Origin of the sequence: Streptomyces sp. NPDC005576 (genome assembly GCF_042871745.1) — a bacterium.
In the GTDB taxonomy this organism is placed as follows: Bacteria; Actinomycetota; Actinomycetes; order Streptomycetales; family Streptomycetaceae; genus Streptomyces.
Genome location: NZ_JBIAJC010000004.1, coordinates 213152 through 269940 on the forward strand (window position 1 = coordinate 213152; position 56789 = coordinate 269940).

General features: G+C 71.3%; 50 protein-coding genes, 1 pseudogene and 1 riboswitch (1 of these 52 cut by a window edge). Of the genes and pseudogenes, 19 read left to right on the forward strand and 32 right to left on the reverse strand.

All coding sequences use genetic code 11. From position 1 onward, the window contains the following. Positions 1–102: 102 nt before the first annotated feature. Positions 103–1410: a class I SAM-dependent methyltransferase gene (locus ACFYPN_RS09025; protein ID WP_389297438.1), complete on the reverse strand. Its 1308-nt coding sequence runs from the start codon at positions 1408–1410 to the stop codon at positions 103–105. A 363-nt stretch (positions 1411–1773) separates the two neighbouring features. Further along, a complete protein-coding gene (locus ACFYPN_RS09030) occupies positions 1774–3162 on the reverse strand; it encodes an NAD(P)/FAD-dependent oxidoreductase (protein WP_389297440.1) in 1389 nt (462 codons plus the stop codon). A 572-nt stretch (positions 3163–3734) separates the two neighbouring features. Between ACFYPN_RS09030 and ACFYPN_RS09035 the strand changes: the two genes are divergently transcribed. The 4 genes from ACFYPN_RS09035 to ACFYPN_RS09050 all read left to right on the forward strand — a co-directional run bounded on the left by ACFYPN_RS09035 (position 3735) and on the right by ACFYPN_RS09050 (position 5273). After that, entirely contained in the window at positions 3735–4040 is a 306-nt protein-coding gene (locus ACFYPN_RS09035; protein WP_358760862.1) for a type II toxin-antitoxin system prevent-host-death family antitoxin, read from the forward strand. 128 nt (positions 4041–4168) lie between these two features. After that, entirely contained in the window at positions 4169–4495 is a 327-nt protein-coding gene (cutA, locus tag ACFYPN_RS09040) for a divalent-cation tolerance protein CutA (RefSeq protein ID WP_358760861.1), read from the forward strand. 79 nt (positions 4496–4574) lie between these two features. After that, positions 4575–4844, forward strand: coding sequence for a type II toxin-antitoxin system prevent-host-death family antitoxin (locus ACFYPN_RS09045; RefSeq protein WP_358760860.1), 270 nt, complete (start codon positions 4575–4577; stop codon positions 4842–4844). A 90-nt stretch (positions 4845–4934) separates the two neighbouring features. Beyond that, on the forward strand, positions 4935–5273 hold the full coding sequence (locus tag ACFYPN_RS09050; RefSeq protein WP_358760859.1) for a hypothetical protein: 339 nt from the start codon (positions 4935–4937) through the stop codon (positions 5271–5273). A 124-nt stretch (positions 5274–5397) separates the two neighbouring features. On the opposite strand, the gene ACFYPN_RS09055 is transcribed toward ACFYPN_RS09050, so the two are convergent. Continuing rightward, positions 5398–5607 (reverse strand): DUF397 domain-containing protein, encoded by a 210-nt coding sequence (locus ACFYPN_RS09055; RefSeq protein WP_358760858.1) that lies wholly within the window; start codon positions 5605–5607, stop codon positions 5398–5400. Further along, the gene (locus ACFYPN_RS09060) at positions 5571–5765 is read right to left on the reverse strand and encodes a Scr1 family TA system antitoxin-like transcriptional regulator (protein ID WP_358760857.1); all 195 of its coding nucleotides are present in this window, start codon (positions 5763–5765) and stop codon (positions 5571–5573) included. The genes ACFYPN_RS09055 and ACFYPN_RS09060 overlap by 37 nt, the downstream gene beginning before the upstream one ends. A 337-nt stretch (positions 5766–6102) precedes the next feature. Between ACFYPN_RS09060 and ACFYPN_RS09065 the strand changes: the two genes are divergently transcribed. Together ACFYPN_RS09065 and ACFYPN_RS09070 are read left to right on the forward strand one after the other, a co-directional pair. Continuing rightward, positions 6103–6375 carry a type II toxin-antitoxin system Phd/YefM family antitoxin gene (locus ACFYPN_RS09065; protein ID WP_358760856.1) on the forward strand — a complete coding sequence of 91 codons (273 nt, stop codon included), beginning with the start codon at positions 6103–6105 and terminating at the stop codon, positions 6373–6375. Next, positions 6372–6641 carry a type II toxin-antitoxin system RelE/ParE family toxin gene (locus ACFYPN_RS09070; RefSeq protein ID WP_358760855.1) on the forward strand — a complete coding sequence of 90 codons (270 nt, stop codon included), beginning with the start codon at positions 6372–6374 and terminating at the stop codon, positions 6639–6641. Before ACFYPN_RS09065 ends, ACFYPN_RS09070 begins: the two co-directional genes overlap by 4 nt. 56 nt (positions 6642–6697) lie before the next feature. Here the strand turns inward: ACFYPN_RS09070 and ACFYPN_RS09075 are convergent, their stop codons facing one another. The 12 genes from ACFYPN_RS09075 to ACFYPN_RS09130 form a co-directional block, all read right to left on the reverse strand. Further along, on the reverse strand, positions 6698–7666 hold the full coding sequence (locus ACFYPN_RS09075; protein ID WP_358760854.1) for a Ppx/GppA phosphatase family protein: 969 nt from the start codon (positions 7664–7666) through the stop codon (positions 6698–6700). After that, positions 7663–8208, reverse strand: a complete 546-nt coding sequence (locus tag ACFYPN_RS09080) for a DUF501 domain-containing protein (RefSeq protein WP_389297443.1) — start codon at positions 8206–8208, stop codon at positions 7663–7665. Before ACFYPN_RS09080 ends, ACFYPN_RS09075 begins: the two co-directional genes overlap by 4 nt. Before the next feature lie 116 nt (positions 8209–8324). After that, the gene (locus ACFYPN_RS09085; protein ID WP_358760891.1) at positions 8325–8819 is read right to left on the reverse strand and encodes a septum formation initiator family protein; all 495 of its coding nucleotides are present in this window, start codon (positions 8817–8819) and stop codon (positions 8325–8327) included. Positions 8820–8921: 102 nt separating this feature from the next. Then, complete coding sequence (gene eno / locus ACFYPN_RS09090) at positions 8922–10208, reverse strand: phosphopyruvate hydratase (RefSeq protein WP_358760852.1); 1287 nt, start codon at positions 10206–10208, stop codon at positions 8922–8924. 308 nt (positions 10209–10516) lie between these two features. Then, positions 10517–11269, reverse strand: coding sequence for a transglycosylase family protein (locus tag ACFYPN_RS09095; RefSeq protein WP_389297445.1), 753 nt, complete (start codon positions 11267–11269; stop codon positions 10517–10519). A gap of 3 nt (positions 11270–11272) precedes the next feature. Continuing rightward, positions 11273–11454: riboswitch (cyclic di-AMP (ydaO/yuaA leader) on the reverse strand. Positions 11455–11744: 290 nt separating this feature from the next. Further along, complete coding sequence (locus tag ACFYPN_RS09100) at positions 11745–12827, reverse strand: transglycosylase family protein (RefSeq protein WP_389297447.1); 1083 nt, start codon at positions 12825–12827, stop codon at positions 11745–11747. A 106-nt stretch (positions 12828–12933) separates the two neighbouring features. Further along, complete coding sequence (locus ACFYPN_RS09105) at positions 12934–14340, reverse strand: cytochrome P450 (RefSeq protein ID WP_389297449.1); 1407 nt, start codon at positions 14338–14340, stop codon at positions 12934–12936. Between the two features lie 7 nt (positions 14341–14347). Then, a complete protein-coding gene (locus ACFYPN_RS09110; RefSeq protein ID WP_389297451.1) occupies positions 14348–15331 on the reverse strand; it encodes a nucleoside triphosphate pyrophosphohydrolase in 984 nt (327 codons plus the stop codon). 25 nt (positions 15332–15356) lie between these two features. After that, a complete protein-coding gene (locus ACFYPN_RS09115) occupies positions 15357–16073 on the reverse strand; it encodes a SurA N-terminal domain-containing protein (protein WP_389297453.1) in 717 nt (238 codons plus the stop codon). A 180-nt stretch (positions 16074–16253) separates the two neighbouring features. Further along, complete coding sequence (locus ACFYPN_RS09120) at positions 16254–17816, reverse strand: serine/threonine-protein kinase (protein ID WP_358760846.1); 1563 nt, start codon at positions 17814–17816, stop codon at positions 16254–16256. Continuing rightward, positions 17813–18559, reverse strand: a complete 747-nt coding sequence (locus tag ACFYPN_RS09125) for a hypothetical protein (RefSeq protein ID WP_389297456.1) — start codon at positions 18557–18559, stop codon at positions 17813–17815. The genes ACFYPN_RS09120 and ACFYPN_RS09125 overlap by 4 nt, the downstream gene beginning before the upstream one ends. A gap of 44 nt (positions 18560–18603) precedes the next feature. Then, the gene (locus ACFYPN_RS09130) at positions 18604–21069 is read right to left on the reverse strand and encodes an N-6 DNA methylase (RefSeq protein ID WP_389297457.1); all 2466 of its coding nucleotides are present in this window, start codon (positions 21067–21069) and stop codon (positions 18604–18606) included. A 351-nt stretch (positions 21070–21420) separates the two neighbouring features. Between ACFYPN_RS09130 and ACFYPN_RS09135 the strand changes: the two genes are divergently transcribed. Continuing rightward, positions 21421–22197 carry a hypothetical protein gene (locus tag ACFYPN_RS09135; protein WP_389297459.1) on the forward strand — a complete coding sequence of 259 codons (777 nt, stop codon included), beginning with the start codon at positions 21421–21423 and terminating at the stop codon, positions 22195–22197. Positions 22198–22408: 211 nt separating this feature from the next. Here the strand turns inward: ACFYPN_RS09135 and ACFYPN_RS09140 are convergent, their stop codons facing one another. From ACFYPN_RS09140 to ACFYPN_RS09160, 5 genes and pseudogenes are all read right to left on the reverse strand, one after another. After that, positions 22409–23191 carry an HNH endonuclease family protein gene (locus ACFYPN_RS09140; protein ID WP_358760842.1) on the reverse strand — a complete coding sequence of 261 codons (783 nt, stop codon included), beginning with the start codon at positions 23189–23191 and terminating at the stop codon, positions 22409–22411. A 231-nt stretch (positions 23192–23422) separates the two neighbouring features. Further along, positions 23423–23884, reverse strand: a complete 462-nt coding sequence (locus tag ACFYPN_RS09145; RefSeq protein WP_389297461.1) for a TraR/DksA family transcriptional regulator — start codon at positions 23882–23884, stop codon at positions 23423–23425. A gap of 198 nt (positions 23885–24082) precedes the next feature. Further along, positions 24083–24424 (reverse strand): annotated as a pseudogene (locus tag ACFYPN_RS09150) (hypothetical protein); the annotation flags it as partial. 25 nt (positions 24425–24449) lie between these two features. After that, positions 24450–25211, reverse strand: coding sequence for an alpha/beta hydrolase (locus ACFYPN_RS09155; RefSeq protein ID WP_358760841.1), 762 nt, complete (start codon positions 25209–25211; stop codon positions 24450–24452). Between the two features lie 101 nt (positions 25212–25312). Next, positions 25313–26278, reverse strand: a complete 966-nt coding sequence (locus ACFYPN_RS09160) for an alpha/beta hydrolase (RefSeq protein WP_358760840.1) — start codon at positions 26276–26278, stop codon at positions 25313–25315. A gap of 404 nt (positions 26279–26682) precedes the next feature. On the opposite strand from ACFYPN_RS09160, the gene ACFYPN_RS09165 reads away from it, so the two are divergent. Then, positions 26683–27141, forward strand: a complete 459-nt coding sequence (locus ACFYPN_RS09165; protein ID WP_358760839.1) for a MarR family transcriptional regulator — start codon at positions 26683–26685, stop codon at positions 27139–27141. Between the two features lie 46 nt (positions 27142–27187). On the opposite strand, the gene ACFYPN_RS09170 is transcribed toward ACFYPN_RS09165, so the two are convergent. The 4 genes from ACFYPN_RS09170 to ACFYPN_RS09185 all read right to left on the reverse strand — a co-directional run bounded on the left by ACFYPN_RS09170 (position 27188) and on the right by ACFYPN_RS09185 (position 36007). Continuing rightward, positions 27188–28294 (reverse strand): Rieske 2Fe-2S domain-containing protein, encoded by a 1107-nt coding sequence (locus tag ACFYPN_RS09170; RefSeq protein ID WP_358760838.1) that lies wholly within the window; start codon positions 28292–28294, stop codon positions 27188–27190. 465 nt (positions 28295–28759) lie between these two features. Then, the gene (gene mfd / locus ACFYPN_RS09175; protein ID WP_389297464.1) at positions 28760–32290 is read right to left on the reverse strand and encodes a transcription-repair coupling factor; all 3531 of its coding nucleotides are present in this window, start codon (positions 32288–32290) and stop codon (positions 28760–28762) included. A gap of 349 nt (positions 32291–32639) precedes the next feature. Beyond that, positions 32640–35222, reverse strand: coding sequence for an ABC transporter permease (locus ACFYPN_RS09180; protein ID WP_389297466.1), 2583 nt, complete (start codon positions 35220–35222; stop codon positions 32640–32642). Beyond that, positions 35219–36007, reverse strand: coding sequence for an ABC transporter ATP-binding protein (locus ACFYPN_RS09185; RefSeq protein ID WP_389297468.1), 789 nt, complete (start codon positions 36005–36007; stop codon positions 35219–35221). Before ACFYPN_RS09185 ends, ACFYPN_RS09180 begins: the two co-directional genes overlap by 4 nt. A gap of 1063 nt (positions 36008–37070) precedes the next feature. On the opposite strand from ACFYPN_RS09185, the gene ACFYPN_RS09190 reads away from it, so the two are divergent. From ACFYPN_RS09190 to ACFYPN_RS09205, 4 genes are all read left to right on the forward strand, one after another. After that, positions 37071–38012, forward strand: coding sequence for a hypothetical protein (locus ACFYPN_RS09190; RefSeq protein WP_358760834.1), 942 nt, complete (start codon positions 37071–37073; stop codon positions 38010–38012). 936 nt (positions 38013–38948) lie between these two features. After that, positions 38949–40580: an MFS transporter gene (locus tag ACFYPN_RS09195; RefSeq protein ID WP_389297470.1), complete on the forward strand. Its 1632-nt coding sequence runs from the start codon at positions 38949–38951 to the stop codon at positions 40578–40580. Positions 40581–40584: 4 nt separating this feature from the next. Continuing rightward, a complete protein-coding gene (locus ACFYPN_RS09200) occupies positions 40585–42384 on the forward strand; it encodes a DEAD/DEAH box helicase (RefSeq protein WP_389297472.1) in 1800 nt (599 codons plus the stop codon). 2 nt (positions 42385–42386) lie between these two features. Beyond that, positions 42387–42947, forward strand: coding sequence for a hypothetical protein (locus ACFYPN_RS09205; RefSeq protein ID WP_358760831.1), 561 nt, complete (start codon positions 42387–42389; stop codon positions 42945–42947). Positions 42948–43019: 72 nt separating this feature from the next. Here the strand turns inward: ACFYPN_RS09205 and ACFYPN_RS09210 are convergent, their stop codons facing one another. Continuing rightward, the gene (locus ACFYPN_RS09210) at positions 43020–43172 is read right to left on the reverse strand and encodes a hypothetical protein (RefSeq protein WP_358760830.1); all 153 of its coding nucleotides are present in this window, start codon (positions 43170–43172) and stop codon (positions 43020–43022) included. Between the two features lie 153 nt (positions 43173–43325). On the opposite strand from ACFYPN_RS09210, the gene ACFYPN_RS09215 reads away from it, so the two are divergent. From ACFYPN_RS09215 to ACFYPN_RS09230, 4 genes are all read left to right on the forward strand, one after another. Further along, complete coding sequence (locus ACFYPN_RS09215) at positions 43326–44918, forward strand: MFS transporter (RefSeq protein ID WP_389297474.1); 1593 nt, start codon at positions 43326–43328, stop codon at positions 44916–44918. Between the two features lie 243 nt (positions 44919–45161). Further along, positions 45162–45653, forward strand: a complete 492-nt coding sequence (locus ACFYPN_RS09220) for a DUF485 domain-containing protein (protein ID WP_358760829.1) — start codon at positions 45162–45164, stop codon at positions 45651–45653. A 26-nt stretch (positions 45654–45679) separates the two neighbouring features. Next, positions 45680–47260, forward strand: a complete 1581-nt coding sequence (locus ACFYPN_RS09225; protein ID WP_389297614.1) for a cation acetate symporter — start codon at positions 45680–45682, stop codon at positions 47258–47260. An 81-nt stretch (positions 47261–47341) separates the two neighbouring features. Next, complete coding sequence (locus ACFYPN_RS09230; protein ID WP_358760827.1) at positions 47342–47569, forward strand: hypothetical protein; 228 nt, start codon at positions 47342–47344, stop codon at positions 47567–47569. 91 nt (positions 47570–47660) lie between these two features. Here ACFYPN_RS09230 and ACFYPN_RS09235 read toward each other — a convergent pair whose 3' ends face one another. Both ACFYPN_RS09235 and ACFYPN_RS09240 read right to left on the reverse strand, forming a co-directional pair. Then, entirely contained in the window at positions 47661–48392 is a 732-nt protein-coding gene (locus tag ACFYPN_RS09235) for a hypothetical protein (RefSeq protein ID WP_358760826.1), read from the reverse strand. A 172-nt stretch (positions 48393–48564) separates the two neighbouring features. Next, on the reverse strand, positions 48565–49458 hold the full coding sequence (locus tag ACFYPN_RS09240; RefSeq protein WP_389297477.1) for an SDR family NAD(P)-dependent oxidoreductase: 894 nt from the start codon (positions 49456–49458) through the stop codon (positions 48565–48567). Between the two features lie 101 nt (positions 49459–49559). Between ACFYPN_RS09240 and ACFYPN_RS09245 the strand changes: the two genes are divergently transcribed. Next, entirely contained in the window at positions 49560–50246 is a 687-nt protein-coding gene (locus ACFYPN_RS09245) for a TetR family transcriptional regulator (protein ID WP_389297478.1), read from the forward strand. A gap of 59 nt (positions 50247–50305) precedes the next feature. Here ACFYPN_RS09245 and ACFYPN_RS09250 read toward each other — a convergent pair whose 3' ends face one another. Then, on the reverse strand, positions 50306–51034 hold the full coding sequence (locus ACFYPN_RS09250; RefSeq protein WP_389297480.1) for an SMI1/KNR4 family protein: 729 nt from the start codon (positions 51032–51034) through the stop codon (positions 50306–50308). Positions 51035–51178: 144 nt separating this feature from the next. Between ACFYPN_RS09250 and ACFYPN_RS09255 the strand changes: the two genes are divergently transcribed. After that, a complete protein-coding gene (locus ACFYPN_RS09255) occupies positions 51179–51451 on the forward strand; it encodes a hypothetical protein (RefSeq protein ID WP_358760822.1) in 273 nt (90 codons plus the stop codon). A gap of 27 nt (positions 51452–51478) precedes the next feature. Here ACFYPN_RS09255 and ACFYPN_RS09260 read toward each other — a convergent pair whose 3' ends face one another. Continuing rightward, a complete protein-coding gene (locus tag ACFYPN_RS09260; RefSeq protein WP_389297482.1) occupies positions 51479–52285 on the reverse strand; it encodes a hypothetical protein in 807 nt (268 codons plus the stop codon). A gap of 625 nt (positions 52286–52910) precedes the next feature. Between ACFYPN_RS09260 and ACFYPN_RS09265 the strand changes: the two genes are divergently transcribed. Beyond that, the gene (locus ACFYPN_RS09265) at positions 52911–54320 is read left to right on the forward strand and encodes a hypothetical protein (RefSeq protein ID WP_358760820.1); all 1410 of its coding nucleotides are present in this window, start codon (positions 52911–52913) and stop codon (positions 54318–54320) included. A 59-nt stretch (positions 54321–54379) separates the two neighbouring features. Here ACFYPN_RS09265 and ACFYPN_RS09270 read toward each other — a convergent pair whose 3' ends face one another. Both ACFYPN_RS09270 and ACFYPN_RS09275 read right to left on the reverse strand, forming a co-directional pair. Beyond that, positions 54380–55282: a cellulose-binding protein gene (locus ACFYPN_RS09270; protein ID WP_389297484.1), complete on the reverse strand. Its 903-nt coding sequence runs from the start codon at positions 55280–55282 to the stop codon at positions 54380–54382. A 272-nt stretch (positions 55283–55554) separates the two neighbouring features. Next, positions 55555–56789, reverse strand: partial view of an SUKH-4 family immunity protein gene (locus ACFYPN_RS09275; RefSeq protein WP_389297486.1) — the 3' portion only. Its footprint extends 1327 nt past the window's final position; the window shows 1235 of its 2562 coding nt (coding positions 1328–2562); its start codon lies off the right edge, out of view; its stop codon occupies positions 55555–55557.

Below are 56789 nucleotides of genomic sequence, written 5' to 3' on the forward strand. Positions count from 1 at the left end.
GGTGCGTACGGCGATCGATACGTACGACGATCGATACGTACGACGATCGGTGCGTACGACGATCGGTGCGTACGGGGTCGGCGTGTGCGCGGGTCCGGTGGGTCAGTCGGTGGCGGAGGCGGTCCACCGGCGGGCGCGGGCGGGCATCCCGGAGCCTCCGGCCTCCGTCGGCTTGACGGCGAGGATCTGGTTGACGCCGATCTTGTTGTGCTCGAAGGAGAGCGCGGAGGCCGCCATGTAGAGCCGCCAGACCCGGGCGCGCCCGGGTGAGGTGGCCGCCACCGCAGCGGTCCAGTTCTCCTCCAGGTTGGCGACCCACTGACGCAGGGTCCGCGCGTAGTGCTCGCGGAGCACCTCGACGTCCCGGGCCTCGAAACCGGCCTCCTCCAGGAGGCCGAGGGTCCGCCCCAGGGGGGCGAGTTCGCCGTCCGGGAAGACGTAGGCATCGATGAACTCGTCGATGTGGTACGCCTCTTCGTCCTTCTCGGGGCGGCGGGCGATCTGGTGGTTGAGCAGCCGGCCACCGGGCTTGAGGAGGGCGAAGAGGTCGTCGGCGTACTCGCGGTAGCGGACCGAACCGACGTGCTCGGCCATGCCGATGGAGGAGATCGCGTCGTAGGGTCCGTCGCGCACGTCCCGGTAGTCCTGCACCCGGATCTCGACGCGGTCGGTCAGCCCCTCCTCGGCCACCCGCTTGCGGGCATAGGCGGCCTGTTCGATGGAGAGGGTCACGCCGGTGACGACGGCACCGTATTCGCGGGCCGCGTGGATGGCCATGGAGCCCCAGCCGCATCCGACGTCGAGCAGCCGGTCGCCCTCCTTGAGCGCGAGCTTGCGGCTGACCAGGTCGAGCTTGTCGCGCTGGGCGTCCTCCAGGGTGCCGCCGTCCTCCCAGTACGCGCAGGAGTAGACCATGGACGGGCCGAGGACCATCTCGTAGAAGTCGTTGCCCACGTCGTAGTGGTGGCTGATGGCTTCCTTGTCCCGGCGTCTGGTGTGCAGCGGGCCGGTGCGGCGGCGGTGCATCTCCTCGGCGGGCGGGGCGGGCGGCGGGTAGGGGCCCGCGAGCTGGGCGAGGCCCTTCGCGAAGGCCCGGACCTTCGGGTCGCGCAGCGGGTGGACGGTGTCCTTCGCGTCGGCCCCCCGGTCCCAGAGGAGAGCGGCGATGCTGTCGAGTGCCTCGTACAGATTGCCCTCGACGTCGATCTCGCCGGCCACCCATCCCCGGGCCAGCCCCAGCTCGCCCGGCTTCCACAGCAGTCGGCGCAGGGCACGGCGGTGGCGGATGACGAGGGTGGGGGCACCCGGCGGTCCGGCCTCACTGCCGTCCCAGGCGCGGATACGGACCGGAAGAGGTTCTCCGATCAGTTCCGTGAGAAGAGCGGTCAGCCGCGACGCGGCGTCTGCCATGGCGCACACCTCCGTGGTGGTGTTCCCAAAATGCCCATATATGCGTACACATGCATCATCGCCCCGCCGACACGCCTCAGCGTGGCCACGAGGTAACACATGCGTCAACTGTGGCCGGAGCTACCGCCATCCCGCTACTGGGCAATGGTTGGGCAAAGTGCGTGTAGTCGCCAAGTATCCACCGGAATCGTGGCCCCCTTCTCGGGATGCCGCTCGGCGGCGAGCGGCGAGCCTACCCGGCACGCCGAAGGGACCGCCCGCACCACGGATGGCGGACGGCCCCTTCGGGTCGTACAGGTCGTACAGGTCGTGCACCGGCGGCTCCGCGTACGGAGCCCGAGCGCCCTCGCGGGAGCGCCGGGGTCAGGAGGCCTTGGCCTTCTCACCTTCGGGCTTCGCGGCGGCGGCGGGAGCCGGAGCCGGCTTCGCGGCCTCGTAGAACTCCTCGCGCGGCGTCTCCATGGCACCCAGGGAGACGACCTCACGCTTGAGGAACATCGCGAGGGTCCAGTCGGCGAAGACGCGGATCTTGCGGTTGAACGTCGGCATCGCCATGCCGTGGTAGCCACGGTGCATGTACCAGGCGAGACGGCCCTTGAGCTTGATCTTCACCTTGCCCAGAACGATCATCGCGACGCCCTTGTGCAGGCCGAGACCGGCGACCGCACCCTTGTTGGCGTGCTCGTACGTCTTCTGCGGGAAGCCGCGCATGCCCGAGACGACGTTGTCGCCGAGGACCTTGGCCTGACGCAGTGCGTGCTGGGCGTTCGGCGGGCACCAGGCGTTCGGGTTACCGGCCTTGCGGCCGACCATGTCCGGGACCTGGGCGTTGTCGCCGGCGGCCCAGATGTAGTCGGTGCCCTGCACCTGGAGCTTCTCGCTGGTGTCCACGTGGCCACGCGGGCCGAGCGGCAGACCGAAGCGGGCGAGCGCCGGGTTCGGCTTCACGCCGGCGGTCCACACGATGGTGCTGGAGTCGACCTCGAGGCCGTTCTTCAGCACGACGTGGCCGTCGACACAGCTGTCCATGGAGGTGGAGAGGTAGATCTCCACACCACGGCTCTCCAGGTGCTCCTTGCCGTACGCGCCCAGCTTCGGGCCCACCTCGGGAAGGATCTTGTCGGCGGCGTCGACGAGAACGAAGCGCATGTCCTCGCGCTTGACGTTCGTGTAGTACTTGGCCGCGTCCCGGGCCATGTCCTCGACCTCACCGACGGTCTCCGCACCGGCGAAGCCACCGCCGACGAAGACGAAGGTCAGCGCCTTGCGGCGGATCTCCTCGTCGGTCGTGGAGTCAGCCTTGTCCAGCTGCTCCAGGACGTGGTTGCGCAGGCCGATGGCCTCCTCGATGCCCTTCATACCGATGCCCTGCTCGGCGAGGCCAGGGATCGGGAAGGTGCGGGAGACCGCGCCCATCGCGATGACGAGGTAGTCGAAGGGCAGCTCGTACGCCTCGCCGACGATCGGCGCGACCGTGGCGACCTTGCGGTCCTGGTCGATGGTCGTCACACGACCGGTGAGAACCTCAGCCTTGGGCAGCACGCGTCGCAAGGGGACGACGACATGCCGAGGCGAGATGCTGCCTGCAGCAGCTTCGGGAAGAAAGGGCTGGTACGTCATGTACGAGCGCGGGTCGACGACCGTGACGGTCGCCTCTCCGTAGCGCATCTTCTTGAGAATGCGTCGAGCTGCGTACAGGCCTACGTACCCACCGCCTACAACGAGGATCCTGGGACGCTCCGTGGTGCTCATGCAATCGAGTATCCACCCCATCCAGGGGGGTAGCTCGTGAGCCCCTTCACAAGGTCGGGTGCCCCCTCTGCTACACTGCGCGGCCCGCGTGACCCAGGTCATGCTCCACGAGGGGAACCACAGCCTCCCGGCGAACGTTGTTCACCGCCTGTGAGCTGGCCCTTGGCCCCGAAAGAAGGCCCCTCCCCCGCTCTCCCGCCCCGTCCGTTCATCCCGCGCGCACCGCGCGGGGGACACCCGCGCGTACCGCACAAAACGTACGCACAGGCACGTTCGAAGCCACGAGAGCCAAGAACTTGCCCCGAGCGGACCGAATTCCTTGTGAAGAACTTCACGAACTTGGCCCGGGCGCCTCCCGGAGCGCCTCCCCCGAGCCCCCTCGGAAGCCTCCGGAGCCTCTCCGGGAGCCCCAGTAAAGCATCAGAGGTGCAGGCAGGGCCACATGTGAGCGCACACATCCCGGGAGGTGAGGGTGCACCCGGAGAGTGCGCGCCGGGTCCTCGGTGCGGACCGACCGGCGGGCCCGACGGCCGGACGAGCGGACCCGCCCCCGCTGCGCACACACTGGACATATGACGACAAGGAGAACCGTGACGGTCCGGGATGCCTGCGTGGACCCCGCAGCCCCTATCGACCACGCCGAGCGGGGCGAACCCACGGTGATCACGCGCGACGGCACTCCGGTGGCCGCCGTGGTGCCGATCGCGGACTTCGAAGCCCTGGAGGAGGCCGCCGACGTGCTCGACATGGAGGCGGTCCTGGCCGGGGTCGACCCCACCACGACCGTGGCCGAGCTGCTGACGGACGTACTCGCCGACCACTCGGAGCCGGCCGACGACGAACGGGAAGGGGAGGGCCCAGCCGCACCCCGCCCGTGACGAGCCCGCGCGCACGGACACGCGACGGGCAACCCCGGGGCACGCGTACGGGCTGTTGTCCGCTCGTCACCCACAGGCCCTCTTCCCTGCGATACGGTCGCCGCACACCCGAGCCAGGAGAGGGAACCGTGGCCGACTACATCGCCGTACACACCACCACCGACGGCGAAGACAAGGCCCACCGCCTCGCCACGAGCGCGGTGGAGAAACGCCTCGCCGCCTGCGCCCAGATCGACGGGCCGATCAGGAGCGTCTACCGGTGGGAGGGAAAGGTCGAAACCGCGACCGAGTGGCGCGTCCTCTACAAGACGACCGCCGCCCGTTACGACGAACTCGCCCGCCACATCAGCGCGATGCACGACTACGTCACTCCGGAAGTCATCGTCACCCCCATCACGGCGGGAAGCGCGGCGTACCTCGGGTGGGTCGACACGGAGACGAGCATCGGGCAGTGAACGCGGGCCGGGGTCACTCCGGCGCCATACGCGTACACGTCGGCGCCGCCCGGCCCATCGGATAGAGAACGGAACGAGAATGACCGCGACAGCGACCGTGAGCGACGTCCGGCTGCGGCTGGCGGACTATCTCGGCCGCGCGGTGGGAGGCGTGCCCACGGTCATCACCCGCAACGGCCTGCCCGGGGCGGCGCTGGTGCCGATCGCCGACTTCGAGGCACTGGAAGCAGCGTCCGACGCCGCGCTGGCCAAGGAAGCGGAAGCGGTGCTGGCCCGGAGCGGCCCGACCGCGACGATGGCCGAGTCGGTGACCGCCCTGTGGACGGACCGGGCCGCCGACACGGAGTGACGCGAGCCCCGAGTTCGCGATCGAGTCCTGTGAGCCGGCCGGTCTGAACAACGTCGGCGAACTACAACAAGTTCAGCCGCTGGAGATCCCTTGAAGAACGCGCAGCCGTGGAAGCCCTTCGCCCCGGTGACGGTCAACCTGCTGCTCGGCATTCCCGCAGTCGTTCCGTGCTTCCTGGTCTGGTACGTACTGGTCAACGGCCCTCTGGCCGAACTGGGCTGGACCAGCCGCGACCCGAATGAAGACGACGGGATGCTGCTCTGGCTGGTCATCGTCGTACCGGTGGTGATCCTCTTCGGGGGGCTGTGGGGGCTCGTCAACCTCTGGCTGCGGCGCAGGCTTTACGACGGCCCGCCACCGTACCCGTACTGGCTGCTGTGTGCGACGGCGAGCCTCGTCCCCTTCTTCGTGGGCGTCGGAATCGGTTGACCCCCTTGCTGACACGACTGCATCAGCAACATCGCGAGACAGGGCGAAGCAGGGAAAACGGAACAGCGCGGCGGACCGTCGTCCGGGGCGCGGACGACGACCGCCCCACCCGGGCTCCGGGCTTTTACAGGGTGCCGCTCGCGACTGCGCCGACCATGGCCGCGAGGGCGCTGCGGCCGAACACGATGGCGGGGCCGGTGGGTGCCTTTCTGTCCCGTACCGCCACGGTGCCGGCGTTGACGACGCCGCACTCCACGCAGTCGCTCTGTGCGCCGGACCGGGAGGACTTCCACCAGGTCACGGGAAGGCAGGATGCATCGGGGATGGTGGCCATCGTGTCTTCGCCCCAGTCTCTCTGATCAAGTCCGCCGAGTCACCCGGGGACAGCGCCGCGGCGCGCAGTTGCCCGGCGGCATCCTGATACACGGCCACATCTCGTCGTTCCTCGACGTACAGCGCGCTGGTCAACGACTCCACGTCCACCACCGACAAGTGGGCTGCGGTGAAGTGGTGGCCCTACGAGAGCAACTGGCGGGCGGCCGGTCGTGGAAGCTGCTGTGACGGACCACGCCATCTTGCACGCCGTCCGATGAGTCACGCGTCGTGCGCGTAGGTCGAGCCCCGCTCCTGTCTCTCTCACAGGGGAGGAGAGCGGGATGACCCACCGGAACACGACCGGGCCGCCCCCGGACTTCCCGGGGTCGGCCCGCTCCCGCGTCCGTACGAAAGGGGTGTCAGGCCGCGGAGAACGCGATCCCGTCGAGCATCGCTCCCAAAGCGCGCCTCGCTCGACCCAGCACGTGTACACCCTATCGCGTACACTTCTCTCATGACTGAGACGACCGCGACAGTGCGGGAAGCCCGTGCCCACCTTGCGGACCACATCAATCGCGCTGAGGAAGGCACGCCCACGGTGATCACCCGCAATGGGGAGCCCGTGGCAGCTGTGGTGCCGATCTCCGACTTCTACGCGCTGGAGGACGCGGCGGACGTCCTGCTGGCGAGGGAAGCGGAAGCAGTCCTGGCCGAGGGCGGTCCGACGGTGACCATGGCCGAACTGCTGGCCGATCTGTTCACCGAACGCTCCGAAGGCGCGGCGTGAAGTACGCGTTCCGGTTCACCACCACGGCGCGGCGACAACTTCGATCCATCGACCGGCCCGCTGCCATGCGCATCCTGGCCGCGCTGACCGCGCTCGGCGACGACCCGTACCGCGAGGACGCCGACGTCAAGAAACTTGTCGGCTCCTCAGGCCTCTACCGGCTCCGGGTCGGGAACTACCGGGTCGCTTACCAGGTCGAGAACGACCAACTGGTGATCCTCGTCGTCAAGGTCGGCGATCGGCGCGACGTTTGTCGCAGCATCTGAGACGGAGGCCGGGTTCGGGAGCACCATGTCCTTGAACCGGGCCTCCGCTCAGCAGATCACTCGCCGCCGAGCGTCACCACGCCGAGGGCGATCCCGTCGAGGATGTCGTGTTCGCTGACGACGATCTCCTGAGCTCCCGTGCGGCGCATCAGGGCCTGGAGGATCAGGGCGCCGGAGGCGATGACGTCGACCCGGCCGGGGTGCATCGCGGGGATCGCGGCGCGGTCGGCGTGGGTGGAGGCGAGGAGGCTGGTGGTGATCTGCTCCACGCGGGCGAGGGAGATCCGGGAGTGGTGGATCGCCTCGGAGTCGTACTCCTCGAGGTCCAGTGCGATGGCGGCGATCGTGGTGACCGTGCCGGCGAGGCCGACGAGGGTGGCGGCCTCGGTGAGCGGGACGGTCTGGGCGGCGAGGTCGAGCGCTGCTTCGATGTCGGCGCGGATCGCGGCGATCCGGGCCTCGGTCGGCGGGTCGATCTTCGCGCCGTCCTGCACCAGGTGGCGTTCCGTCATGCGGACGCAGCCGACGTCGACCGAGCGGGCGGCGCGGACCGTCTCGTCGCCGAGGACGAACTCGGTGGAGCCGCCGCCGATGTCGACCACGAGGTAGGGCGAGGCGAAGCCGGGTCCGCCGGCGCCGTGGAGCTCCTTGGTGGCGCCGTCGAAGGAGAGCTGGGCCTCTTGGTCGCCGCTGATCACCTCGGGCTCGACGCCCAGGATCTCGTGGACGCCCCGGACGAAGTCGGCGCTGTTCTCCGCGTCGCGGGAGGCGGAGGTGGCGACGAAACGGATCTTCTCCGCGCCGAGCCCCTGGATCGCCTCGGCGTACTCACGGCAGACGGCGAACGTACGCTCCAGGGCCTCGGGGGCGAGACGGCCGGTGCGGTCGACGTCCTGGCCCAGGCGGACGATGCGCATCCGCCGGTCCAGTTCGGTGAAGCCACCGGTGGCGGGGTCGATGTCGGCGACGAGCAGCCGGATGGAGTTGGTGCCGCAGTCGATGGCAGCCACCCGGGTCGTGGTCACGCGGACTCCCCGGCCGGCTGCTCCGGCGTGCAGGGCGTGACGCAGGGGCCCTTCGCCCACCACTCGGGCAGCAGGGCGATGGCCTCGTCGCCGAGCGGGTTCACGCCGGGTCCGGCGGCCAGCGAGTGGCCGACCAGGACGTGCAGGCACTTCACCCGGTCCGGCATGCCGCCGGCGCTCGGGAAACCCTCCAGGACCTCGATGGCGTCGCGGCGGGCGATGTAGTCCTCGTGCGCGGCACGGTAGGAGGCGGCCAGCTCCGGGTCGGTGCCCAGGCGCTCGGTCATCTCCTTCATGACGCCGTTCGCCTCCAGCGTGCCGATCGCCGAGGCGGCGCGCGGGCACGTCAGGTAGAACGTCGTCGGGAACGGCGTGCCGTCCTCCAGACGGGGCTGGGTCTCCACCACGTCCGGGTTGCCGCAGGGGCAGCGGTGCGCGATGGCGCGCAGCCCGCGAGGCGGGCGTCCGAGCTGCTGCTCGAACGCGGCGATGTCCGCGTCGGTGGGCGGAGTGGATTCGGTCTGCGGAGGGGGCGTGTCCATGCCTGCCTTGGTTCTGCTCGGAGCTGCTGCTGTGGGGTGCGGTGCTGTGGGTGCGGCGGGACGCACCGGTACGCGTTTCTGCTCGGACCAGTGTGCCTGGCCGCGGTGGGCGGGGCTCAGTCGCCGTCGGAGTCGGAGTCGCCGGAGCCGTCCGCGCTGTCCACGCCGTCCCAGAGGTTGGAGTGCCAGGGCCGGCCGTCGGCGCCGGGCTCGCCCCGGTCGTCGGCCGCCGCGTCGGGGTCGACCACGGTGTAGCCGGTTTCGCCGGGGAGGAGGTAGTGGAGGTGCTCGCGGGCGAGGCGGCGGATGTACGCGTCGTCCTGGAGGCGGGCCTTCTCGTCCCGCAGCTCCTCGGCGCGCTTCCCGGCGTCCTGCAGCGTCCGCTCCTGGTCGGCGATCTCCTCGCGCTGGGAGACGTACTGCCGCATGGGGTAGGCCAGCGCCACGATCAGGGTGCAGACGATCAGCGCCAGGAACGCGGCGCGGCCGGTGAGCCGGGAGCGGTGGGCCTGACGGCGGTTCTGGGAGCGGTAGACCCGGGCCGCCGTCTGCTCGCCGAGCAGCCGCAGCCTGGTCGCGGTGGAGAACCGGTCGCGGTCCTTCACGGCCATGTTCATGCCTCCCCGTCACGCACGTCCGTCCCCGCACACGGTACGGGACCGAGTGCGGGGACGGACGGAGGCTGGTGGAACCGGGCCCTCACGGGCCGTGGATCAGCCCTTGAAGCGGGGGAACGCCGAGCGGCCTGCGTACACCGCGGCGTCGTCGAGGATCTCCTCGATGCGCAGCAGCTGGTTGTACTTGGCGACGCGGTCCGAGCGGGCCGGGGCGCCGGTCTTGATCTGGCCGCAGTTCACGGCGACGGCGAGGTCGGCGATGGTGACGTCCTCGGTCTCGCCGGAACGGTGGGACATCATGCACTTGAAGCCGTTGCGCTGCGCGAGCTCGACGGCGTCCAGGGTCTCGGTCAGCGAGCCGATCTGGTTGACCTTGACGAGCAGGGCGTTGGCCGAGCCCTCCTCGATGCCACGGGCGAGGCGCTCGGGGTTGGTCACGAAGAGGTCGTCGCCGACGATCTGCACCTTGGCGCCGAGCTTGTCGGTGATGACCTTCCAGCCGGCCCAGTCGTCCTCGTACAGCGGGTCCTCGATGGAGACCAGCGGGTACGCGGAGACGAGCTCCTCGTAGTACTCGGTCATCTCGGCGGCCGAGCGGGACTTGCCCTCGAACTCGTACTTGCCGTCCTTGTAGAACTCGGACGCGGCGACGTCGAGCGCGAGCGCGATGTCACGGCCGGGGACGAAGCCGGCCTCCTTGATGGCCTCGACGATGAGGTCGAGGGCGGCGCGGTTGGACTCGAGGTTCGGGGCGAAGCCGCCCTCGTCGCCGAGACCGGTGGAGAGGCCCTTGGTCTTGAGGACCTTCTTCAGCGTGTGGTACGTCTCCGCACCCCAGCGCAGGGCCTCGGAGAAGGACTCCGCGCCGATCGGGGCGATCATGAACTCCTGGATGTCGACGTTGGAGTCGGCGTGCGACCCACCGTTCAGGATGTTCATCATCGGAACGGGCAGCAGGTGCGCGTTCGGGCCGCCGAGGTAGCGGAAGAGCGGGAGGTCGGCGGCCTCGGAGGCGGCGTGGGCCACGGCCAGCGAGACGCCGAGGATGGCGTTGGCGCCGAGCGAGCCCTTGTTCTCCGTGGCGTCCAGGTCGCACATCGCCTGGTCGATCAGGCGCTGCTCGGTGGCGTCGTAGCCGACGAGCTCCGGGCCGATCTGCTCGATGACGGCGAGGACGGCCTTCTCGACACCCTTGCCCAGGTAACGCTTGGGGTCACCGTCGCGAAGCTCGACGGCTTCGAACGCTCCGGTGGAGGCGCCGGACGGAACGGCAGCACGGCCCGTGCTGCCGTCGTCGAGACCAACTTCGACCTCGACCGTGGGGTTACCCCGCGAGTCGAGGATTTCCCGGGCTACGACGACGTCGATGGACGGCACGAGCATCTCCTTCTGGCGATGTGACGCTGACTGTGCGGGGCTCTTCAGCCTTGCGACTAGAGCCTAACCGGACACAGGACATCGGCCAGCCGACCGTCCGTCCAGTGACACGACGAGCCTACACATTGTTTCCGTACGGAACATAACGTCGGGCGGTACGGCGTCCGGCAGTTCGCGGTACGGCGGGGGAAGCGGCCCGCGGGCGGGAGTGGGAAAGGGCCCTGGCCCGGTGCGCGGGGGGAGTGCGCGCCGGGCCAGGGAGAGGGAAGGGGGTGCCGCCGGACACCGCCGTTCCGGGGAGGAGTGGTTCGTGCTTACTTCAGGTGGAGCTGCTGACCCGGGAAGATGAGGTCGGCGTCGTCGACGATGTCGTGGTTCAGCTTGAACAGCTTCTGCCAGCCACCCTTGACGCCCTGCTTGTCGGCGATGGTGCTGAGGGTGTCGCCGGTGACGACCTTGTACTCGCCGTCGCCCTTCTCGACCTTGCCGCCGGTCGGGGTGGTGACGGTCTCGGACTTCGCGGCCGGACGCTCCTCGCTGCGGGAGGCGGCCTGCGAGTCGGTGGTGCGGTCCGGCGTCGCCGTGGCGGCGCTGTCCTCGGTCGCGGTCGAGCCGGTGCTCGTGGAGGTGTCGGTGCTCGTGGAGGTGTCGGTGCTCGCGGAGGAGCCCGTGTCGACGCCCGGGGTCACACCGTCATTGGTGAGGTTGCCGGCGCCGGCGCAGGACCAGGCGCCCGGACCCTGGAGGTCGAGCAGCACCTCGGCGGTGGCGATCTGCTGGTCCTTGGTGGCCAGGTCGGCGCGGGGGGCGTACTTCGTACCGCCGGCGGCGGCCCAGCTGGACTGCGAGAACTGCAGTCCGCCGTAGTAACCGTTGCCGGTGTTGATGGACCAGTTGCCACCGGACTCGCACTGGGCGACGGCGTCCCAGGTGGCGACCGAGGCGGCGGAAGCGTTGGTGGCGCCCATCAGCGGGAGGGCGATGGCGGCACCTGCGACGCCGGCGAGCGTGGCCATACGGACGGCCTTGGACGAGCGGCGGTGCTTACCGTTGCTGGACAGCAGCATGGAGGATCTCCTCACCGACGCCTACGAGGTGAGCTGTCGGGTTCGGGCCAATGAGTGCCCGGCCACACGTCCTTGCGTGTGGCTTAACCCCTAGCCGGTCCCGGCCCGCCCCTCGTTTCCGACGGGCCGTCCGATACCGGCGGCTTACCTGGGTCCCCCGCTCCTGCCTACGGCGCTTTACGCGTCTGTTCCCTTCGACCGACGGCAGGATTCGGCGTGACGGTCGACGGGGCCCGCGGTGCGAGCGGTTCCGACCGTAAACAGAGGGCGCCCCTACATTCAATGATGGTTATATCGGACAATCAGACCTTACTGGCCATGCTCGAATTCCCGTTTTCGCAGGTCAAAGCGGACATCCGCGAGCCTCTGTGACCGCGACACGCCAGAACAGTGAAGAGACCCATGTCTCACTTTCGCAAAAGTGGACATAGGCCCCTTAACTACCCCTCTTTTTGAGGTGTTTTCCCGAATTTGATCACTTGGCGGGGGCGGTCTCCGCCGTGTCGGGAGCGGTCTCCGGCGTGTCGGAGGCGGCTGCGGTCGTGTTCGGAGCGGAGTCGGCCCCTCCGGAGAGGGTCGGCGCGCTCAGATCGAGCTCCTGGCCGGGCAGGATCAGGTCGGGGTCCGATCCGATCACTTCCTCGTTGGCCTGGTAGAGCTTGGTCCAGCCGTCGGAAAGGTGCTGCGCGTCGGCGATCGCGGAGAGGTTGTCGCCGGTCCGGACCGTGTACGTGCCGTCCGTCGCGAGCGTCGTGTCCTCGCGCGCGTCGGTGCCGCCGCGCGAGGCGTGCCGGCCGGTCTCGCGCGAGGCGTCGGAGGACGCCTCGTCCACGTCGGGCGTCCCGCGGTGCTTGCCGCCGGTCGTGGTGTCAGCGGTGGGGTCACCGGTTGCCGTGCCGGCCGTCGCGCCGCTCTCCGTACCGCTCTTCCCGGGCGTGGTGCTGCCCGGGCTGGCCGATCCGGTGGGCGAGGGAGTCACGGAGGCGTCGGGGCTCGGCGTGGTGCTGCCGCCGGTGGAACCGGTCGTGCCGCCGGAGTCCGAGGCGCCGGTCGAGCCCGAGGCGCGCTTCGACCCCGTGGTGCCGGTCGAAGCGGGGGCGCCGTCCGCGTCCGGGATGATGCCGGCCGAGGCGCCCGCGTTCGTGGCGGACGTGGAGCCGGGGTCGACACCGATCAGGGACCCCGCGGGCGCCAGCCCGGAGATCACCGCGCACCCGGGCCACGCCTGCGGGCCCTTGGCGTCGAGGACCTTCTCCGCCACGGCTATCTGCTGGGTACGGCTGGCGAGGTCCGCGCGCTGCGCGTAGTCCGTGCCGCCGTAGCTCGCCCAGGTCTCCTGGGAGAACTGCAGTCCGCCGTAGTAACCGTTGCCGAAATCTGCGCTCCAGGTGCCGCCGCTCTCGCATTCGGCGACCTTGTCCCAGGTGGTCGCGTCCGCGGCGCCGGCGCTGGTCGCGGCGAGGAGCGGAATCGCGAGGGCGGAGCCTGTCACGCCGGCTGCGACGACGATGGCGGGTGCCTGGCGAGGGCGGCGGTGTCTGCCGTTCGCGGAGCCCATGGGAGTGCCTTCCGTGTGACTGACGGGTGAACTGATGCGTCGAACCGTGAACCTAGCGGGACTCGAACGTGTGTCACAAGTCGATGCCCCGCAGATCACGTGAACATCACAGTGTTGACGTAGCGTCACCTTCGCCGAGCGCTGGTCCGGGGGTGAACTCCACCGGAAGGGTGCGCAGTCCACGCATGATGAGCCCTCCGCGCCAGCGCAAATCAGCCATTTCTCCCGCAAGGCGCAGGTCGGGAAGGCGTCTCAGCAAAGTCGCGAGGGCGGTCCTCCCCTCGAGGCGGGCGAGTGGCGCACCCACGCAGTAGTGGATGCCGTGGCCGTAGCCGAGGTGCTGATTGTCACGCCGCGCGAGGTCGAGCGTGTCGGGTGCCTCGAAGCGCGCGGGGTCGCGGTCGGCCGCCGCGAGCACCACGAGTACGGGGTCGCCGGCCGCGATCTCCTCGCCGCCGAGGGTCAGCGGTTCGGTGGCGTACCGCCAGGTGGCCAGCTCCACCGGGCCGTCGAAGCGGAGCAGCTCCTCGATGCCGCTGGCGAGCAGCTCCTCCTCTCCCGCCTCCAGGGAGGCTTCGAGGCGGGCGCGCTCCCCGGGGTGGCGGAGCAGCGAGTAGGTGCCGTTGCCGATGAGGTTGACGGTGGTCTCGAAGCCGGCGAAGAGAAGGATGAACGCCATGGCGGCGGCCTCGTTCTCCGTGAGGTGCTCGCCGTGGTCGCTGGTCCGGATGAGCTCGGAGATCAGGTCGTCGCCCGGGTTCTCCCGTTTGCGGTGGATCAGTTCGGCGAGGTAGGCGCGCATCCGCTTCACCGAGCGCGCCACTCCGCCGCGTGGGCCGCCGCCGTGGCGGATCATCATCCCCGCCCAGTCCCGGAAGTCGTCCTGGTCCTCTTCGGGCACCCCGAGGAGGTCGCAGATCGCGTAGATGGGGAGCGGGAAGGCGAAGTCGTGGATGAGGTCGGCGGTGCCCTCGGTCACGAACCGGTCGATGAGCCGGTCCGTCAGCTCCTGCACGCGGGGCGCGAACTCCGCGACCCGGCGCGGGGTGAATGCCTTGGACACGAGCCGGCGCAGCCGGGTGTGGTCCGGCGGGTCGATGTTGAGCAGATGGGTCATCAGCTCGGCCTTGCGCTCCCCCGGGATTCCCGTCCTCCCCTTGGCGTGCGCCGACCCGGCGTGGTGCACCGGGTTCTTGGAGAGCCGGTTGTCGGCGAGCGCGTGGCGCGCGTCGGCGTACCGGGTGACCAGCCAGGCCTCGACCCCGCTGGGCAGCGTGGTGCGGTGCACCGGGCTGTGCTCGCGGAGCCAGGCGTACGCCGGGTACGGATCGGTCGCGAACTCCCAGGTGAAGAGCTCGGGGGCGGCGGGCGCACCGTGCGCGGGGCAGCCGGCGGGGGCGACGGAGCCGGGGCCGGTGGGGCTGTCGGGGCTGTCCGGGCTGTCCGGGCTGTCCGGGCTGTCCGGGCTGTCCGGGCTGTCGGGGCTGTCGGGGCTGTCCGGGCTGTCGTTCACTGGGCGATCACTCGTCGACGGTATCCGGGGCGCCCGCGCCCTCCGCCGCGAGGATCGCGTCCCGGTAGGCGCGGGCCGCCGCGCGCAGGGCCGCTTCCGGGTCGACGCCCTCGGCCTCGGCGCGGACGGCGAGGGCGAGCAGTTCGTAGCCGAGAGTGTCGCCGGTGGGCGGGGCGACCTCCAGGCCCGCGCTCCGGACCCGGCTGCCCAGCTTCGCCGCGAGGGCGAGCGCGGGCTGACCGAGCGGGACGCCCTCGGTGACGGAGTCGCGCCGCTTCTCGGCCGCCTTGGTGCGCAGCCAGTGCGCGTGGACGTCCTCGGCGGTCTCGGCGGTCTCGTCGCCGAAGATGTGCGGGTGGCGGCGGATCAGCTTCTCCACCAGCCCGCCGGCCACGTCGTCGATGGCGAAGGGCGCCTCCGGGTCCTCCTCGGCGATCCGCGCGTGGAAGACGACCTGGAGGAGCACGTCCCCGAGCTCCTCGCGGAGTTCGTCGCGGTCGCCGGCCTCGATCGCCTCGACCAGCTCGTACGTCTCCTCGATGGCGTACTTGGCGAGGCCCCGGTGCGTCATCTTCGAGGTCCAGGGGCACTCGCGGCGGACCACGTCCATGACCTGGACGAGGTCGAGGAGGCGGGCGCCCGGCAGGTCGTACGAACCGGGGAGCAGCTCCAGGTCCGGCATCCGCACCCGTCCCGAGCCTCCGAGGCGGGCGAGTCCGTCGGTCAGCCGCTGGTCACCCTCGCCACCGACCAGCACCACCACGGTCCGGTCGCCGGCGCAGGCGTCGACCAGTTCCTCCGCCGTCGGCCCGGTGATCTCGACGGTGACGCCCGCCTCCCTCAGGTAGGGGAGCTGTACGTGGTCCGGGGCGCCGCACAGGACGCGGTCGGCGGCGCGCAACGTCTGCCAGGCGGGCCAGGACAGGAGTCCGGGGGCGACTCGGTGGCTGGCGGTGAGGAGGACGACCCGGCCGGGTGCTTCAGCGTTCACCCGTCGAACCTACCCCGGCGACGTGTCAGCCCGCCGGGGCGGTGTCCGACTGCCCGGAGCCGTCCTGTGCGGTGCCGTCGCCCCCGGCGCCGTCCCCACCGGACGCTGTGGCGTCGGTGCCGGCGGCCTTGGCGAGCCAGGGGGACTCGTAGGTGCCGAGGCGGATCTGCTGGTTGTCCCAGGCTCCGTAGCGCGGGTTGACGTCGATGTGGAGCGACTTCGACGCCTTGGCGAGCGCGTCGGTCACCTTCTTGGTGCCCTCCGGGCTCTGCAGGTCCGCGCCGAGCGCCGCCGCCAGCTTCGGCAGCTGGACCTCCTGGCGCAGGTCGCCGTCGATCTGCTCCGGCGAGATCCAGCGCTCCTGGAGCAGGGTCGCGGCCAGCGCGTCCTCGCCGCCGTACTGGGCGACGGCCGCCCGGCGCACCTGCTGGAGCTCCTTGCGGCTGACGGTCACCCCGGCGTCGTCGGCCGCCCGGTCGAGGACCTGCCCGAAGATCAGCCGGTGCAGGGCGGCCCGCGGGAGCTGCCCCGACCCCTTCACCAGCTGGGCGGCCTGCGGCGACTTCTGCTGGGCGCTGCGCACCTCGGCGACGTCGGACTGGAGGGTGGAGACCTCGATCCGCTGCCCTCCGACGATCGCGGCGGCGCCGGGGTGGGCCTCGCTCCCGCAGGCGGTGAGGACGGGCGCGGCGAGCAGGACTGCGGCGGAGAGGGTGAGCGCGGTGCGACGGCGGCGGTGCAAAGGAGCCTCCCGATGAGAGTTTGTGCATCAGTGCACAAAGCCTTGCGGTGATCGATGTTAGGCAGTGGTGGCCACGGGGGCCACTGGTTCGACCAACGATTCGGGAGGAGTTGGGGATGTGGTGCCCTCGGGCGCTGTCCGGGTGCTGCCCCGGGCGCTGCCCACCGGCCCCGCTCGCGGTCAGCCGCCGCGTACGTCCCGCTGGTGGGTCAGTTGTCTGCGCAGCTCGGCGGGGAGCGGGTGGTGGGGGCCGTAGGAGCGCTCGGTGTCGTACAGCAGGGCCTGGAGTTGGGCCCGTCCGGCGGTGTGGTCGCCGACGGCGAGCAGCAGCAGCCCGATGCGGTGGCGGATGTCGAAGGCACGTCCGGGTTCGGTGGCGACGGCCCCGTAGACGTTCTCGTAGTACGGGAGGACCGCGCGGTACTCGTTGAGCGCGGCGGCCGTCTCGCCCAGCTGCTCCAGGCACTGGGCGGCGTCGTAGCGGTACTGGAGCGTCTGCGGGTCGCCGGGGCCGGCCTCGGCGGCGCGGTCGTCGGCGAGCCGGCGCAGTTCGGGGAGGGCGCGGCGGTACTGGCCGTCGTCCATCAGCGTCGCCGCGTACTGCTTGCGGAGGATGCGGACGACGGGTGAGCGTTCGCCGTGCTCGGCGGCGGCGGTCGGAAGGATGGAGCCGAGGATGTCCACCGCCTGGGTGATCCGGCCCTCGCCGAGGAGTTGCTTGACCTCGTCGACGGCGCGCGCCACGTCCGCCCGGCCGGACGCGGGGCGCTCGGCGGGGACGGGCGGCGGGCCGAAGCCGGTGGCCGGCGCGGGGGCCGGGGCGGTCGCCCGGTCGGGCCAGGGGGCGTGCGGGCGGAGGAACGGGCGGGTCGGGTCGAGCGGGCCGCCGGGCGCTCCGCGCACGGGCAGCAGCGGACCGAGGGCCTCGTACACCTCCTGGGCCGAACCGGGCCGGGCCTGCGGGTCCTTGGCGAGCAGCCGCAGGACGAGGGCCTCCAGCTGCTCGGGCACGTCGGCCCTGAGGTTGCGGACCGGCAGCGGGGGTTCGTAGAGGTGGCGGTGGAGCACGCCGAGGGCGGTGGACCCGGAGAACGGCACGTCTCCGCTGAGCAGTTCGTGCAGCAGCACGCCGAGTGCGTACAGATCGGTGTACGGGCCGACCGCGCCGCCCATCGCCTGCTCGGGCGCCATGTACGCCGGGGAGCCGATCGGCGAGCCGGTGTGGGTGAGCCGGGTGGTGTCGGTGTCCAGCACGGAGGCGACCCCGAGGTCGAGCACGGTGACGGTGCCGTCGGGCCTGACCATGACGTTGCGGGGCTTGAGGTCGCGGTGGACGATCGGCACCGCGTGCACGGCGCTGAGTACCGCGCAGAGCTGGGCGGCGACCGCGACGGCCCACGGCCACGGGTAGGGGTCGTGCTCGGCGAGGTGGTCGGCGAGGTCGGAGCCCTCGACGTACTGCATGACGAGGAAGAGGTCGTCGCCGTCGCCCCCGGCGTCATGGACGGTGACGAGCCCGGGGTGGTCGACCTGAGCGGTCACCCGGCACTCCCGGGCGAACCTGCGGCGCAGTTCGTCGGCGTCCTCCCGGCCGCCGGGCACGCCCATCCGGTCGGGGCGCAGCAGCTTCACCGCGACCCGGCGGTCGAGCCGCTGGTCGTATCCCGTCCAGACCTGGCCCATGCCGCCCTGGCCGAGGATCGCGGCGAGTTCGTACCGTCCGGCGACGACGCGCCCGCTCACCGGCCCTCGCCCTCCTTGCGGAGGTAGTCACTCAGCTCGTCCAGCTCGGCCCGGACCTGGTCGAGCCGCTGGGGCGGGCCGGGGCGCTTCGGGGGCGGGGTGGGCTGCGGCTGGTGCTGCGGGGGCTGCGGCTGGTGCTGGTGCTGCGGGGGCTGGTGTTGGTGTTGGTGCTGCGGGGGCTGGGGCTGGTGCTGCTGGGGGACGGACGGGTAGGGCGGGGTGCCGTACGCGGGCTTGCCGTGCACGGGGGTGGCCGGCGGGTAGCCGTACCCCTGGACCGGCCCCGCGACCGGGTAGCCGGTCGCGGTCCGTGCGCGGGCCGCGACGGCGGTGGGGCCGTTCGGGCCGAAGTGCCGGAGGTCGGAGAAGAGGTAGTACCAGGTGACGCCGCCGAGGAGGGCGAACATCCAGCCGAGCGTGGTGAACGCCTGGCTGTCCGTCAGCTCGGTGTCTCCGCCGGGAAGCTTGTCCATGTAGACGCCGAGACCCGCGGTGAGCGCGAGGGACAGGACGAAGAGGCCCCAGTCGCGCGGGCGGCGGGTCACGATGGCCAGCCGCAACATCGCCGCCCATGCCAGGAAGCCGCAACTCAGCACGGTCAGAACCACGAAGACCACGCGAAGGACCGTCAGCGTCGCCGGGGAAGGGCGCGCCGTGGGAAGCCCCGGCGGATAGCCGTAGCCGTGCATGTGCCGCTCCCGGGAAGCGATGGGCGGATGTGTGGTGCGAGCGTATACACCCACGCGGACAGCCGTTCCCTGGTGGTGCACAACGGATCTGGCTCAGCTCACTCCGGGGACACCGTCCCGTCCGTGAGTCCGTCGTACATGCCCTGGACCAGCAGTCCGCCGAGTCGGCCCGCCGTGCGCAGTGCGTCCTCGAAGGCGGCGAGGGCGCGGAACTGCTCACCGTACCGGCGCTGTTCGTCCAGCGGGAGCCGGGGCAGCCGGATACGACGGGCGTCGAGCCGGGACGCGGTGGAGGCGTGACTGCTGGCGCGGCGGTTGTTGGCGGTGCCGCGCAGGAACCCGGCGAGGAACCACGGGTCGAGCACGGCCGGATCGGGGCGCAGCAGTTGCAGGTTGCGGCCGAGCACGGCACCGGCGGTCGTCTCGTCCACCACCCGGACGACCGAACCGCCACCGAGCACGGGGACGACGACGTCGCCGGCACGGAGGACGACCGTGTCGTCGGCCGACCCCGCCGCGTCCGGGGCGCCTGTGGCAGCGGGCCCGGACGCGAGGAGGGCGAGGGTCTCGGCCCCGTGCACGGGGCCGGCGGGAGAGCCGCTGGGCGGGGTGTTGCCGAGGACGTCGTGTTCGGTCAGGACGGGCCCCGGCCCCCCGCCGGAGCCACCCGTGGCGAGCCGGAGGGCGCCGGCGCGGGCGAGTTCACCGAGGGTGGTGAACGGCCGGGAGGCGGGCTCGGCCTGGTCGGCGGAGGGCGGGGTCAGCCGGAGGGTGAGCCGCAGCTCGTCGGTCAGCCTCTCCCGTACCTCGGCGAGCTCGGCCGCACCCCCGGCAGTGGCGGGCCGGGGCAGATGGCGTGCGGGGGTGAGGTCGACATCGTCGTCGAGGAGGTCGATGACGGGAACGGCCCGGCTCGCCCCGGGTGCGGGCACGCCGGCGGGCCGGGTGATGGGTGCGGCGAGGGCCGCGGTGCTGGGTTGGGCGGGAGCCGCGTTGCCGGGTTCGGCGGCGGTGCCGGGTTCGGCGGCCGTTCCGGTGGCCTGCGGAGCACCGGGCGCCGCGCCGGGGGCGCCGGGGCCACGATCGGTGGCGTCGAAGGCGCGCCAGGCGTCCAGCACCGTACGCCGGACGGCGGGCCAGTCGATCCGCTCACGACCGCTTCCCGTCCCCGCAAGGCTTCCGGCGCCGGCACCACCGGCCGCGGCGGCTCCACCCGCCGCCGGGTCGAGGGCCTCGGCCGTGTCGACGAGGAGGAGTTCGGGCGAGGGCTGCGCCCCGTGACCGGGCTTGCGCAGAATCCACAGGTGCAGCGGGATGCCGTAGGGCGGGGCCGCTCCGGCGGGCAGCGCGACGACGGCCCGCAGTGCGCCCCGGCGCAGCAGGTCGGCACGGATGCGGCGGCCGGAACGGCGGGAGACCGCGGCCGGCGGCATCAGCAGAACGGCGGTACCGCCGGGCCGCAGCCGGGCCAACGCGTGCTGCACCCAGGCGAGTTCGGACTCGACGCGGGCCGGATACCCGTACTCCCACCGAGGGTCGTAGGCCAACTCGTCGTGACCCCAGTTGCGTTCGTTGAACGGCGGGTGGCAGAGCACCACGTCGGCCGCGAGCGTCGGAAAGGCGTCGGCGCGCAGGGTGTCGCCGGTACGCACCACCGGCTCCGGCGCTTCCGGAGCCGCGCCGCCACCGGCACCCAGGGCGAGGCGCAGCGCGGTGAGCGCCGCGAGGTCGGGGTCGGCCTCCTGCGCGTACAGGGCGGCGGGCCGGCCGGCCGCGCGCAGCAGCGCCCCGGTCCCGGACGCGGGGTCCAGGACGACGGGGGCGGGCGCCTTCCCGGACGGGCGGCCGGGGCCTTCACCCCGGAGGGCGATATCAGCCATGAGCGCGGCAAGCTCGGGCGGGGTGAGCGTGTACTGCCGGGGATTGGCGTCCAGTTGGCGGCCGAAGAGGAACTCGAAGGCCTGACCCGCCCCGTACTCCGCCGCCATCGCGGTGGCCCCGCGCAGCAGCGGTACGGACGGCCGCAGCGCCGGGGCCCCGGGCACCCGGACCGCCCGACCGGCGGCCGGCGGTGCGGGGGTGTGTTGGGTGGAGGCGTGCGGCCCGGAGGTGTGCCGGGTGGGGGCTGCGGTCTGCGGGGCGGCGCTTTCGCGGCCCCCGGGGGCTTCCGGCCCGAACCGGGCGTCGAGTACGGGGGCGAGGGCGTCGGGCAGCAGACGGGCGACGCGTTCATCCGAGACCGCCGTCAACTCCAGCCAGTCGGTGGGCCGGTCGCGCACGAGCAGCAGGGCGCAGCCCACGTGGATCAGGGCGGTGACGGCACCGGCCGGATGCCCGGAGAGCTGCTGCCAGACACGCTCGCGCAGCGGCACCTCGGCCAGCTTCCCCTGCCCCCGTAGCCACTCCTCGACCTCGGCGAGCGCGAAGGACGGACTGGTCTCCGTACCGCCCACCGGCTTCGGGAAGTCGGCGTGACGACGGCGCCAGTTGCTGACCGCGGCCCGTCCGACTCCGGCCAGGCGGGCGATCCCGGCAGCGGTCACCTCAGAGGCGTTCTCCGGCACTGTGCTGTCTCCCTGGTCCGACCCGTCACCATTCGCGCCACCGTCCGCGCTGTGCAGGCGAGCATACCGACGCATGTCGCACCGATCGATTCACAGGCGAGCTTCAGTTGTTCACAGGCTTCAATGTTGACTCGGTTCACAGGCTCTGCTGTGATGGGGCTGTGCCCGCACCGGTGATGCCCACCGGCGCGACTGGGCCGGGCCATGCCTGACTGTCCTGACCGTCCTGGCTGTCCCGACCGTCCTGCCTGTCCGGGCGCTACCGGGCGCACCTCCGCCCACCTCGCCCTTTCGTTTTCTTCTCGCCGCCCCTTCTGTCTTCTGACTTCTGACTTCTCCTGGAGTACCGCCATGCGCCGAGTCGCGCGTACCGCCGCTGCCGCCGTCTGCACCCTTTCCGTGCTCACCCTTGCCGCCTGCGGCAGCGAGGGGGGCGACACCGCCACGGACGCGAAGAAGGGCGGGGCCTCGTCGGCGGCCCCGACGAAGGACGAGCCGTTCGCGGACATGTCGGGCCCCGAGGTCGTCAACGCGGCGCTCAAGAACATCCGCAAGGCGACGTCCTTGCACCTCGCCGTCGACATGAAGACGACCGACACCCCCATGAAGGCCGACTTCTCCACCAGCATCGGCAGCGGCAAGTGCACCGGCACGATGGACATGGGCGCCGGCGGCTCGATGTCGATCATCAAGATCGGCGAGACCGTCTACATGAAGCTCGACGAAACGATGCTGCGCGCACAGTCCAAGGGGGAGTCGGAGGCGGACACACAGGCCGCGGTGGACATGGTCGCCGACCACTGGATGGCCGAGAAGGCTTCCGACCCGGACACCAAGGACATGATCGAGTTCTGTGAACTGGAGTCGCTCCTGAAGGAGTTCGAGGACGGCGACACGGAGGCGAAGAAGGCGGGGACGACAACCCTCGACGGCACTCCCGCCCTCCGCCTCACCGAGAAGGACGGCAAGGAGAGCTACACGATCCTGGTCTCCACCGAGGGTGACCCGCAGCTCCTCCAGGTCAGCTCCACGGGCGGCGACGAGCCGATGACGATGACCTTCTCCGACATCGACAAGCCCGTCGTGGCGGAGAAGCCGGCCGCGAAGGACATGGTGGACCTCGGCTGAGTCCCGGGCACCGAGAACGGCCCCGGGGCGGTGCGGGGGGACGCGCCGGGGCGACCGGGCGTCGGGGGAGCCCGGCGTGTGGGGGGCGGACAGCGCCGGGTCGGGGGGCTCGGCGCTGTCCGGCGTACGGGGGTGGGGCGAGGCTACTTTCCGGCCCTCCGAGCCCCTCCGCCCCCTCGGCCACACACCGTCAGACCTGCACCGCGCACCGTCAGGACGCGCACTGCTTCAGCATCATCGCCTTGTCGGCCGTGGTCACCGGCAGGTCGTACTTCAGGGAGACCTGCGCGAAGCGGAGTGCGTACGAGCAGCGGATCGGCTTGTACGGCGGCAGCCAGGCGGCAGGACCGGAGTCGCTCTTGGAGCCGTTGGTGGGGCCATCGACGGGGATGAGGTTGAGCGGGTCGTTGGCGATCTGCTGGCGTTTGGCGTCGCTCCAGCGCGAGGCGCCCATCTGCCAGTCGTACGACAGGGGCATCACATGGTCGATCTGGATCTTCGTGGCCTTCGTCTTGGTCCACTCGATCGTCGCGCCGGTGTACGGGTCCTTGAGCGTCAGCGAGGCCACCACGCAGTCCGATCCGCTGCGGAACCGGACCTCCTGACCGTCCCGCTTGAGCAGGTCGTTGCGGGTGTCGCAGCCGTTGCGGGCCAGCGCTATGCCGTTCACCGTGTCCTTCCACGCGGAGCCGAACTCGTCCCGGTCGTAACCGGTCTTCGGGCCGCGCCCCTTGGTGAGCACCTTCTCGATGACCTTCCGCGCCTCGGCCCGGTCCGCGTCGGTGGTCAGCGGGGCCAGTCCGCGCTTCGTACCGTCGGGGTTGTCCAGCGGGCTCGCGCCGAAGCCCTCGGTGGACTGCGCGCCGTCGTTCGCACCGGTGCCGGGTGTCCCTTCCGGGGCGGCGAGTTCGTCGGGGTCGCAGCCGGCGAGTGCCAGTACGGCGACCGCGCTCAGGGCGGGCAGGGCCACGCGGTACGTGCGGAGAGATATCACTGGCAGCCGTCCTGACGGAGAGAGAGCCGAACCCGGGAATCCTACGGACGTCTTCCCAGCCGGCTGCCATTCATGGCGTACGGGTCTCGGCGCGCGGGTCTCCGCGCGCTGGGTCTCCGCGTTTCGGGTCCTCACGCACCGGTCCTGCACTCGCCGGGTCCCACGCGCTGGTCCTCCACGCGCCGGGTCCCCGTGTGACGGCTCCTCAGCGCACCGGTGGCGGCCGACATCTCAGCGGCGGCGACTCTCCCGCTCCGCCGCGCAGCCGACGCAGAGGGTCGCTTCCGGGCGAATCTCCAGGCGGGCGGCCGGGATCTCCTCGCCGCAGCTCCGGCACCGGCCGTAGTCGTCGTGGTCCAGTCGCTCCCACGCGCGGTCCAACTCGGCCAGGTGTTCATCGGCCCGGGCGAGGAGGGCGGCGACGTGGGCCCGTTCGAACGCGGTACTGGCCCCTTCCGGGTCGTGCTCGTCGTCGACGGCGACGAGGGCGTTCGCCTCGACGATCCCGTCGAAGTCGCGTCGCAGTGCCTCGATCTGCTCACTCGTCGAGGCGCGTTCGGCGGCGATCCGCTCGCGAACGGCGTCCGGCGCGGGCCGGTCGGGAAGCCGCTCGGAATGCCGGTCGCGGGGCAGCCCCGGGTCCGGGCCGGGGAGCGGCCCGGGAAGTGGGACATGCGCGGATGTACTGCTCATGTGTAACGGAACGCGGGGATCCGGGTGCACATTCCAGCCCCCGACCGGCCCGGGCCCGTCGGCCCGGGCCGACCGAGGATGCGCCGTGCGTCGTGCGCCGTGCGCCGTGGGCTGCGGGCTGCGGGCTGCGGGCTGCGGGCTGCGGGCTGCGGGCTGCGGGCTGCGAGGGTGTGGGCTGCTCGGGCTGCGGGGCTGCCCTCACACCTTCCCGATGCCGAGCGGGTTCTCCGCCGGCAGCAGGCCGGATCCGATGATGTCCAGCCACGGGGCGCCCAGCAGCTCGGCGAGACGGGCCCGGTCCGTCTCGCCGAGGGCGCGCCATGGTCCGGCGGCCCGCTCGTCGGTACGCCGCTCCACCTCCGTGCGCAGCGCCCGGCCGGCCTCCGTCGCCGTGCCGTCCGGCGCCAGCAGGTCCCGGCTCACCAGCCGCTCCCCGGCGGCCGTCCACTCCCGCTCACTCCACCCCCGACTCGCGAACACCGCGACGGGGGCGGCGCCCACCGCCGCGAACGAGACCAGCGCTTCGACGGGGTCGAGGCCGATCGGCCCGAAGGATCGACCCGGATCAGCCGATGTCGCCCAGCGCGCGGCGGATGAGGTCGGCGACCGCCTCCGGTTCGGAGACCGTGGCCGCGTGCGAGGCTCCCTCGACGGTGACGACGTGGGCGTCGGCCCGCTCGGCCATCCACTGCTGGGCCCGGGGCGGGATGTTCAGGTCCCGGCCGGAGACCAGCGCGTACGCCGGGATGGAATTCCAGGCCACCCGGAGCGCGGTCTCCTCCAGTGCGCGGGTGGAGACCGGCCGCTGGGTGGCCGCCATGACGAGGGCGGTCCCGGCGGGTACGTCGGCGGCGAACTGCTGGTGGAACAGGTCCTGCCTGATGGTGAGTTCCGTGCCGCTGCCCCCGTCGGGCAGGGGGTAGGCGGATGCCTCCACGGTGTCGCCCAGCGTGCTGCCGGGGAACTTCCCGGACAGTGCGCCCGCACTTTCGCCGGTGTCCGGGATGAACGCGGCGACGTAGACCAGCGCCTTGACGGCGGAGTTCCCGGCGGCGGCCTCGCTGATCACGGAACCGCCGTAGGAGTGGCCCGCCAGGACCACGGGGCCCTCGATGGTCGCCAGCACGCCACTCAGGTAGGCGGCGTCGTCGTGGAGGCCGCGCAGAGGGTTGGCCACGGCGACGACCCGGTGGCCGTCGTGGCGCAGTCGCTGGATGACGCCCGACCAGCTGGAGGCGTCGGCGAAGGCGCCGTGCACGAGGACGACGGTCGGCCGGGTCGAGCCGGCCTGCTGCGGGACGGTGCCGGTGTTGTTTCCGCTGGACACGAGAGCTCCAAGTGAGGTGGGTGGGGCGAGCGGGGAATCGGGCGAGCGAGGAGGCGCCGGCACGGCCGGCACGGGGGAGACAGGGCTCCCGGGTGGAGCGATCAGGCGGTGTGCAGGGCGGTACGCAACACGTCGACGGCCTGGCGGATGGCGGCCTCGGCGGCGTGGGTACCGCGCAGGGCGTCGAGCATCACGAAGTCGTGGATGACGCCCTGGTAGCGGGCGGCGGTGACCGGCACTCCGGCCTCGCGGAGCTTGCTCGCGTACGCTTCGCCCTCGTCGCGCAGGACGTCGGCCTCGGCAGTGATGACCAGGGCCGGGGGCAGGCCGGTGAGCTGCTCGGTGGTGGCGCGCAGCGGGGACGCGGTGATCTGGGCGCGCTCGGTCTCGTCGGTCGTGTACTGGTCCCAGAACCACTGCATGCCGTCGCGGCGCAGGAAGTAACCGGTCGCGAACCGGTGGTACGAACCGGTGTCAAAGCTCGCGTCGGTGACCGGGTAGAACAGCACCTGCTGGACCAGCGGGACGTCTCCGCGCTCCTTGGCCATCAGGGTCAGTGCGGCGCTCATGTTGCCGCCGACCGAGTCACCGGCCACCGCGATCCGGGTGGCGTCCAGACCGTGGGCCGCCCCCTCGGCGACGACCCAGCGGGCCACCGCGTAGTTCTGCTCGATGGCTATGGGGTAGCGGGCCTCCGGGGAGAGGTCGTACTCGGGGAAGACGACGGCCGCACCGGCGCCGACGGCGAGTTCGCGGACCAGCCGGTCGTGGGTGTGGGCGTTGCCGAAGACCCAGCCGGCGCCGTGGAGGTAGATGACCACCGGCAGTGCGCCCTCAGCACCGGCGGGCCGGACGATGCGAGCCCTGACCGAACCGGTGGGGCCGCCCTGGACCGTGATCCACTCCTCCTCGATCTCAAGCTTCACGGTCTCGCCGGACTGCACCTCGTCGACGGCCTTGCGGCCCTCGGCGGGCTCCAGGTCGAAGAGGTACGGCGGATTCGCGGTGGCCTCGGCGAAGGCGGCTGCGGCGGGCTCCAGGACGGGGCGGACGGCCTGCTCACTCATGACGTTCTCCTCGGTCGGGACGGTCGGCGCCGGTACGGCGCCGACGGCTGGGGCGGTGATCGCTCCGGCCGGTCGTCCCGGTCGGTGCTGGTGGAGAAAAAGTAACACGCGATTAAGTCGTGCACAACTGAATAGCCAGCGATGAGGTCATGCACGATGGAGTCATGCACGATGGGATCGCTCACTTGGGCCCAGAAGTTAGGCTTGGGGCCTGTATGGGGTGGCCACGCGCAGAAGGAGCGGGGCTGGGTGCGTGTGGTCGCAAGGCGCCGGAGCGGTTTGGTGGTGGAGCTACCAGGGCTTTTCGGCAACGCCGAGCGTGCGTGCCCAGCCCCCCGACGCCGCGGGCGAACCCCCTACAGGCCCTAGTGGTCACCGGACGACGTGGATTGAGGAGAGAAACCATGGGCCAGGTCGTGGAGCCGTCCGAAGAAGAGGGCTCCCTGCTGCTGGAGGACCAGCTCTGCTTCGCCCTCTACGCGGCCTCCCGGGCGGTGACCGCCCGCTACCGGCCGCTGCTGGACGCCCTCGGCCTGACGTACCCGCAGTACCTCGTCATGCTGGCGCTCTGGGAGCGGGACGGCATGAGCGTCCGGGATCTCGGCAGCGCCCTCCAGCTGGAGTCCAGCACGCTCTCGCCCCTGCTGAAACGCCTTGAGGCCGCCGGTCTGATCCGCCGCGAACGCCGCCCCGACGACGAACGCTCCGTCGCCGTCCACCTCACCGAGGCCGGTACGGACCTGCGGAAGAAGGCCACCGGCGTCCCGGTGGCCATCGGATCGGCCATGGGCCTCTCCCCCGACGAGCACGTCACCGCCAGGCAGTTGCTCCGCCGACTGATCACCAACCTCAACGACGCGTGACCCCGGCCGGCATCTGCCGGACGCCGCCCGAGTGCTCGGGCAGCCGTCAGGCTTCGACCTCGCGCGCTGCCTGGCTCTCGCGGCCGGTGGACCACGCCGCCGGCACCGCACCGCCGTCCCCGCCCCCCGGCGGGTAGAAGCGTCGGGCCCAGCGCCGGAACGGGCCGATCGGGCCGTCGCCGTGAGCGAGGCCGGGCGGCTGGAGGTACTGCTTGTGGTTCCAGATCGGGAAGTCCGCGGCGGTGAACTCGCAGCTGGACCGGAAGACCGCCCGGTCCAGCAGCCGGGCGGCGGTCCGGCTCACCGTCCGGGCGAGCGGGGCGGGAAGCCGGGAGGGCTCGGTGAAGGCGATGCGGTTGCGCTGCCGGAACTGCATCCGGTGGGGTCCGACGGCGGTCGGCAGCACCATCGTGCACATCCGCAGCCCGAGCCGGGGCGTGTGCACGTCGGCGTGGAGGCAGCCGAGGCCGTACCCGTCCACCTCGATGTCCACGACGAAGTCACCGAGGAGCGGCGCCGACTCGTGGGCGCGCATGGAGACGTGGAAGGTCGCGTCGTCGTACACCACCGGCCCGCCCATCTCCGCCCGCTGCCAGCCGTGCAGGGTGGCGAAGTGGCCGAGGTCGACGGAGTTCTCGATGACCTCCTGGACGTTCCCGCCCAGCTCCCACGCGGCCTCGCGGGCCGGGCGGTGGCCGATCTCGTGCCACGGCGGGACGAACCAGTCGGGTTCCCGGCCGTCGTGGTGCCGCCAGACGAAGACCGCCCCGTTGACCTCGTGCACGGGCAGCCGCGTCAGCGGCGACCTCGGCGGCGGGGTGTCGTACCCCGTACGTACGCAGGTGCCGTCCGGCCCGAAGGCGAACCGGTGGAAGGGACAGACGAGTGCGTCGCCCTCGACGTGAGCCAGTCCGAGGTGCGCGCCGAGATGGGGGCAGTACGGCCGGATGGCACGTAACGCTCCCGACCGGAGCCGGTACAGCACCACGTCCTCCCCGGCGAACGGCCGGGTCAGCACGGTCCCCGGCTTCAGCTCGGACGCGAAGGCGAGTGCAGCCCACCCACTCGCGTAGGGCAGTGCGGGGACGCCCGCCACGTCGGCCGGAGTCGGTCCCTCGGTGATGGCGCGTGTGTACGGACGGGGCTGTCCCACGAATTCCCCTCCCGGGCCCGGGTGCGGCGGTCAGCTGAAGGCTGCCCACCCCGTCCCGCGATCCGCCCCGGCGACCCGAAGCCCACCCGGACGTGGCACATACACGCAGATGTTGACACCGACAGGCGGGCGGCGGTGCGGGGCGGCGGGAGAGGGGACGCCTGGAGTCTGTCCCCCGGTTGTGGACACCGTCATCCGATCTTGATCTCGTGCCGCAACCGCTGCCGCCGCGGCGCCATGGCCATGATGTCGACCTGGAACGCGCGCCCCTCCCCATCAGCGCGCCGATGTGCTTCCTGCTCCGCCGCCCACGTCTCTCCTCACGACCGTCCCGCAGTCTGGCTCGACTGTCCGACGCATGGCGACGGGCCCCCCGCGTGACGCGCGGGAGGGTGGCTCGCCACGCCCTGGCGGGCCACCCTCCCGACGGCCGACGGGGCACCGCGCCCCGGACGATCCCGCGTCCTACGATCCCAGGATCGTGGTCAGGAACTCCCCCGTCCACGCCAGCAGTTCGCGGCCCACGATCGGCTTGCCGCCGATACGGCCGGCGGTCGGGCGGGGCACCAGGATCTGGTGGGCGGTGGCCTTGATGACGGTCTTCGGGTGGAGCCGCTTGAGGCGCAGTTCCTGCGACTCGCGGAGTTCCACCGGGGCGAAACGGATGTTCGGGCCCTGGAGGACGATCTCGCCTACCCCGCAGGCGCGGGCGAGCATCCGCAGGCCGGCCACGAGGAGGAGGTTCTCGACGGGTTCGGGGAGCTTGCCGTAGCGGTCGGTGAGTTCCTCGCGGACCGCGCGGACGTCCTCCTCCGAGTTGGCGGCGGCGATGGCGCGGTACGCCTGGAGGCGGAGCCGCTCGCCGGGGGCGTAGTCGTGCGGGACGTGGGCGTCGACAGGAAGCTCGATCTTGACCTCCAGCGGCGCCTCCTCCTCGACCGTGCCGTCCATCTGCGACCGGTAATCGGCGACGGCTTCGCCGACCATGCGGATGTAGAGGTCGAAGCCGACGCCCGCGATGTGGCCGGACTGTTCGCCGCCGAGGAGGTTGCCCGCGCCGCGGATCTCCAGGTCCTTCATGGCGACGTACATGCCGGCGCCCATCTCGGTGTGCTGGGCGATGGTGGCGAGGCGCTCGTGGGCGGTCTCGGTGAGCGGCTTCTCCGGCGGGTAGAGGAAGTAGGCGTACCCGCGGTCGCGGCCCCGGCCCACGCGCCCGCGCAACTGGTGGAGTTGGGAGAGGCCGAAGTTGTCGCCGCGCTCGACGATCAGGGTGTTGGCGTTGGAGATGTCGATGCCGGACTCGACGATGGTGGTGGAGACGAGGACGTCGAACCTCTTCTCCCAGAAGTCCACCACGACCTGTTCCAGGGCCTGTTCGGACATCTGGCCGTGCGCCGTGGCGATCCGCGCCTCGGGGACGATCTCGCGCAGCCGGGCGGCGGCGCGGTCGATGGACTCGACCCGGTTGTGGATGTAGAACACCTGCCCCTCGCGCAGGAGTTCGCGGCGTACGGCGGCGCCGATCTGCTTCTCCTCGTACGGGCCGACGAAGGTCAGGACGGGGTGCCGCTCCTCGGGCGGGGTGGTGATGGTGGACATCTCGCGGATGCCGGTCACCGCCATTTCGAGGGTACGGGGGATGGGGGTGGCGGACATGGTGAGGACGTCGACGTTGGCGCGGAGCTTCTTGAGCTGCTCCTTGTGCTCGACGCCGAAGCGCTGCTCCTCGTCGACGATGACCAGGCCGAGGTCCTTGAACTGGGTCTCGGAGGAGAACAGCCGGTGGGTTCCGATGACGAGGTCGACGGCGCCGTCCTTGAGTCCGGCGAGGGTGGCCTTGGAGTCCGCCTCGGACTGGAAACGACTCAACGCCCGTACGTTGACCGGGAATTGCGAGTACCGCTCGGTGAACGTGCCGAAGTGCTGCTGCACGAGAAGAGTGGTGGGGACGAGCACGGCGACCTGCTTGCCGTCCTGGACTGCCTTGAAGGCGGCGCGTACCGCGATCTCGGTCTTGCCGTAGCCGACGTCGCCGCAGATCAGGCGGTCCATCGGGACCGTCTTCTCCATGTCCTCCTTGACCTCGGCGATCGTGGAGAGCTGGTCGGGCGTCTCCGCGTAAGGGAAGGCGTCCTCCAGTTCACGCTGCCACGGGGTGTCGGGGCCGAAAGCGTGGCCGGGGGCGGCCATGCGGGCGCTGTAGAGCCTGATCAGGTCGCCGGCGATCTCCTTGACGGCCTTCTTGGCGCGCTGCTTGGTCTTCGTCCAGTCGGCGCCGCCGAGGCGGTGCAGGGTCGGCGCCTCGCCGCCCACGTACTTGGTGACCTGTTCCAGCTGGTCGGTCGGGATGTAGAGCCGGTCGCCGGGCTGGCCGCGCTTGGCCGCGGCGTACTCGACCAGCAGGTATTCGCGGGTCGCGCCCTGGACGGTGCGCTGCACCATCTCGATGTACCGGCCGACGCCGTGCTGCTCGTGCACGATGTAGTCGCCCGCCTCCAGTGTCAGCGGGTCGATGGTCTTGCGGCGGCGGGCCGGCATCCGGCCGAGTTCCTTGGTGGCGGTGCGCTGGCCCGTGAGGTCGGTCTCGGTGAGCACCGCGAGCTTCAGCCCCGCGTCCACGAAGCCGTGGTCGATGGCGCCGCAGGAGACGTGCACGAGCGACGGGGAGATCTCCGTCAGGTCGGCGTCGAGCCGGGCCGCGATGCCCTCGCCGCCGAGCACCTCGACCGTGCGGGAGGCGAGCCCCTGGCCCTCGGTGACGTACACCGTGCGCCAGCCGTCGGCGATCCAGCCCTTGGTGTCGGCGAGCGCGCGTGCGGTGTCGCCCCGGTACGCCTCCGGGGCACGCATCCCGAGCTTGAGGGTGTCGTCGTCGAGTTCGTCGTCGGCGGCGAACGGGGAGGTGGACCACCACATCATGCCGAGCTCACGCGCCCGGTCGCGGACGTCCGCGATGGACCAGAGGGAGGCGGCGTCCACGTCGATCGGGGCCTCGCCGCCGCCCGCCGTGGCGGCCCAGGACGCCTGCAGGAACTCCTGGCTGGTGGCGACGAGGTCCGACGCGCGGGTGCGGACCCGCTCCGGGTCGCAGACCAGGGCCATCGCCCCCTTCGGCAGGACGTCGAGCAGCAGCTCCATGTCGTCCACCAGCACGGGCGCCAGCGACTCCATGCCCTCGACCGCGATGCCCTCCGCGATCTTGCCCAGCAGCTCGCCCAGCTCGGGGTGGGCCGCGGCGAGCTCCGCGGCGCGTGCGCGTACCTCGTCGGTGAGCAGCAGCTCCCGGCAGGGCGCTGCCCACAGTCCGTGTTCGGCGACCTCCAGGGAGCGCTGGTCGCCGACCTTGAAGTAGCGGATCTCCTCGACGTCGTCGCCCCAGAACTCCACCCTCAGGGGGTGCTCCTCGGTGGGCGGGAAGACGTCCAGGATGCCGCCCCGTACCGCGAACTCGCCGCGCTTCTCGACAAGTTCGACCCGGGAGTACGCGGCGGCGGCGAGCGCCTCGACGACCTCGCCGAGATCGGCGCTCTGCCCGCCCCGCAGCGCCACGGGCTCCAGGTCGCCGAGCCCCTTGACCTGCGGCTGGAGTACGGAACGTACGGGCGCCACGACCACGCTCACCGGCCCGGTCTCCGGGTCGTCGGCGCGCGGGTGCGCCAGGCGCCGCAGTACGGCGAGGCGCCGCCCCACGGTGTCCGAGCGGGGCGAGAGCCGCTCGTGCGGCAGGGTCTCCCAGGACGGGTACTCGGCGACGGAGTCCGGCGGCAGCAGGGTGCGCAGCGCGGCGGCCAGGTCCTCGGCCTCCCGTCCGGTGGCGGTGACCGCGAGGACCGTACGCCCGGTCCCCCGGGCCAGCGAGGCCACGGCGAAGGGGCGGGCGGCGGGTGGACCCACCAGGTCGACGTGCATCCGGTGACCGTCGGTGGCGGCCTTCACCGCTTCGGAGAGCGCGGGATCGCGTGCGACGAGATCCAGCAGACCGTGCAGGCTCATGGAGGGCTTCCGTCCGGGGTGGCTTCGGGCTTCCCGGCAGCCGGCTGCTGCCAGGAGCTGCGCGCGGCGCCCGGGGGGACGCAACGCGAAGGGCCCGACACGTGGAACGGGGCCGGGGTCTCCAGCCTACGACCCGCGACGGACAGTCGCGTGCGCAACGTGCGGCGTACGGCCTCCGCGGGTGTCCAGGGCACCCGGGCCTTCGGGTTTCTCGGGCACCCGGGCACCTTGGGGTTTTCGGGTCGCGGGTCCGGCCCGGCCCCCTCCGGAGGAGCGCAGGTGGTGCGACGCGGGCGCCCCGGGACGTCGAGGGAGACGTCCCGGGGCGCGGTTGCGTTCGTTACGGTGATCAGCCGTCCGTGGCGATGGCGGCGAGGACGTTCATCCGGCCGGCCCGGAAGGCCGGTACCAGGGCGGCGAACAGGCCGACGAACGCGGAGGCGACGAAGACGGTGATGATCGTCGGCCAGGGGATCTCCAGCGCGTTCAGCCCTTCCAGTGCGAGGAGTCGCTGGGCGGAGGCGCCCCAGCCCATCCCGAGGCCGAGACCGAGCAGGGCTCCGAAGAGGGCGATGACCACCGACTCCAGGCGGATCATCCGGCGCAGCTGCCGGCGGGAGAGGCCGATCGCCCTCAACAGGCCGATCTCACGGGTGCGTTCGACCACGGAGAGGGCGAGGGTGTTCACCACGCCGAGCACCGCGACGACGATGGCCAGCGCCAGCAGGCCGTAGACGATGTTCAGCAACTGGCCGACCTGGTCCTTGAGGTCCTCCTTGTAGTCGGCCTGGTTGCGGGGCTGGTAGACCGGATACGGAGCGAGCGCCTTCTTCAGCGCCGCGTAGGCCGTCTCCTCCTGGCCGTCCTTCGCCTGGGCGAACATCAGGAGGCTGTCGGGGAGTTGGTCGGCGGCGACGTGCTTGGCGGCGGTGGCTCGGCTGATGTACTTCGCCCCGCCGTCGATGCTGGTGTCGTCGGAGGTGATGGCGGCGACCTCGAGCTTCGCCGTACCGCCGGCCTTGAACGCCACGTCGAGGGTGTCGCCGACCTTGACGCCGTGCTTCTCGGCGTAGTCCCCGCCGACCGAGACGGAGTCGTCGGCGTAGGCGGCGGCGAGGTCGCCGGAGAGGACCTCCCGGTGCACGTCCTGCTGGTAAGTGGGGTCGGCGGCGACGAGGGCTTCGTCGTCCTTGCTGCCGTCGGGGGCGGTCAGGGTGGCGTTGAGGTAGGCGTAGTGGGTGACGTGTTCCAGGCCGGGGACGGCCTCGATGGCCTTGGCGGCCTGGGGCACGATCGGCTGGCCGTCGGCGGTCTGCACGATGAAGTCCGCGCCGACCGACTTGTCCAGCTCGTCGGTGACGGAGGCGACCATGGACGCGCCGACGACCGAGAGGCAGGCCACCAGGGCGAGGCCGATCATCAGGGCCGCACCGGTCGCACCGGTACGGCGCGGGTTGCGCAGGGCGTTGCGTTCGGCCATCCGGCCGACCGGGCCGAAGAACCGGAGCAGGACCGCGCTGAGCACCCGTACGACCACTCCGGCGAGGAGCGGGCCGATCACGATGAACCCGAGGAGGGTGAGGACCACGCCCACGCAGAGCAGGAACGCGCCACCGCTCGAACCGTCGGTGTGGGCCGTGCCCCAGAGGGCGGCGGCGCCCGCGCCGGTGAGGATGATGCCGAGGACGGCGCGGACGCGTCCGGCCTGGCCGTCGGCGGGGGTTCCGGCGTCGCGCAGGGCGGCCATCGGCGACACCTTCCCGGCGCGCCGGGCGGGTACGTACGCGGCGAGCACGGTGACGATGATGCCGAGCGCCAGTCCCACGACCGGCGTGGTCCAGGCGACGGTGAGGTCGTCGGTGGACAGCTCCATGCCGACGGCGCCCATCAGCTGCATGAGGCCGATGGCGAGTCCGACGCCGGCCGCGACGCCGAGGACCGAGCCGACGATCCCGAGGAGGAGGGCTTCGACCAGCACCGAGCGGTTGACCTGGCGGCGGCTGGAGCCGATGGCGCGCATCAGGCCGAGTTCACGGGTGCGCTGGGCGACCAGCATGGAGAAGGTGTTGACGATGAGGAAGATGCCGACGAGGAGGGCGATCCCGGCGAAGCCGAGCATCGCGTACTTCATCACGTTGAGGAAGGACCCCATGGAGTCCTTGCTGTCCTCGGCCGATTCGGCCTGCGTCTTCAGCGTGTAGAGGGAGGTGTCGCCGAGCGCGGTGGCGACGTTGGCCTTCAGCTCGGCGTCGCTGACGCCCGATGCGGCGGTGACGCTGATCATGCTGTACGAGTCGGGGCGGCCGAGCAGCTTCTGCTGGGCTGTCGCGGTGTCGAAGTAGGCGACGGCGGCACCGGGGTTGGTGACGGTGAACTCGGCGATGCCGGTGATCCTCGCCCGGATCTCGCCGGCCGAGGTGATGGTGCGCAGCTCGTCACCGAGCTTCAGGCCGTGCTTGTCGGCGGTACCGGAGTCGATCATCATCTCGGTGGGTCCGCGCGGTGCGTGACCCGAGCTGATCTTCATCGAACGCAGGTCGTTACGCGTCCAGTTGCCGGCGATGGTCGGGGCGCCGGTCTCCGGGCTGAGGTTCTTGTCGTGGCTGTCCACGATCGTCACCTGCATGGTGGATACCTGGCCTTCGGCGCTCTTGACGCCCTCGGCCTTCTCGACCTGCGCGAGGAGGGACGCCGGCATGGTCTCCGGCTTCCCGTAGTCCGGTACGGCGTCGGACTCCTCGGCCGACCTGAGGCCGACCGAGACGTCCGGCGCGGAGACCGCGAAGAGCTTGTCGAACGTGGTGTTCATCGTGTCGGTGAAGACGAGGGTGCCGCAGACGAAGGCCACCGACAGCAGTACGGCGACGGCCGAGAGGGCCATCCGCCCCTTGTGGGCGAGGAAGTTGCGCAGCGAGGTCTTCCAGACGGTCATGAGGTCCGTCCACGGGTGTCGAAGTTCTTCATGCGGTCGAGGACCTGGTCGGCCGTGGGGTTGCGCATCTCGTCGACGATCTTGCCGTCCGCGAGGTAGAGCACCCGGTCCGCGTAGGAGGCGGCGACCGGGTCATGGGTGACCATGACGATGGTCTGGCCGAGGTCGTTCACGGAACGGCGCAGGAAGCCCAGTACCTCGGCGCCGGCCCGGGAGTCGAGGTTTCCGGTCGGCTCGTCGCCGAAGATGATCTCGGGCCGGGCGGCCAGGGCGCGGGCGACCGCGACGCGCTGCTGCTGGCCGCCGGAGAGCTGGGTCGGCCGGTGCTTCAGCCGGTCACCGAGGCCCACCGTCTCCACGACCTGCCGGAGCCAGGCGGCGTCCGGCTTGCGGCCCGCGATGTCCATCGGCAGCGTGATGTTCTCCAGCGCGTTCAGCGTCGGCAGCAGGTTGAACGCCTGGAAGATGAACCCGATGCGGTCCCGCCGCAGTTGGGTGAGCTTCTTGTCCTTGAGGCCGGTGATCATCGTCTCGTGGAGAAAGATCTCGCCCGAGGTCACCGTGTCGAGTCCGGCCAGGCAGTGCATCAGCGTCGACTTGCCGGAGCCCGACGGGCCCATGATCGCGGTGAACTCACCGCGTGCGATGTCGACATCGACGTGGTCGAGGGCGATGACCCGTGTCTCGCCCGTGCCGTACGCCTTCACCACCCCACGTGCTCGCGCTGCCACGGCAGTCCGTTCTCCGGCGCCCCCGTGCCTGGGATTGGTCACAGCCGTCGTCACGATTTCTCTCCTCCGGGGTTGGGCGTACACCGCCCTGCGAACGCGGTGAACCCCACCCGTCCACCGTCACCGGCCGCACTCCGCGACCTGATGAACACGCTAAGGAATGACGTGCCCTGATCACGTCGTCCACGGGGAGGACCGTCCCCTTGGGCTCTGGGGGGAGATCCCCCTAGGGGTCGGTCAAAAGTGCCTCGTCCTGGAGACGGTGGGGGCAGCCCCCCGCCATCCCCCGGCTGTCCCCCCTGTGCCCCTCTGTCCCCCGGCTGTCCGGGGCGACCGGAGTGCCGGTGGCCTCCCTTCTCGTACGCCGTGGCCCTGCGGAGAAGGGAACGCCTCACCCTCGGGCTTTCACGAGGCGGGCTGTCCAAAGCATGATCGAGAAAGCGAGAAGCGCTCCTGCCCTGGAGCGACAGGGCTTCCTCGCGGAGGATGCCGCGGGCGGTGGGGAGTCGGGGTCGCCGGTGTCCCAGTCGCCCTCTCCCGCTGCGGTGATCAGGCGCCGGAGTTCGTCGATGGTGACGGCGTCGAGGCGCAGCGCCTGCCGCCGGGGCCGGACACTTCGGCCTTCTCGCTCATGTCACGACCGGTGAGCTTCGCGCGGCGGTCCATGAATGAGCTTGAGGACGATCTCGACGCCCTGGAGGTCGAGGGAATGTCCGACTTCGTCGCCGTCCTTGTCAGGCACCGCCCTCGACGGGAGAGACCGGGGTGGCTCCTACGAGATCACCTTGTGGGGCACCTCCGGAGCTTCCCCGGAGAAGTGCAGTCCTCGACATTGCCGAGAGGGTTCTTCCGACGGTCCCCGAACGGACGGTGTGACTCACCTCGATCCACCCGATGGTCCGCCCACGCGGTCCGGGCGGGTCCGCAGATTGTTCTCCACGGACCACAGCCCACCCACAAGGCCGTGATCCCGGTCACAACTCCGCAAGAACTTCACTCCACCTGCAACTATTCACGTCGAGCACACATCTGATCATCGGGCCTACAGGCCCCTTTTGATCACGCGGGCGCCGCGCGCCGCACTTCCGCGCGGGCCCCTTTTCCCTTGGAGAATCGCATGCGTTTCCGTGCCACCGTGGCCGCCGTGACCGGCGCCCTGGCCCTGTCCGCTCTCGCTGTCCCAGCCGCCCATGCTGGTGCCCACGGCGACCACGCCGACGCCATCAAGCGCATCCGGCAGCTCGCCACCGCCCAGGAGCAGACCGCCCCGGGCGCAGCCAGGAAGTCCACCCGCGCTGCCGACCCCGCCCCTTACGCGCTGGACCTGACCTTCTCCAACACCAAGGTCAACAACGGCAAGCCGATCGTGGTCGGCACGGCCCAGACCGTGCACGCCCCCGTCACCTACACCCTCACCCACAGCGCGGACATCGACGTCAACTCCCCCGACTTCGAAATCGACGCCTTCCTCTACCGCGGCGCCCCGGAAACCGGACCCGTACTCTTCGACGACGATTTCCCCCTCTGCAAGGCGAAGTCGGCCACGGTCGCCACCTGCACCACGACGATCGACATCTACCCGGGCGAAGACTACGAGGAGCTCCAGAACTCCGACGCCACCGTCTGGAAGGTCTACGCCTTCGCCGTCGACTACAACGGCCAGGACCCGATGGACCCGGACCTCGACGTCACGAAGATCGGTCTTGCCGACAAGTTCGACCTGGCCACGACCCGCCTCCAGCGCTACTCCAAGCTGACGGTCAACGCCTCTCCCGAGCCGGTCAAGAAGGGCAAGACCATCACCGTCAGCGGCAAGCTCAGCCGCGCCAACTGGGAGACCCACACCTACAAGGGCTACACCCAGCAGCCCGTGAAACTCCAGTTCCGCAAGAAGAACTCCACCACCTACACCACCGTCAAGACCGTCACGTCCGACTCCACGGGAAACCTCAAGACCACCGTGAAGGCGTCCGTCGACGGCTACTGGCGGTACTCCTTCGCCGGCACCGTCTCCACCCCCGCTGCCAAGACCGCCGGGGACTACCTCGACGTGAAGTAACACCGCGCAGGCCCTTCGAACCAAGCGGGGGGCCTGCACCGCCCTCGGGCCATCAGGACGGAAGCGCGAGCCGGGAAATCACTTACGCGCACAAAGACCTAGTGCCGCGCCACGTCGGGCACTGCCCGGCTCCGTCCGGCCCGGCCTGTGCTCCGCCGTCGGGCCCTGGGTTCTACTGCCGGCTCCGAAGGTGCGATACGCGCGGCGATCGACCTCGGCGGGGACACGGACACCGTCGCCGCGGGGCAAGACCTCGCAGGGGCGTACTACCGGCTGGGGCCAATCCTCGCCCACTGGACCCAGCCGTTCCACGTCCCCCACGACGGACGGGTGCTGCAACTGGCAGATGTGCTCCACCGGGCGGCTCGAATCCCGTGAGGACACCGGGAGTACGCCGGGAGTACGCCGGGAGTACGCCGGACGCATGATCGCTGCATTCGCTCCACCGTTGACTTCACCGGCCCGCCGCCCTGCCTTTCCTGACGAGTTCACCGCATTCCCTTCCCCTCACCCGGGTGCATTCGGCACCTCTTGGGAGATGCACGGAAAAGAAGAAGGAAATCCGGCCGCGAGCCTTTCTCCGGGCCGCCCACCTCCGGGCCACCCGCTCCCGGGCCGCCCGCTCCCGGGTCGACCACCCCGATGCGCCCGGTACGGCGTGCGGGCGACCCGGAGGCATGACGGAAGGCGGGCACGGAATTCTCGCAAGGTCAAACATGGGCCGCGCAATTGACAGAGCACCCCTGGGCATGCCCCCGAGAGTGCACCGATTCGCCATTCCCGTCACCCCCAACATTTGACAGAATGCCGGTCGGCATGCCCCAGGAAGCACCGGAAAATCACCGAACAACAAAAGCCGACAGAGGAATTGACACGGGCCGGGGGGTTGCTTACGGTCCGCTGGTCAGGTTTTCCGGACCGCGTCCAAAGGCATTCATGACGACATCCACGTTGCCGAAGTCCAGGCAGCAGTTGATCCTTGCCGTTCTCATGGTGTGTTCCCTGCTGATCTGGCTGGACAACACCGTCCTGAGCACCACCCTGGAGACTCTCGCGGACCCGGTCCGCGGGCTCAACGCCGACCCGGCCGAGCTGCAGTGGGCCACCGGGTCGTACACACTCGCCTTCGCCACCTTGATGTTCACCGCGGGCGCGCTGGGCGACCGCTTCGGTCATCGGACCGTGCTCACGACGGGCCTGGTGGTCTTCGCAGCGTCCTCGGTGTGGGCGGCGTTCGCGGGTGACTCGGGGCAACTGATCGCCGCCCGGGCCGCGATGGGCGTAGGCAGCGCGCTGATCATGCCCGGCAACATGGCCATCCTCATGTGGACGTTCACCGGTCCGGCGCGGTCGACGGCGGTCGCCGTCTCCTCGACCTCGGCCGGCGTCGGCATGGCGGTGGGCCCGGTGCTCGCCGGTGTACTGCTCGACCACTTCTGGTGGGGCTCGGTCTTCCTGGTCAACGTCCCGGTCGTGGTCCTCGCGCTGATCGGTATCGTCCTGCTGGTCCCGGACTTCCGCAGCCCCGTCGTGCGACCGCTGGACCCGGTCGGCATGCTGCTGTCGATCAGCGGTCTCGCGGCGCTCGCCTACGGGCTGATCCGCACGGGGCAGGTGGCGACCTGGGGGCGTGCGGACGTCCTCGCGCCGATCGTCGTCGGGCTGATCCTGCTGGCCGCCTTCGTCCACGTCGAACTGCGCAGCAGGATGCCGAGCTTCGACCCCCGGCTCCTCGCCCAGCGCGCGTTCGGTGGCGGCAACGCCGCCCTCGGGCTGCTGCTGTTCGCCATTTCCGCCGTCACCTTCTACCACGCGTTCTACCTCCAGGGCGCCCGCGGCTACTCGCCGGTCGAGGCGGGACTGGCCGGGCTCCCGACCGCGCTCGGCGCGATCCTGGGGGCACCCGTGGGCGCCCGCCTGGTGCGCCGCTGGTCACTGCGGCTCGTCGCCGTACCGGCCCTCACCGTCGCTGCGCTGACCATGGGCGCGTACGGGCTCTTCGGGGTGAGCACTCCCCTCGTACGGATCGAAATCCTGCTGCTGGTGCAGGGCTTGTCCATCGGCATGGTGCTCGGCCCGGTGACCGCCGCGCTGATCAGCACCCTGCCGTTGGACCGCGCCGGAGCCGGCTCGGCCGTCACCAACACGGTGCGTCAGACCAGCAGCGTGATCGGGATCGCCGTCGGCGGCACCATCATGTCGATCGTGTACCGGCGCGCGATCGAACCCTCGCTGCATGGAGTCCCCGGGCCGTTGAGGGACCAGGCACGGGTCTCCGCCGAACAGGCCCGCCATGTCGCCACCTCGTCCCACCTGCCCGCGCTCGGGGACGCCGCCGATGACGCGTTCGTCCACGCCATGCACGTCGGTGCGGTCTGGATCATGCTGATCGCGCTCTTCGGCGCGGCTGTACTGCTGCTGGCCCTGCAAGCGGTCCGCAAGCCCGCGGCTGCCGGGAGCGAGCCGGAGGCCGCGCGGGAGGACGGCCCGGCCACGGACGAGGCGGCCTTGGGGACCGGGGGCCGTGTCGGGCCGGTCCGCGAGGGTGACGATGCGGGGGTCCGCTGACGCCATGGGAACCAGGCAGAAGCTCACCGGCACGCGTTCGGAGACTCAGGCCACCTACCTGCCCGACCGGCACGTCTTCGCCCTGTGGACCTGGGCCGACGGCGCGGTGGGGGCTCCTCCGCCGGTCGGCGCCGTCGAGACCGTTCCCCTGGTCGTGCCGACGGCGGACCTCGGCGGGCTGAAGGTGTCCGACGTCGACTGCGTGCTGATCGAGCCGGACCGGCTCGTGACCGTGCCCCTCGACTCGCCCGGCCGGTCGGTGGAGGTCTGGCGGTCGTGGAGCGCGGGCGGCGGGCCCGCGCTGCCGATCGCCGCGCACGCGGTCCCCGACGCCACCGGTGTCGCCGTGACGACGGCGGAGCACGCGGGCGGCGTCTTCCGCCGCACCACCTCGGTGGGGGCCGGGATGCGCACGGCGCTCACCGCCGAGCTGCGGCCCTACCAGGTACGCGGGGTGAGCTGGTTGCGCGACACCGTCGAGACGCACGGCGGCGCGGTGCTGGCCGACGAGATGGGACTCGGCAAGACCTTGCAGACCATCGGCTGCCTCGCCGGACGCGTCCAGAAGGCACCCCAACTGGTGGTCTGCCCGACCTCGTTGGTGGGTAACTGGGCGCACGAGATCGCACGGTTCGCACCCGGAGTGCGGACCGCGATCTGGCGCGGCGGGCCGCTGCCCGAGGTGGACAGCGGCACGGTGGTGCTCACCGGCTACCCCACGCTGCGCACGCACGGCCCGGCTCTGGCGGGAATCCGGTGGAGCACCGCGGTCTTCGACGAGGCGCAGGTCCTGAAGAACCCCCGTACGCAGGTGTCGAAGGCCGCGCGCACCCTCGCGGCAGATGCGCGGATCGCCCTGACCGGAACGCCCGTCGAGAATCACCTCGACGAGCTGTGGGCCCTGCTCAATCTGGTCGCACCGCACCTGTTCGCGAACCGGACGCACTTCCGCCGTCGCTTCGTGCGGCCGGTCACGGACGGCTCTCCGGCCGCTTCCGCCCGGTTGCGCGGGGCCATCGAGCCGGTCGTGCTGGTGCGGAAGAAGTCCCAGGTCGCGGGGTCACTCCCACCCAAGATCCATGCCGATCTCCTCTGCGACCTCAGCGAGGAGCAGGAGCAGTTGTACGACCGGCTGCTGGAACAGGTCGTCGACGACGGCTTCGGCAGCGGCGCCCAGCGGCAGACCAAGGTGCTCGCGGTCCTGACGTCGCTCAAACAGGTCTGCAACCACCCGGGCCTGATCACGGACGACCTCGGGGAGCTGTCCGGCAGGTCGGGCAAGCTCGACCTGTGCGCCGACATCGTGGCCAACAACCTGGAGAGCGGCTCCCCGACCCTCGTCTTCACCCAGTACCGTCGAACCGGTGAGCTGCTGGTCCGGCACTTCGCCGAACAGTTCGGGGAGAGCGCGCCGTTCTTCCACGGCGGCCTGAACCACGAGCAGCGGGCCGACATCGTCCGCCGGTTCCAGTTGGCCGGTGGTCCGAGGGTCCTCGTCCTCAGCCTGAAAGCAGCGGGCACCGGGCTCACCCTCACGCGCGCGGCCGACGTCATCCACTTCGACCGGTGGTGGAACCCGGCCGTGGAGGCCCAGGCGTCCGACCGGGTCCACCGGATCGGTCAGACCCGCACGGTCACCGTCACCACCCTGACCACCGGTACCACGGTCGAGGAGCACATCGCGGCCATGCACCACCGCAAGTCCGCGCTCTCGGACCTCGCCGACACGTCCGGCGTTGCCGAGCTGACCCGGCTGGACGACGACCGTCTCATCGAGGTGCTGCGCCGGAAGCGGGTCGACTGACCATGGCCGAACACGATTACGGATACACGGCTTGGGGCAAGGACTGGGTCCGGTTCGCCGAGTCGTTGCGCCAGACCCGTCCCGATCCGCAGCTGCCGAGCGCACGCCGCGCGGTACGCGACGGGAAGGTCCGGATCACGTTCGACGAGCGGACCGTACGTGCCGTCGTGGACCGGGGTCGCAGCACCTCGACGGTCACGATCGAGGTCGCGCCGATGCCCCCCGGGGCGACGGCCGAGATCTCCCGGCGGCTGAGCGGCATCCAGCCCCTGCTCACCGACGACCTGTACCGCGCGATCGTCGCTGCGGGCCATCCGCCCGCGCCGGCCCTCGACAGCGTCGACTGCTCCTGCCCGGCCCCCGGCCCCCGGTGCGTCCACGAGCTGTCCGTCTACTACGACATGGCGCGGCGCATCGACGACGACCCCCGCATCGCGCTCGACGTACAGGGCTTCTTCCGCGCGTCGACCGGCGGCGGCCGGACACCCGCCGAAGCGACGGCGCAACGGTGGATCGCGCTCAACTCCCTCGATCCGGGAACCTACTTCACGGGGGCCGACTGACCCGGCGGTCGGCCCCGAGCAGGAGCGGGCGCCCGGACTCCCCCCGTGGACGGGACCGGAGAGGCGGGTGCCTCACCGCGTCGGTCCCAGCAGGCGGCCGGCCGTCTCCTCCAGCAGCGCCGTGGCGGCGCCGGTGTCGTGTCCGAGGACGAGTGCCTGGTGCGGCAGCGCCGCGAGGTGGTCCATGAGTTCGGTGGACGGGCCGGTCGGCGCGGGAGTGGGCAAGGCCGAATGTCGGCGTCGCTGGCGGCTGAGAGCTTTCCGCCACCGCGCGGCCGGTGCGCCCGCGCACGCCCTGCCCTGCCCTGCCCCTTAGGCCTGTATCGGACCGAATGAGACAGTGGTCCCGGCAGACACGTGCAGGGGGAAGGAACGTCTGTGGGCGTCACCAGCAGTGCGGACGGCGGTACCGGCGCGGACCGCGCCCCCGGCGCTGCCCCGGAGTCGACGCCGCCGCCGGCTCCCCCCGTGCCACGGTCGGTCGTCGCGGCGCTGATGGTGGCGATGGCGCTGGCTGCCGTGGACGGCACGATCGTCTCCACGGCGGTGCCGCAGATCGTCGGTGACCTCGGCGGTTTCACCGTGTTCTCGTGGCTCTTCTCGGGCTACCTGCTGGCGGTGACCGTCACCCTCCCGGTGTACGGGAAGCTCTCCGACACCTTCGGACGCAAGCCCGTGCTGGTGGCCGGAACCATTCTGTTCGTGGTGGGTTCGCTGCTCTGCGCCTCGGCGTGGAGCATGACGGCGCTGATCGCCTTCCGCGTCGTCCAGGGGCTGGGCGGCGGGGCGCTCCAGGGCACGGTGCAGACCATCGCCGCCGACCTCTTTCCGCTCAAGGAGCGCCCGAAGATCCAGGCCAAGCTCTCCACGGTCTGGGCGACCTCGTCCGTGGCGGGGCCCGCGATCGGCGGGTTGCTCGCCACGTACGCGGACTGGCGTTGGATCTTCCTGGTGAACCTGCCGGTCGGCGGGCTCGCCCTCTGGCTGGTCGTACGCCATTTCCACGAGCCGTCCCGCCCGCGCCCCGCCGTGCCGCCCCGGATCGACTGGGCGGGAGCGCTCGGCGTCTTCGCCTCCACCGCGCTGCTCCTGACCGCTCTCGTACAGGGCGGGGTCGCCTGGGACTGGTTCTCGGCCCCGTCGCTGGCCCTGTCCGGGGCGAGCGTGGCCCTCGCCGCGCTCACGGTCCTGGTGGAGCGGCGGGCGGCCGACCCGATCGTGCCGGGGTGGGTGTGGCGGCGGCGCCCGATCGCGGCGGTCAACCTGGCGTTGGGCGCGATGGGGCTGCTGATGGTGGCGCCGACCGTCTTCCTGCCGACGTACGCGCAGTCCGTCCTCGGGCTCGGCGCGATACCCGCCGGTTTCGTGCTCTCGGTGATGACGCTGAGCTGGCCGGTGGCGGCGGCCCTGTCGAACCGGGTGTACGGCCGCATCGGTTTCCGTTTCACGGCGATGATCGGCATGGGGTGCGCACTGCTCATCCTGCTCGCGTTCCCGGCGCTCCCCTATCCGGGGGAGGTGTGGCAGCCGGTGCTGATCATGCTGCTGCTCGGCGCGGCGCTGGGGCTGTTCCAACTCCCCCTCATCGTGGGCGTCCAGTCGACGGTGGGCTGGGCCGAGCGTGGTACGACGACGGCGTCCGTCCTCTTCTGCCGCCAGCTCGGCCAGTCGCTGGGCGCCGCCCTCTTCGGGGCCGTCGCCAACGCGACGCTGGCGGCCCGGCTCGACGGCGTCCCGGGACTGCCCGGAGACCTGGACTCCGTGTCGCACGCGCTGGAGGACCCGGGCGCGCTGACGGCAGGCGCGGCCGACACCCTGCGGCGCGCGGTGGACGCGGCGGTCGACCATGTGTACCTGGGCGCGGCAGCGGCTGCGGCCCTGGCGCTGCTCGTCCTCCTCGTGGTGGCCCCGAAGCGTTTCCCGGTCGCGGCCGAGGAGCCGGCCGGCGCCACGGGGACGACCGAGCGCTGACGGCCCCCTGCCGTGTCGGCCGCACAGCCGTTTCAGCCGTTTCAGCCGTTTCAGCCGCGGGCCGTTCCCTTCGTCCCGCCGTCTGTCCAGAGGCAGCAACTGGCCGATTTACGACCACAGTTCGGCCATTCTTGGCCACCCGTTGGCTACTCATGAGTAACGTCGCCACGATGCCACCACCAGTTCCGTTCGCGTGCCTTGCAGTCCCCCTCGTACCGGCTCATGCAAGGAGCAGCACAGCCCATGTCTCACGCGTACCACGAGCCTCGCGATCCCCATGAGCCCTACGAACTTCCGCCGCCGCCACCGCCGTTCGAGCGCGACTATCTGCTGCCCTGGCAGAGTTCCCCGCCCCCGACGCCTCCGGTGCCGCGCTTCCCCGGTCTCGCGGGTACCCGCTCGCAGGCTCCGGGCCGCCACCGGGACCTGCGGCGACTGCGCACCTCGTACCGGGTACTGCGCCGGGTCTCCACGCTCGCGGCGCTGGGCTACTTCGTGGCGTTCCTCGCGCTCACCTCGTACGCCCCCGGGCTGATGGCCCGGGACGTCGGCGTCGGCGGACTGAACCTCGGAATGCTGCTCGCGCTCGCCCAACTGCCCGTCGCGCTGTTCACCCTGGTGCTCTACGAGCGGACCGCGCGGCGCACCGTGGATCCCCTCGCCGCCGAGCTTCGCCGGCGCGCCCGGCGCACCGATACCGTCGTCCGGCCCAGCAGTTGGGGGACGGACAGGTGACCGGATTCGACGAGTCGGCGCAGGCGATGTCCCTCGTGGTGTTCATCGCCGTGGCCACGATCGTCCTGCTGCTCTGCGTCCTGGCCGGTCCCGACCGGGACAACCTGGAGGAGTTCTACACCGGGTACAGCAACCTCGCCCCCCTCCGCAACGGCCTTGCCATCGCCGGGGATTACCTCTCCGCGGCCACCGTACTCAGCACCACCGGCGTCATCGCGCTCACCGGGCACGACGGGCTGGTCCTCGTGGTGAGTACGGTCCTCTCGCTCGTGCTGCTGATGTTTCTGCTGGCCGAACCCCTGCGCAACGCGGGGCGGTTCACCCTGGGGGACGTACTGGGCCGCCGCTCCCCCGGGCGTGCCGTGCGCATCACCGCCTGCACGGTCACGCTCGTCGCTCTCGTACCGTTCATGGCGGTCCAACTGGCGGGCAGCGGAAACCTCCTGGCCTTCATCCTCGGCTTCGACAGCTCCGGTTTCCGCACCGGTGCCATCGCCGCGGTCGGCACCGTGATGATCAGCTACGCGGCGATCGGCGGGATGCGCTCCACCGCCCTGATCCAGATCATGAAGACGGTGACGCTCCTCGGGGCGGGACTGCTCATCTCCGTGCTGATCCTGGACCGTTTCCACTGGGACACCGGCGCTCTGCTCGCCGCCGCGGCTCGGCGCAGCGGGGCCGGGGACGCATACCTGAGGGCGGGGCTCCAGTACGGCGGCAACGACCTCGACATGATCAGCTCGGAGCTGACCGTGGTGCTCGGCGCCGCCTGCCTGCCGCACATCATCATGCGGATGTCCGCCGTCAACAGCGCGCGTGCGGTGCGCCGTTCGCTCTCCTGGGCGGTGTCGGCGGTCGTCCTCGTCTGCGTGTTCCTCACCGTGATCGGTTTCGGTGCCGCCGCCCTCGTCGGCCACAGCGCCGTCTCGGCGGGCGGCAGTCAGGGCAGCAGCGCGATTCTCCAGGTGAGCAGCGTGGTGGCGGGTGGAGGGCGCACCGGGGCGCTGATCGCCACGACCATGACCACGGCGATCTTCCTGACCCTGCTCGCCTCGGTCGCCGGGATGACCCTCGCCTGCGCGAACTCCCTGGCCCACGACCTCTTCGCGCACGGTCTGGCGCGCATGGACCGGCCGACTCCCGCCCCGCGTACCGAGATCATGACCGCCCAGGGGGCGGCGATCGGTGTCGGCGTCCTCGCGACGGTGCTCGCGGTCGTCGCCCGGCACTGGAACGTGCAGGCGCTGGCGGTCTTCTCGTTCTGCGTGGGCGCCTCGGCGCTGGCTCCGGCGCTCGTCTACAGCCTGTTCTGGCGCCGCTTCACCCGTGCCGGTCTCCTCTGCACCCTGATCGTGGGCACCACGGGGGTGGTGGTGCTGATGTCAGGGACCAACCTGATCTCCGGGACGCCGGGGGCGGTCTTCCCGGACGTGGACGCGAACTGGTTCCCGTACACCACGACCGGTCTGGTCTCCATCCCCGTCGGCTTCCTCGCGGGCTGGCTGGGTACGGTCCTCGGGCGCCGGCCCGCCGCCGAGGAACGCCGCCGTTACGAGCAGGTCGAGCCGTGGATCCTGGCGGGTGCGCCGCCCGCGACGCGGCAGTAGGTCCGATTGGTTCCGCAGGTCGCGGGTACCCGCAACTCCCGTACCGGAGACGGTAGAAGCGGATGTCGAGAGGTGAGTCGAGTGGCCCGGTTCTTCGAGAGTTCGTACGGCTCACCCCAGGCGATCCGCCGAAACGCCATCACCGTGGTCGCGGCATCGGTCTTCTGCTACGTCCTGGCCGCGTTCCTGGTCGTGAAGGGCGGGTGGGACGCCGCGTACCCCGTTCTCCTGGTCACGGGGCTGGCCGATGCGCTCTGCATCGGGGTCTGGCTCGCGTTCCGCGGCCGTCGGCGGCGCGGGGTGGAGTGACTCGTCCCCCCGGCCTCGCGGAGCGCGAAGGCAGTCGCACGGTGACGGGGAGTCGGCAGCCGGATTCTGGGACTGCCGGCTCCCGGCGGCGTCAGCCCAGCGGATCCTGGTCCGTGGGCGGCGTACCGAGCAAGGGCGAGGACCACGTGGCCGGGGGCGGCCCGAAGGCGCGACGCCCGGCGCGCACCGCCAGAGCGGCGAGGCCGGCGTTGGCGCCCCCACCGATCACGGCGCCTATGCCGAAGGGCGCCACCCGGCCGAGGACGATGATTCCCTGCTTGGTCCCGTACTTCGTGATGAAGTGCCTGCCGAGGACTTTGTTGATCTGCCGCAAGGTCTCGACCGGCACCTTGGCGACGACCTGGCGCCCCCAGTGCTGCCCCGTCCGTTCGGCGATCTTGCTGATGGTGGCGGTACCGCTTCCTCCGAGCATGATCCCCAGCACAATCGTCCGACGCCGCTCGACCTCGTCGATGGGCACTCCGTGAACTTCGGCGATCGAGAGCGCGAAGAGGGCACTCATCTCAAGAGAGGAAAGCGTCTCGCCCGCCGAGAGCGCCAGCGCGACTCCCGTACCGACGCCGGGTGCGGCTGCGGCACCGCCGACGGCGGCTCCCGTACCGGCCAGCGCACTGACGTACATCCGCTCCAGGCTGCGGATCACCTGCTCCGGCGTCGCGTCCGGGTTCCGCTGGCGGGCCCGGGCGATGTTCTTGCGCACCAGCGGGTTCTGGGCCTCGATGGCCTTGTTCAGAACATCGAGAACTCGCTGCCCACGTATGGCCGCCGGCTGATCCGATGCGTCGTGGGCATCCGTCGTCATGTCTCTTGCTCCTGGTGTCGCCGTTCCCCAACTGGTCCTTCCACTGAACCAGTTGGACCGGGAAAACGTCGGACGAACGAGGAAGACCGCGACGGAAAGCGACAATAGGAGCGGTCCCGTCCGGAAAGCTGGCTCACAGGACACCCCCACCGACACCGCCCGGACCCCGGCGTCAGACGGGAAACGCGACGCCGGTCAGCTCCTCGGAGACGGCCCAGAGGCGGCGCTGCACCTCGACGTCGTAGGACGCCGGACTGGAGGTGACCAGGCGGGGGTGCCCCTTGATCTCGTTGCGGCCCCCGGGGCCGTAGTACTGCCCGCCCAGGACGGCGGGGTCGGTGGCGGCCCGCAGGGTGGGCAGCGCTCCCATCGACGACTTCTGGGTGATCACCGGCGCGAGCCAGGTCAGCGGCGCGCGGACGATCGCCGGGGAGTTGCGGGCGAGCTCGGTGTTGGACATGCCGGGATGCGCGGCCACCGCGACGGTGCTGCCGTGGGCCGCGAGCCTCCGCTGCAACTCGTAGGTGAACATCAGGTTGGCGAGCTTGGACTGCCCGTAGGCGCCGACCCGGCTGTACGACCGCTCCCACTGCAGGTCGTCGAAGTGGATCGCGGCCCGGATGCGGTGGCCGGTGCTGCTCACCGTCACCACCCGGGAGCCCGGCACCGGCAGGAGCAGGTCCAGCAGCAGTCCGGTGAGGGCGAAGTGCCCCAGATGGTTGGTGCCGAACTGCAGCTCGAAGCCGTCCGGGGTGGTCAGCTTCGGCGTGTACATCACCCCCGCGTTGTTGATCAGCAGGTCGATCCGCCGGTGACGGTCGCGCAACTCGGCCGCCGCGGCACGCACGGAGTCCAATGACGTCAGGTCCAAGGCCAGCACGGTGACGTCGCCGGTCATCCGCGCGGCGGCCCGTTTGCCCTTCTCGGCGTCGCGCACCGCCAGCACCACCGACGCGCCGCGCTCCGCGAGCACCCGGGCCGTCTCGAAGCCTAGGCCGGTGTTGGCGCCGGTCACCACGGCCACCCGTCCCCGCTGATCGGCAACATCCCGCTCGGTCCACTTCATGGGCTTCTCCTTATGTACTGCCGGTACGTTATGTTCGAGACGCTAAGGGACCGTCGGTACATTGTCAAGGGACTGGCGGTACACAAGCTAGGCTGGCAGTCATGACCTTCCAGCGGGCGCGCAGCGCGGAGCAGCGCGAGATGCGGCGCCAGGCGATCCTGGACACTGCGGCGGCGATGCTCGACGAGATGCCGGTGGCCGACGTGAGCCTCAACGAGCTGAGTCGGCGTTCCCACCTCGCCAAGTCGGCGTTGTCCCGCTACTTCGCGTCACGCGAGGCGGTCCTGCTCGAACTGCTGGGCCACTTCCTGCAGACCTGGCTGGCGGAGCTGCCGGGCGAGCTGGCCGCCGACATCGACGGGAGCCTCCCCGCCGAGCAGCGGGCCGGTCGGCTGGCCGAGGTGCTCAGCCGTTCGCTGGCATCCCGCCCCGTGCTGTGCGACCTGTTCGGGGCACAGGGCGCCGTCCTGGAGCAGAACGTCACTCTTGAGGTCGCACTGCGCCACAAGCGGGCTTCGCTCGACGCTCTCGCGACCATGACCGGCCTGGTCCGCCGGCACGTACCGGAGCTGGGCGACGGTGCCCAAGCGTTCTGCCTGCACGCCATGGTCCTCGCGGGCGCGCTGTCGGCCTACTGCCCGCCGCCGCCCGCCGTGCTGGCCGTCTACGAGGCGTACCCCTCGCTGGACGCGCTGGGATTCGACCTGCGCGACGCCCTGCGGCTCTTCCTCGGTACGGCGCTGCTGGGCGCCCTGCCCCGCGCCGATCAGCCCCCCGACCGGCACTGACGCCAAGCGGCACAGGCAGCGGGCCCGGAGGGACTACGCAGCACGGGGGCGGGCCTGCGTCAGCGGACCCACGGGCCGGGAAGGTCTCGGCGCACGGTGTCGAGGTCCGCGGCCGTACGCCCGCGCACGTGGATCCAGGAGTGGTCGTACGGCCCGTCCCGGCGCACCAGCCGACCGGGCGCCGCGTACCAGCGCACGGGCGAGTCGTCCGCGGACGCCCACATGGGATGGTCGGGCAGTTCCACCCGGGCGTAGCGCTCGTGAAGGCGCAGCAGCGACGCGTCCGGCAACTCGCAGGCGTCGTAGAGGCGGTGGTCGTCCGCGCCGAAGAGCGACTCGCTCAGTACGAGTTCGACCCACGCGAGGGACATCCGGTCGAGGAACGGTATCCAGGCGTCGCGCGACTCCACCAGGACCGGCGGATCGTCCTGTCCGATCTCCGCCAGAGGGATCGCCCAGAGGGCGCAGCCCTGATTCTCGTGGCGGAAGACCAGCAGGCCGCCCATGGCATCGTCCACGTGGAGCGCTGTCGCGGGGAGCAGGGGGTCCTGCTGCCGGGTCATGTCGGGGCGGCGCCCGAACAGCGCGTACCCCTCGCGCAGGGCGGCCAGGAGTTCAAAGCCCAACTCGGCCTCGACGGAGTCCAATTCGTCCTCGCCGAAGCCGTCCTCAGGTTCCAGGGGACGCCCCATCCACGTATCGGCGAACCAGCGCACGAAGTCCAGGGCGTGGGCGCGCGTACGCACCCCGCCCCGCAGCGCCACGGAGACATCCGGCCCGTCCGGCATGCCGAGGACCCTACCGGGGGCGCCCCTCCCGGTCACGCTCTCGACCTGGCTCACCACCCGGCCCGGGACCGTGTCTGAGCGGCGAGGTTAGGGTGTCTCGACCGAAACGGCGAGGTGGACCGGGGCGGGGACGGGGGACGGACTGTGGATCAGACCGAGGCAATGCGGCTCGCGGACGCTTTTCTCGCGCGGAGTGGGCACCCGTACGAGCTGCCCCTCGCCATCGACGTCGACCGGGTTCGCGCAAGCGACGGGCTACTGATCGCGCCGTACAACTCCGTGCGGTACCTGGCCTCGCGCGATCCGCGCGAGATGCAGCTGGACTGCTGGCCCATCCTGGTGGACCTGCGGAGCGGCGAGGTGCGGTTCGGGCTGCTCGAAGAGCGGGATCTCTGGAGGAAGTCCCCGGGCGGCTGACCGGCCGCGTCGGGCCGTGGCCCAGGGTCACGGCTCCACGGATGCCCCTCGCTCACCGACGTCAGCGACACAGGCGACACCCTCGGCGTCTTCGGCGTCTTCGGCGTCTTCGGCGTCTTCGGCGAGCAGCCGAGCCAGCAGAGCCCGCCCCTCCTCGCCCCGCAGGGCGTCGGGCCCCCAGGAACGCTTCGGCCAGTACGCCCGGCCGTCGATCCAGGGCACCCCCAACGGCAGTTCGGGCGTACGACCGCTGAGTTCGAGGTCACCGACGGGCTCCACGGGCAGGTCGGCGGGGAGTCCGCCCGCGCGCGCGGACCGGTGCAGCGGCATGGGCACGAGCTCCACCACCCCTGCGGGCCGGACCTCGTCGTCCCCGCCTACCGGGAAGACGACCAGCAGGGCGGCCCCGCCCCAGGGCGGGTCGTACACCAGGGCATACCGCATGGACACGGCGTCGGGCTCGCAGGCAGCACGGGCCAGGACCTTGGCCCTGACGCCGCCGCTTCCGCAGACGCAGAGGGCCCCGTAGACCGCCAGGGCGACGAAGACCAGGAGGCACCACCAGTCGTCGAGCCCGAGCGCGGCGAAGCCGGCCACTCCGCAGACCACCAGGATGAGGCCGGTGCGGGTCGCCCCGCCGAGCAGGACGGACAGACCCGAGATTTTGCGCAACGTCTCCACCCGCCACCATGGGACGCTGCGGATGTCGGCCTCTCGGCGACTGCGCGCCTTCGGCCTCTCCAGCGCTGCCTGACGTCGGGCCTCGGCCGCCAGCGTCGCGTACGTGAGCGCGCCGGAACCATGCCCCGATACCTCTCCACCGTCGTGCGTCATCGGGTCCCCCATCTCCGCAGGCACACGCCCGCGCCCCAAGTGGTTGTACTGGCAACGGACTTTAGACTCCCGCCGGCACCACAGTCACGCAGCACCCGGGATGCGCACGTGATCGTGGCAGAGGGTGCCCCTCTCGGCGCGCAGCCGCTCTGTGCGACTGGCAGGACGGACGAATTCGAGCTCCGCGTTCGCTCAAGCAGGTCGACCGGTTGGCCCACCACTCAAGAGTCGCCGTGCCCTGGTAGCTGTCCACAGCCCAAGTACCGCGATCAGGCGGGCCGTCGCCCGTCATTGCGCCGGGTCCCCCGTCATGAGGCCCGCCCGCCCCGGTGCGGGGATCTGTGCACCCAACCCCCCTGCCACACCATGCCTCGGGCTGCCGCTGGTCGCCGCACCGGAGGCCGGTTTCCCGCACCCCGGTAGGTCGGTGGACTCCTCAAAGGACGGGGAGTAAGAACTAACCCCCCTCCCTCCCCTCCGTGTCATCACCCGTGCGAGTGACCCGGTTGCTTTGGGGCAGTTCAGGCGGTTACTTTCAGCGCAACGACTTTACACACAGAGCGACCCTCGAACGGGACGGCAATCCCGGTCGAGGGTCTGACCACTCAGGAAGAGGCACTTCCCCATGGCTGTAACCGACTTTATCGCGCCTCCGCGCACCCGCTCAGGGCCTGCGCATCCCTCCTCCGGGGTAACCCATGTCCGCACCCGGCTGACCTCCGACTTCACGATCCTGCACAACGCCTTGGCCCAACGGCGGGGCAGCGCGGTCGCGGTGGGCGTCGGCGCGTACATCATGTCCCTGCCCGACGGCGCCCCCGTGAGCATCGACGCCCTCTGCGCCCACTTCGACGAGGGCCCGATCACCCTCTCCCGAGCCCTGCGGGAGCTGGAACACGCCGGGTATCTGGTGCGCCGCAAGGAGCGTTGGGTGCGTGGCCTCATCCGCACCCGGACCTTCTTCCGTACGGTCCCCGGGCTGCGGCTGCCGGAGCCGGAGACGCCGCCCGGGAAGACACCGGTGCAGCCCGCGCCGGGGGCGCCCGAGGCGACGGTGCCCGCGCCCCGCCTGCCCGCCGAGGCGCAGACAGCGCCGGACCCGGACGCGGACGCGGGCCTGGACGCGGACGCGGGCCTGGACGCGGACGCGGCCCCGGACGCGGACCCTGACCCCGCGTCAGACCCTGACCTGGCCTCTGACGCGGCCACCGAACAGCGGGAAGCCGACCAGCAGGAGCCCGACCAGCAGGAGTCCGACGAGCAGGCCCCCGAGGACGAGACCAGCACGGTGGACGGGACGGAGACCGACACCGGCGCCGACACCTCCGCTCCCCCAACCCCTGATGTCGAAGGCGACGTTGACGAGGGGAGCTCCGAAGAAGAGGGCGTCGGGGAAGTCGGTGCCGACGAAGAGGGCTTTGAGGACGAGGCCGTCGAGGAAGATTCGCCCCTCGGTATCACCGGCGTCGACCCGCAGGCCGTCGTGATCCTCGCGTCGCTGCGGATCGTCGACCCCCGGCTGATCCTCTCCCGGCGCGAAGTGGCCCAACTGGCGCCCGTCGTTGCCGACTGGCTCGCCCACGGCGTGGATGCCGCGACGATCACCCAGACCCTGACCGCCGCCCTCCCCGTACCTCTCCGCGCCCGCCCGGCCCGCATCCTCGCCTACCGGCTCCGCGACCGGCCCGTGTCACCCCCGCCGTCGTCGCGCACCGCCGGGGAGGACCCAACAGGACCATTCGGTACACAAGGTGACGATGCGTCATCCCAACCGCCGCTGCTCCCTTGGCAGACCTGCGACGGCGGCTGCGAGCGCGCGTTCCGCGCGCCCGAACCGGGCTCCTGCCGGGACTGCACCCAGCCGGACGGTCCGCCGCCCGGGTGCGCGGCCGACACCGGCGCCGCCACCGGTTCGATCGCGTCGATGCGTACCGCTCTCCGCGAGAGCAAGGAGGCGAGGGCGGTCGTGCCCGCCAAGTACCGCAAGTTCAGCGTCCGCAACCAGCCTTGGGCACGGGCCGCCGCACCCGCGTGAGCGGGCCCGCCTGAGCAGGCCCGCCTGAGCGGACTTGTCACGACGCGCGAGGCCGGCCGTCAGTCCTCGGTCGGCTGCGGGTTCGGTGTCCGTCCCGTGAGGGCGGCGAGGGCGTTGCGGACGTGGGTCATGCGGGCGTGCAACTCCTCGCGGCTCTCCTCGTGTTCGCGCAGTATGCGCTCGGTCTCGCGCACCACCCGCTCCTCGCGCACCCGGGCCTGGGAGAAGAGTTCGGCGGCGCGGGCCTCCGCGTCCTCCTGGCGGTGCCGGGCGGCCTCCTCGGCCTCCGTGCGCCCGCGCCTCGCTGCCGCGAGGACGGCCTCGGCGCGCCCCGTCAGTTCATCATGACGGGACGTCACCTCCGTTTCGCGGGCGAGGATTTCGGCCTCGGACGTCTTGTGGCGTTCGGCCTGTTCCTGCTCCTGGTGGGCGAGCACGCTCGTCGTACGGGCACGGGTCTGGGCCATCAGCTCCTCGCCCTCCGCCCGGACCCGCGCGGCGTCCTCGCCCGCCGCCGCCAGGGTCTGCGCCGCGACCCGACGGGCCTCGGCGAGGACGCGTTCGGCGTCCTCCTCGGCCTGGGCCCGTACTTTCTCGGAGTACGCACGAGCGGCGTCCCGGGCCTCGCGCCCGGCAGTCTCGGCCGCGTCGCGCAACGCCTGTGCGGCCTCCTGGGCGGCGGCGCCGGACTCGGCCACCTCTTCCTCGGTGAGGGCCAGTATCGAGCGGGCGCGCTCGCTCAGCTCCTGGTACGTCTGCGGGGCGAGGCCCGCGACCTGCTCGGTCAGCCGGGCCGACTCGGCCGTGAGCTCCTCCGCGAGGGCGGCCAGCCGGGAGAGCTCGTCCAGGGCCGCGTCCCGCTCGGCCGAGAGTGAGGCGACGAAACGATCCACCTGCTCCGGGCGGTACCCACGTCCTCGTCCCCCACCGAAGCCATGTCCGGACACCGGTGCAGCACTCATCCCTGAAACCCTCTCTTCCGCACGCCGCCATCGATCCTGAGGTCAAGGATGCGGCAATTGGGCCGGAAGTCGGAATCGATCAGCCGCTTTCCGGACGGAAGCGACCGGCGTCACAGCCCGGCGGCGTCCGCGAAAGCCCACCGCAAACACCCCAAGGGATACCCGGCCGAATCGGGCCGGACACGCGAAGACGCCCGCCCCTTAGAACAGAAGAACAAGAGGGCGGGCGTCCTGGTGTCTGCCGTTTCCGACGGCCGAGTGCGGCGGACGGCTCAGATCAAGCCGTCCCACATCTGCTCCAGCAGCACCGACCACCAGCTCTCCGGCGACGCCAGCGCCGCCGGGTCCAGGGCGGCCAGGTGCGCCTGGAAATCGACGGTCCAGCGGCCGGCCTGCTCGGGATTCAGCCCGTACCGCAGGCGCCACATCCGCCCCAGTAGAGCCATGGACCGGACGAACTCGGGCAGCCCCGAGTTCACGAACTGCGGCAGCACCGACTGCCCGCCCGGGCCTGCCTCCACGGGCACCGCGACGATGTTCGCCGTGCCGTACTGGACACAGATCGCCCGGCCGAAGTCCGTACCCATCACGAGGTACGCCCCCGCGTCCGGCGCGGGCCGCACCTGGCGCTGCGCGGCGAGCTCGGCGAGGGTCGGCACGACCGGCTGACCGGGCTGGGCCCAGAAGAACGGCCCGAAATCGGCGGGCAGCCCTGCCCAGACCAGGGTCCGGCCCACCGTTTCCGGTACGCCCTGCCGGGAGACGGCCCGTTCGTCGAAGCGGAGCACGCCCTGCGGGCCGAACGCCTGGAGCAGCTCCTCGGCCACTCCCTCCGGCCCGACCGGCGGCGCGGGCTGCACCGGCGGCAGGGGCGCCCGCACGGGGGCGGGCCGCGCCGGGCCGTCCGCGACCTGGTGCAGCTCGCCCTGGTGGGTGAGGAGGTGGCGCATGCCCTGCTGGCGGCTCGCGTGGTCGGTGCCGTACGGGGCGACGCTGGTGATCCGCACCTGCGGCCACATCTCGCGGATCATGCGTGCGCAGTAGCCGCCGGGCAGCTCGCAGGACTCCAGTTCGGTGTGGAGCTCGATGACCTGCTGCGGCGGCACGTTCATGCCCCGCAGCTCGTAGAGCATCTGCCACTCCGGGTGCGGGGTCCCCGGCGCCGAACGGCGGATGAGCTGCTGCTCACTGCCGTCGGGCGCGCGGTACCGCAGCACCGCCTGGTAGCCGGGACCCACGGTCGGCGGCTGGACGGGCTGCTGCGGATAGCCGTACGCGGGCGGCGGCGGAGGCACGACCCCGGGACCGGGCACTCCGGGCCCCGGCACGCCAGGCCCAGGAACGCCGGGCAGACCCGGCGGCGGGCCGGGGGGAGCCGGGGGACCGCCGACCGGAGGGCCGACCGGAGGCGCCGCGAACATCGTCTCGGCGTGGTGCACGTCACCGTGCGGACCGGGAGGACCGGGCGGCCCCGGAGGGGCGGGCGGGCCGGGGGGGCCGGGCGGGG

What these genes read in the sequence shown, in the direction of transcription:
- ACFYPN_RS09025 (WP_389297438.1), bottom strand. Translation starts at nt 1,410, where the DNA reads ATGGCAGACGCCGCGTCGCGGCTGACCGCTCTTCTCACGGAACTGATC.
- ACFYPN_RS09030 (WP_389297440.1), bottom strand. Translation starts at nt 3,162, where the DNA reads ATGAGCACCACGGAGCGTCCCAGGATCCTCGTTGTAGGCGGTGGGTAC.
- ACFYPN_RS09035 (WP_358760862.1), top strand. Translation starts at nt 3,735, where the DNA reads ATGACGACAAGGAGAACCGTGACGGTCCGGGATGCCTGCGTGGACCCC.
- ACFYPN_RS09045 (WP_358760860.1), top strand. Translation starts at nt 4,575, where the DNA reads ATGACCGCGACAGCGACCGTGAGCGACGTCCGGCTGCGGCTGGCGGAC.
- ACFYPN_RS09055 (WP_358760858.1), bottom strand. Translation starts at nt 5,607, where the DNA reads ATGGCCACCATCCCCGATGCATCCTGCCTTCCCGTGACCTGGTGGAAG.
- ACFYPN_RS09065 (WP_358760856.1), top strand. Translation starts at nt 6,103, where the DNA reads ATGACTGAGACGACCGCGACAGTGCGGGAAGCCCGTGCCCACCTTGCG.
- ACFYPN_RS09080 (WP_389297443.1), bottom strand. Translation starts at nt 8,208, where the DNA reads ATGGACACGCCCCCTCCGCAGACCGAATCCACTCCGCCCACCGACGCG.
- ACFYPN_RS09085 (WP_358760891.1), bottom strand. Translation starts at nt 8,819, where the DNA reads ATGGCCGTGAAGGACCGCGACCGGTTCTCCACCGCGACCAGGCTGCGG.
- eno (WP_358760852.1), bottom strand. Translation starts at nt 10,208, where the DNA reads ATGCTCGTGCCGTCCATCGACGTCGTCGTAGCCCGGGAAATCCTCGAC.
- ACFYPN_RS09095 (WP_389297445.1), bottom strand. Translation starts at nt 11,269, where the DNA reads ATGCTGCTGTCCAGCAACGGTAAGCACCGCCGCTCGTCCAAGGCCGTC.
- ACFYPN_RS09100 (WP_389297447.1), bottom strand. Translation starts at nt 12,827, where the DNA reads ATGGGCTCCGCGAACGGCAGACACCGCCGCCCTCGCCAGGCACCCGCC.
- ACFYPN_RS09135 (WP_389297459.1), top strand. Translation starts at nt 21,421, where the DNA reads ATGCGCCGAGTCGCGCGTACCGCCGCTGCCGCCGTCTGCACCCTTTCC.
- ACFYPN_RS09145 (WP_389297461.1), bottom strand. Translation starts at nt 23,884, where the DNA reads ATGAGCAGTACATCCGCGCATGTCCCACTTCCCGGGCCGCTCCCCGGC.
- ACFYPN_RS09160 (WP_358760840.1), bottom strand. Translation starts at nt 26,278, where the DNA reads ATGAGTGAGCAGGCCGTCCGCCCCGTCCTGGAGCCCGCCGCAGCCGCC.
- ACFYPN_RS09165 (WP_358760839.1), top strand. Translation starts at nt 26,683, where the DNA reads ATGGGCCAGGTCGTGGAGCCGTCCGAAGAAGAGGGCTCCCTGCTGCTG.
- mfd (WP_389297464.1), bottom strand. Translation starts at nt 32,290, where the DNA reads ATGAGCCTGCACGGTCTGCTGGATCTCGTCGCACGCGATCCCGCGCTC.
- ACFYPN_RS09180 (WP_389297466.1), bottom strand. Translation starts at nt 35,222, where the DNA reads ATGACCGTCTGGAAGACCTCGCTGCGCAACTTCCTCGCCCACAAGGGG.
- ACFYPN_RS09190 (WP_358760834.1), top strand. Translation starts at nt 37,071, where the DNA reads ATGCGTTTCCGTGCCACCGTGGCCGCCGTGACCGGCGCCCTGGCCCTG.
- ACFYPN_RS09195 (WP_389297470.1), top strand. Translation starts at nt 38,949, where the DNA reads ATGACGACATCCACGTTGCCGAAGTCCAGGCAGCAGTTGATCCTTGCC.
- ACFYPN_RS09200 (WP_389297472.1), top strand. Translation starts at nt 40,585, where the DNA reads ATGGGAACCAGGCAGAAGCTCACCGGCACGCGTTCGGAGACTCAGGCC.
- ACFYPN_RS09205 (WP_358760831.1), top strand. Translation starts at nt 42,387, where the DNA reads ATGGCCGAACACGATTACGGATACACGGCTTGGGGCAAGGACTGGGTC.
- ACFYPN_RS09220 (WP_358760829.1), top strand. Translation starts at nt 45,162, where the DNA reads ATGTCTCACGCGTACCACGAGCCTCGCGATCCCCATGAGCCCTACGAA.
- ACFYPN_RS09225 (WP_389297614.1), top strand. Translation starts at nt 45,680, where the DNA reads ATGTCCCTCGTGGTGTTCATCGCCGTGGCCACGATCGTCCTGCTGCTC.
- ACFYPN_RS09235 (WP_358760826.1), bottom strand. Translation starts at nt 48,392, where the DNA reads ATGACGACGGATGCCCACGACGCATCGGATCAGCCGGCGGCCATACGT.
- ACFYPN_RS09240 (WP_389297477.1), bottom strand. Translation starts at nt 49,458, where the DNA reads ATGAAGTGGACCGAGCGGGATGTTGCCGATCAGCGGGGACGGGTGGCC.
- ACFYPN_RS09245 (WP_389297478.1), top strand. Translation starts at nt 49,560, where the DNA reads ATGACCTTCCAGCGGGCGCGCAGCGCGGAGCAGCGCGAGATGCGGCGC.
- ACFYPN_RS09250 (WP_389297480.1), bottom strand. Translation starts at nt 51,034, where the DNA reads ATGCCGGACGGGCCGGATGTCTCCGTGGCGCTGCGGGGCGGGGTGCGT.
- ACFYPN_RS09260 (WP_389297482.1), bottom strand. Translation starts at nt 52,285, where the DNA reads ATGACGCACGACGGTGGAGAGGTATCGGGGCATGGTTCCGGCGCGCTC.
- ACFYPN_RS09265 (WP_358760820.1), top strand. Translation starts at nt 52,911, where the DNA reads ATGGCTGTAACCGACTTTATCGCGCCTCCGCGCACCCGCTCAGGGCCT.
- ACFYPN_RS09270 (WP_389297484.1), bottom strand. Translation starts at nt 55,282, where the DNA reads ATGAGTGCTGCACCGGTGTCCGGACATGGCTTCGGTGGGGGACGAGGA.